A 55621-nucleotide genomic window follows, 5' to 3' on the forward strand; every position below is an offset into this window, starting at 1 on the left:
GCCCTGAGCGCGGTGTGCAGCACCGCACGGTTCTCGGTGGTGTTGATCCGCTCGCCGCGGAACATGGCGTCGCGCAGCCCGAACACGTCGGTCGCCGCGGCCAGTTCCCGCAGCAACCGCAGGGTGTCGTCGGTGACCAGCTGCTTGGAGTAGTCGACGTACAGGTCGCCGACCCGGAGGGCGTACGCGGAGCCGCGGCCCGGGTCGGCGGCGAACAGTTCACGCAGCCGCACGTCGCCGAGCTCCTCACGGTGCTTGGCCAGCGCGGTCCACTCGGGCCTCTGGTTGAGCCTGGTACGGCCGTCTGCGTTCATCTCGGACTTCTGCCTTCTTCCTTGCTGCCTGTGCTGCGTACCTGCCCCGCTGCCGGGTCCAACCTAATTGATCAGCGGTGGACGTGAGCCGTCGTGGTGCCGTCGTCCGGCGCAACACCAGGTACGTCCGGTTGGCGCACGGGTATCAGCGCGACGACGGACAGCGCGAAGAAACCGGCCGCGAGCAGCGCCGGTGTGTTCGCGCCCCACGCGGCGGCGACGGCGCCGCCGAGCAGCGCGCCCAGCGGCGCCCCCGCGACCCCGAGGGTCCGGTGGGCGGAGGCGACCCGGCCGAGCATCCCGGCGGGGCTGCGCTCCTGCATGAGCGTCGTGGTGTTGACGTTCCACACCATGGCCATGAAGCCGAACACGGCCAGCGCCGCCACCAGCAGGGCCAGGCCGCGCACCGTGCCCATGACGACGAGCGCGGCGGTCTGCGCGGCACCGGCGAGCAGCACGGCCCGGGTCCGCCCCGCGCGGGCGACGATCCACCGGTTGACCGCTCCCCCGGCCAGGCTGCCGGCCGTGTAGGCGGTCAGGGCCACCGCGTAGCCCGTGTTGCCCGCGCCGAGCCGGCCGGTCACGAGGAGGACCAAGGTGGCGACGAGGGCGCCGATGCCGACGTTGCACAGCGCGGTGGCGGTGCACAGGCCGCGCAGGGCCCCGTCCCCGGTCAGGGTGCGCAGCCCCTCGGCGATCTCCCGGCGCAGGGTGCTGCCCGCGGGTCTCGGTCCCCGCTCGGGCCCGGACGTGCGCAGGGAGGCGATCAGAGCGGCGGCCAGCAGATAGGTGGCCGCGTCGACGGCGAAGGGCGCGGCGGCCCCCACGGTGAGCAGCAGCGGCACGGCGGGCCCGCCCACCAGGCCGCCCGCGAGGCGCTGACCGGTCATCAGGCGGGCGTTGGCGCTGCCGAGGGAGTCCCGGGTCACCAGGGAGGGCAGCAGGGCGGTGGAGGCGTTGTCGAAGAGCGTCTGCAACGTGGTCAGGGCGAACGCCAGCGCGATGAGCAGTCCGATCGAGGCGTGACCGGCGGCGACGGCCCCGGCGAAGGCGGCCACGAGCACCCCGCGCAGGGCGTCCACCGTCCACATGGCCCGCCGCCGGTCGACCCGGTCGGCGACCGCGCCACCGAGCAGCCCGAAGAGGATCCAGGGCAGATGGCCACAGGCGGTGACGGACGCGATGAGCAGCGGGTCGTCGGTGAGTGTCACCGCCAGCAGGGGCAGCGCGGCCGTGCGCAGCGCGTCACCGAAGCTGGAGAGCACGGCGGCGCTCCACAGCCGTCCGAATCCCCCACGCCATGCGGGCGCGGCCCTGCCCGCGGCCTCGACCGTCGTCACAACTCCCCCTCGCGTTCGCCGATTCACGAACCGTAGGGGGCACCTGTGACAACGGGTCCGCGGCCGGTCGGCCGGTGGTCCGCCCAAAGGCTTCCGACCAGGCACGTCGCGGGTGCCCGGTCGGCCGGGGGTCTGCTAGATCTCGCCCCGCAGTTTGGCGAGCGCCTCGGCGAGGATCGCCTCGCCGTCCGCGTCGCTGCGCCGCTCGCGCACATAGGCGAGGTGCGTCTTGTAGGGCTCGGTGCGGGGCGGGTCCGGAGGATTGTCGCGGTCCTGCCCGGCCGGAAAACCGCAGCGGGGGCAGTCCCAGGTTTCGGGCACCTGCGCGTCGCTTGCGAAGCTCGGCTGTGTCTCGTGCCCGTTGGAGCACCAGAAGGAGATGCGCAGCCGCGGCGCGGACTCGCCGCGCTCGGCCTCGCCCATCGGGCCCGCCCCGACCCGGCTTCCCCGGATCGCGTTGCCACTTGCCACGGTCGTAACTCCCTGCGTGATGGTGCCGCGAAGCGAGTCGGCGTTCCGCTTCGCTGCGAGCGCCTCAGTCTACGTAAGGCCCAACGCGCGTCCAGTGATGGGAGTTACCACCCCCACATCCAGACGCAAGCCCCATGATAGGCCGCGCTCTGCTGCGCGTACCGAACATGGGGCCTTGCGTACGGAATGCGTACGGAATGCGGGCGGGGGACGCCTCGGCTCAGTTGTTGACCTTCATCATGATGCCGAGCACGACGATGCACGCGAACCACAGCAGACCGACCACGACGGTGATCCGGTCGAGGTTGCGCTCGGCGACGGAGGAGCCGCCGACGGAGGACTGCATACCGCCACCGAACATGTCGGAGAGGCCGCCGCCCTTGCCCTTGTGCATCAGCACCAGCAGCATCAGCAGCAGGCTGAAGACGATCAGGGCGATCGAGAACCCCATAACCACGGCTGGACCAACTTCCTCGGATACGGATGGACGACGCGGGGCCCAGCACGGTGCTGGACCCCGCAAGGGTACGACGGATCGCCGCTAGCGCATACTCGCTGCTGGGCTCACTGGTCGCGGAAGCGGACGATCTTGACGAACTCGTCGGCGTCCAGCGAGGCGCCGCCCACCAGGGCGCCGTCGATGTCGGCCTGCGCCATGATCTCGGCGACGTTTCCTGCCTTGACCGAGCCGCCGTACTGGATGCGGACCTTGTCGGCCAGCTCCTGCGAGTACAGCTCGGCGAGCTTGCCGCGGATGGCGGCGCAGACCTCCTGGGCGTCCTCGGCGCCGCAGACCTTGCCGGTGCCGATGGCCCAGACGGGCTCGTAGGCGATCACGACGGACTCGGCCTGCTCGGCCGGGAGGTCCTTCAGACCGCCCTCGACCTGGGCGAGGGTGTGCGGGACCGCGTTGCCGGCCTCGCGGACCTCGAGCTCCTCGCCGACGCACATGATCGGGGTGAGGCCGTGCTTGTAGGCGGCCTTGACCTTGGCGTTGACGATCTCGTCGGTCTCGGCGTGGTACTGGCGGCGCTCGGAGTGGCCGATCGCCACGTAGGTGCACTTCAGCTTGGCCAGCATCGGGCCGGAGATCTCGCCGGTGTAGGCCCCGCCGTCGTGCGCCGAGATGTCCTGGGCGCCGTACTTGATCGCCAGTTTGTCGCCTTCGACCAGGGTCTGCACGGAGCGCAGGTCGGTGAAGGGCGGCAGGACGGCGACCTCGACGGCCTCGTAGTCCTTGTCCGCGAGGGCGAAGGCGAGCTTCTGGACGTGCGCGATGGCCTCGAGGTGGTTGAGGTTCATCTTCCAGTTGCCCGCCATCAGCGGCGTGCGCGTGCTCATAAGGGGTCAGTCCTCCAGTGCGGCGAGGCCGGGGAGCGTCTTGCCCTCGAGGTATTCGAGGGAGGCGCCGCCGCCGGTCGAGATGTGGCCGAATGCCGACTCGTCGAAGCCCAGGGTGCGCACGGCCGCGGCGGAGTCGCCGCCGCCGACCACGGTGAAGCCCTTGGAGTCGACGAGGGCCTGGGCGACCGCCTTGGTGCCCTCGGCGTAGTCGGGGTGCTCGAAGACGCCCATGGGGCCGTTCCAGAAGACGGTGGCCGCGTCGGCGAGCTTCGAGGCGTACAGCTTGCGGGTCTCGGGACCGATGTCCAGACCCTCCTGGTCGGCCGGGATGGCGTCCGCGGCGACGGTCGTGGGGTTGGCGGGCGCCTTCGTCTTGAGGTCCGGGAACTCGGTGGAGACCAGGACGTCCACCGGCAGCACCAGTTCGACGCCGCTCTTCTCGGCGCGCTCCAGGTACTCCTTGACGGCCGGGACCTGGTCCTCCTGCAGGAGGGAGATGCCGACCTCGTAGCCCTTGGCCTTGAGGAAGGTGTACGCCATGCCGCCGCCGATGAGGAGCCGGTCGGCCTTGCCGAGCAGCTGGTCGATGACCGCGAGCTTGTCGGAGACCTTCGCGCCGCCGAGGGCGACGACGTAGGGGCGGCGCACGTCGTCGCTGAGCTTCTTCAGCACGCCGACCTCGGTGGCGATCAGGTAGCCGGCGTAGTGCGGCAGCCGGGCCGGGAGGTCGTACACCGAGGCGTGCTTGCGGTGCACGGCGCCGAAGCCGTCGCCCACGTACACGTCGGCGAGGGACGCGAGCTGATCGGCGAAGGCGGCGCGCTCGGCGTCGTCCTTGGAGGTCTCGCCCGCGTTGAAGCGCAGGTTCTCCACGACGGCGACCCGGCCGTCGGTGAGAGCGGCGACGGTGGACCGCGCGGCCTCGCCGACCGTGTCGGCGGCGAAGGCGACGTCCGCGCCGAGCAGTTCGCCGAGTCGGGCGGCGGCCGGGGCGAGGGAGAAGGCGGGGTCCGGGGCGCCCTTGGGGCGGCCCAGGTGCGAGGCGACGACCACCCGGGCGCCCGCCTCGGCGAGCGCCTTGACGGTGGGCAGTACCGCGCGGATGCGGCCGTCGTCGGTGATGATGGTGCCGTCCAGCGGCACGTTGAGGTCGGCGCGGACGAAAACGCGCTTCCCGGCGACGCCTTCGGAGAGGAGTTCGTCGATCGTCTTCATGGTGGGACTCCTGGAGGAGAGCTGGTGTTCGCTCGTGATCGCTCGTGATCGAAAGAGGGTGACCGTTCCGATACGTGCGTCAGGGCTCGGACAGCGCATGTGCGCGCCGGCCGAGCCCTGCACTCATATCAGGCTGCCCGCTCCGTGATCAGAGCTGGTTGCCGACGAAGACCGTCAGGTCGACGAGGCGGTTGGAGTAGCCCCACTCGTTGTCGTACCAGCCGATGACCTTCACGTTCTTGCCCTCCTGGACCATGGTCAGGGAGGAGTCGAAGGTGCAGGAGGCCGGGGCGTTGACGATGTCGGAGGAGACGATCGGGTCCTCGGTGTACTCGAGGATGCCCTTCAGCTCGCCCTCGGCGGCCTTCTGGAAGGCGGCGTTGACCTCTTCCTTGGTGACCTCGCGGCCGAGCTCCAGGACCAGGTCGGTGACCGAGCCGGTGGGGACCGGGACGCGCATGGCCATGCCGTCGAGCTTGCCCTTGAGCTGCGGCAGCACCAGGGCGGTGGCCTTCGCGGCGCCCGTGGTGGTCGGGATGATGTTCTCGGCGGCGGCACGCGCGCGGCGCAGGTCCTTGTGCGGGAAGTCCAGGATGCGCTGGTCGTTGGTGTACGCGTGCACCGTCGTCATCAGACCCTTGACGATGCCGAAGTTCTCGTCGAGCACCTTGGCCATCGGCGCCACGCAGTTGGTGGTGCAGGAGGCGTTGGAGATGACGTGGTGGTTCGCCGGGTCGTACTGGTCCTGGTTGACGCCCATGACGATGGTGACGTCCTCATCCTTGGCCGGAGCCGAGATGATGACCTTCTTGGCGCCACCGGCGATGTGCTTCTCGGCGTCGGCCTTCTTGGTGAAGATGCCGGTCGACTCGATGACGATGTCGACGCCCAGCTCGCCCCACGGGATGTCGGCGGGGTTGCGCTCGGAGAGGACCTTGATCGTCTTGCCGTCGACCGTGATCGTGTCAGCGGTGTGGGAGACCTCCTGCTTGAGGCGGCCCAGGATGGTGTCGTACTTCAGCAGGTGTGCGGTGGTCGCGGTGTCACCCAGGTCGTTGACAGCCACGATCTCGATGTCGGCGCCCTGTTCAAGCAGCGCGCGGAAGTAGTTGCGACCGATGCGGCCAAACCCGTTGATGCCTACGCGGATCGTCACGAACCGATCTCCTCGTTGGTACGCCGGCTCTAGTCGCCGGCGAGCTGTATTGGGATGTCCCCGACCACCCCCGACCCTACCTCTCCGGGGCCTGTGTCGTGACATCGAGTTGACCCATACCCGGCAGGGCGGCCCGTACCCGCCAGTAGGGTACGGACCGCCCAGGACCAAGGGCCCTCTTCATCGCATTTCGCTACCCGCAGTGACCCTGGTTGACGCGCGGAGTCACGCGTCGAGCGCGGCGAGCGCCTTCCTCATCAGTGCCGTCCGGTCGGCCGCCGAGGTCAGGTGCTCCAGGCCGAAGCCCAGCAGCACGGTGTCCTCGGTGGTGACCGCTCCGTAGGTCCGGAACAGCGCTCCGGTGCGTGCCCAGTCCTTCAGCACGGCCGGGCTGCCCGCGGGCGGTCCGGCGACCTTCCAGGCACCGAGAGATGTCTCGAACCCTTCGGTCTCCCGCGCCGTCCCGCCGACGACGAGCGAGGCCTCGTCGGCCAGGACGCCGTGTCCGCCGCTGCCCGGGTCGGTGACGTAGCTGATGGACACCTCGACCGTCCTGCCGGCGTAGGCGCTCAGGTCGAAGTTCACGAGCTGCCAGCCGCCGGAGGAGCCGGTGAGGCTGTTCCAGGAACCGGTGGTGCCGGTGGCGGTGCAGCCGTCCGCGCCCACCGTCAGGTAGTGCTCCAGCCACGGGTGCTCACCGACGTAGAACCCGCCCTCGCACTCGGTCGGGACGGTGGTGCGGGTGGCCCCGCCCGCCTCCGGCAGGGTCGTCCAGTCGTCGCCGCCGGCCGTGCGGGCCTCGACGACGACGTGGTCGTAGCCGGGCTCGGTGTCCCACAGCAGCCGGGTGCGCAGGGCGGGCGCGTCGGCCGCGGAGACGCCGGTGAGGTCCACGGTGCGGGTGAGCCGCTTGTAGCCGTCGTCGGTGTGGACCGCGGCGGCCATGTACGAGCCCGCGTACGGGCCGTAGGGGTTGACCGTCCCGGGGTACTCGCCCGCGCCCCGGCTGGCGAACTGCGGATACTGGGCCGCCGGCAGTTCGTCGGAGGTGACGCCGTAGGTGCCGGCCCTGTCCAGCGGGTTGCCGGGCGCGTCACCGAGCGGGCCGGTGAAGCCGCCCAGCCCACCGGCGCCGGTGAACCCGTTGGCACCGGAGGTCGAGCTGCGCGTGTAGGCGCCCAGGTAGTACTGACTGAAGTCGTCCGAGAGGGTGCCGCCGCCGAGGTCGACGCTGCCGCCGGCCTGCTCGCCCGCCTCGATCAGCCGGCCGCCCTCATTGAGGAAGGACCGCAGCTGCAGCTGGGTGGCGATGCCCGGCGTGCTCGCGCCCGTGTAGTGCGCGACGGTGTCGAAGTGGCTCAGCACGCCGAGCGCGTCCGGAGCGCCCTGCGCGGCGACGTCCCAGACGGCGGCCCTGCGGCCGTTGGCCCTCAGCGCGTCGACGTACTTCCCGGCCTGCGTGGCGGTGGTGCCCTCCTCGGCGACGACGAGGACGTCCGCGCGGGGCCGTTCGGCCACGGTGTACGTGAAGTGCTCGCTGGAGACCTTCCGGCCGCTCCTGGTCTCGCCGGTGAACCACACCTCCACCTCGTCGCCGGGCTCGCCGTCCTTGACCTCGGCCCGGTACTCGTCGAAGTGCAGGTTGTCCTCACCGCCGAACCGCTCGCCGCCCTTGAAGGGCCTGAGCGCCATGTCGTGCGTGCGGCCGCCGTTGACGCGGTACTTGAGCTCCTTGTCGCGCACGGACTTGCGGGCGACGACGGAGACCTCCTGGTCGGCGCCGCGCGAGTACGACGTTTCGAAGGGGGCGGGAGTGAAGTCGGCGGCCTCCAGGCCGACCGCGGAGGACGGCCGGTCGGGGTGGGAGGCGGTCTCGGCGACCGAGAGGGCGAACGGGACGTTCTTGGCGAACTCCTGCTGGATCAGCTTCTCGTCGTCCGGGAAGGTGAAGATCGACCGGCAGTCACCGGGCTTCCACTCGTCGTCCGGGTCGACCTCCGAGGCGGTCTGACAGGTCGACATCTCAGGGGTGAACATCGACATGCCGTTGACGTTCGCCGCGTGCCCGTCGGCCTCGCCGTTGGTGGTGTACAGCTCCGAGGACAGCTGCGGGTGGTAGCCGGGGACCGCGGAGTTCCCGGGCGTGCCGGCGAGTGCCTTGTAGACCACGTCGTCGGGGGTGGGCGTGGCCACCTGCCAGCCGACTCCGTAGAGCAGGAGTTCGGCGGCGGAGTGGTAGTTGATGCCGTAGGCGAAGCCGATCCGCTTCTGGAAGGCGTCGATCGCCTTGGTCTCGGGCTCGGAGCCGGGGCTCGCGCCGCGGTAGGTCTGGCTGGTGGGGTTGGGGGACGAGCCCTCGTCGTCGTAACCCCACTTGTAGGCGAAGTTGCGGTTGAGGTCGACGCCGTCGCCGGTGGTGATGGCACCGTCTCCGTTGACGTCCCGCAGGTTCTTGCGCCACAGGCGGTTGGCGTCGTCGGCGAAGGTGTGGTCGTAGCCGTCGGGGTTGGCCGACAGGACGAACCACAGCTCGGTGGTGTCGACGATCTTCTTGACGCGCTTGTCCGTCCTGTACTTGTCCAGGTAATGGTGCATCAGCCGCCGGGTCATCTCCGGGGTGATCCATTCGCGCGCGTGCTGGTTGGACATGTAGAGGACGGCCGGTTTCGAGCCGTCCTCGGTCGTGTCCGCCTTCCTGGTGAGCTTGAGGGCGAGGATGTCCTGGCCCCTGATCGTCTTGCCGATGGAGACGACCTTGGTGAGGCCGGGGTGCTCCTGCGCGGTCCGCAGGATCTCCTGCTTGAGGCCGCCCTCTGCGCTGTACGGGCGGAAGACGCCCTCGGCGGCGGCCTCGACGCGGTTCTCCGCCTTGGCGGTGATCCTGTGCTCGGTGAGGTCGACGCCCCGCTTCTCGAGCTTCCTGGCCTGCGGTTCAGTGAGGTAGACCTCGACGGTGGCGGTGCCCTCGGCGGGAACCTGCTCGCCGAGTTCGTGACCGTCCTGACCGGCCGCCAGCAGCAAGGGTACCTGCTCGGCGGTGACGTCGGCGCGGTAGACCTTGACCTCTTCGGAGTCGGAGGCCGCCGGGCCTTCCGGTTGTGCCTGGGCGATGGGTGCGAAGCCCGCTCCGCCGATCAGGAGCGTGCCGACAGCGAGGATCGATCTCGCTCTATGTCTCATGAACCCCCCTAGCGGTGGTCCGCCACAGCAGCGAACAGATGCCAGGCTCATGACACTCCATGATCGAGTCAAGGGTGCCGCAGCGACACGAAGGAACCGGTGCCGATCACCCAAGTGGGTGCAGGCACCGGCTCCTTGATCCCTCGTCAGCCGACCAGATTGTCGGCCAGCTCCTCGGTGAGGTTGGCCTCCGTGCCCGGGATGCCCAGGTCGGCGGCCCGCTTGTCGGCCATGGCCAGCAGCCGGCGGATGCGGCCGGCGACGGCGTCCTTGGTCAGCGGCGGGTCGGCGAGCGCACCCAGCTCCTCCAAGGAGGCCTGCTTGTGCTCCATGCGCAGCCGGCCCGCCGCGGCCAGGTGCTCGGGGACGTCGTCGCCCAGGATCTCCAGGGCGCGCTGCACACGGGCGCCGGCGGCGACGGCCGCGCGGGCGGAGCGGCGCAGGTTGGCGTCGTCGAAGTTGGCCAGCCGGTTCGCCGTGGCGCGCACCTCGCGCCGCATCCGCCGCTCCTCCCAGGCCAGCACCGAGTCGTGGGCGCCGAGCCGGGTGAGCAGGGCGCCGATCGCGTCGCCGTCGCGGACCACGACCCGGTCCACGCTGCGCACCTCCCGGGCCTTGGCGGCGATCGAGAGCCGGCGGGCGGCGCCGACCAGAGCGAGCGCGGCCTCGGGGCCGGGGCAGGTCACCTCCAGGGACGAGGAGCGGCCCGGCTCGGTGAGGGAGCCGTGCGCCAGGAAGGCCCCGCGCCAGGCCGCCTCGGCGTCGCAGGTGGCCCCCGAGACCACCTGCGGGGGCAGCCCGCGGATCGGCCGGCCCCGGCCGTCCACGAGGCCGGTCTGGCGGGCCAGCTGGTCGCCGCCCGCGACCACCCGCACCACGTAGCGCGAGCCGCGGCGCAGTCCGCCCGGGGCCATCACGATCAGCTCGGAGCTGTGGCCGAAGATCTCAAGGATGTCCCGCTTGACGCGACGGGCCGCCGCCGAGGTGTCCAGCTCCGCCTCGATCACGATGCGCCCGCTCACCAGGTGGAGGCCGCCGGCGAACCGCAGGACGGCGGAGACCTCCGCCTTCCTGCAGCAGGTCCGGGTGACGGGGAGCCGGGCAATCTCGTCCTTCACCGCTGCCGTCATCGCCATGGGCCGATCCTTCCATGCATCCGAAAAATACGGTCGTACGCGGCGGCCAGCAGCTCCGGGTCGTGCCTCGGGGTCCCGTCGGGCCGGGCCACCGGCGCCAGCTCGACCGCGGCACCGAACCGCTCGGCGGCATCGGTCAGCGAGTCACGGTCGGGCACGGCGGCCTCGTCGGCCAGCACCACGTCCAGGGCGAGTTTAGGGGCGTGTCGTCCCAAAACCTCCAAATGACGCTGCGGGGAGAAGCCCTCGGTTTCTCCTGGCTGCGGGGCGAGGTTCAGCGAGAGTACCCGGCGCGCCTTGGTCTGGGTGAGGGCGTCCAGGAGATCGGGCACCAGGAGGTGCGGGATGACCGACGAGAACCACGATCCGGGGCCGAGCACCACCCAGTCCGCGTCGAGGACCGCCTCCACCGCCTCGGGGACGGCGGGCGGGTCGTGGGGCACCAGGTGCACGGACTGCACCTCGCCCGGGGTGAGCGCGACGGTGGCCTGGCCGCGGACGGTGTCGATGCCCTCCGGCCGGTCGGGGTCGTGGCCCCTGACCAGGGCCTGGAGCTCCAGCGGCACGGCCGACATGGGCAGCACGCGCCCGTGCGCGCCGAGCAGTCGGCCGACCAGGTCCAGCGCCTGGACGTGGTCGCCGAGCTGCTCCCACAGGGCGACGATCAGCAGATTGCCGACCGCGTGCTCGTGCAGGTCGCCCTTGGACTGGAAGCGGTGCTGGATGACGCGGGCCCAGGTCTGGCCCCAGTCGTCGTCACCGCACAGCGCGGCCAGCGCCTTGCGCAGATCACCGGGCGGCAGCACACCGAGTTCGTCGCGCAACCGGCCGCTGGAGCCGCCGTCGTCGGCCACGGTGACGACGGCGGTGAGGTCGCCGGTGATCCGGCGCAGGGCGGCCAGCGACGCGGACAGCCCCATGCCGCCGCCGAGGGCCACCACTTTGGGCTGGGTGCCCCTGCGGCGCGGTCTGCCGCCGCGGACCTCGACCGGGCGGCCGGCGCGCCCTTCCTGCACCGCTCGGCGCAGCCGGCTCAGCCGCGGAGTACGTCCTGTCATTCCCGTCCCATGTCCCGGTGGACGACCACCGTCTCCACGCCCTCTGCGGCCAGCCGGGCGGCGAGCTTCTCCGACATGGCGACCGAGCGGTGCTTGCCGCCGGTGCAGCCGACGGCGATGGTCACGTAGCGCTTGCCCTCACGACGGTAGCCTGCGGCAACGAGCCGCAGCAGCTCGGCGTACCGGTCGAGGAACTCCTTGGCGCCGGGCTGGTTGAAGACGTACGACGCCACCTCCTCGTTGAGACCGGTGTAGGGGCGCAGCTCCGGGACCCAGTGGGGGTTGGGCAGGAAGCGCATGTCCACGACCAGGTCGGCGTCGACCGGGAGGCCGTACTTGAAGCCGAAGGACATGACGGTGGCCCGCAGTTCGGGCTCCTCCTCGCCGGCGAACTGGGCGTCCATCTTGGCCCGCAGCTCGTGCACGTTCAGGCTGGAGGTGTCGATCACCAGGTCGGCGTCGCCGCGCAGCTCGCGCAGCAGCTCCCGCTCGGCGGCGATCCCGTCGACGATGCGGCCGTCGCCCTGGAGGGGGTGCGGGCGGCGCACCGACTCGAAGCGGCGCACCAGGGCCTCGTCGGAGGATTCCAGGAACACGATCCGCCGGGTGACCCCGCGCCCGTCGAGGTCGGCGAGCGACTCGCGCAGGTTGTCGAAGAAGCGCCGGCCGCGGACGTCGACGACCACCGCGATCCTCGCCACGTTGCCCTGGGAGCGGGCGCCGAGCTCCACCATGGTGGGGATCAGCGCGGGCGGGAGGTTGTCGACGACGAACCAGCCCAGGTCCTCCAGACACTTCGCGGCCGTCGAGCGGCCGGCCCCGGACATGCCGGAGATGATCACCAGCTCGGGGATGGCCGCCTCGGGCACCCCGGCCTGTTCCTTGCCCGTACTCACGTGTGCTCCGTTGTCCTGGCGGGTGTCGCGGCGGTCGGCGTGCTCGCCGGTGCTCTGCTGCGCCGGTTCCCGCTCGGCCGCGGGCCCTGTCTCGTACTCGGTCATCTCTCCTGCCCCCGTCGGTCGTCCGGAGTGCCCGCGGACACGGGCTCCCCGGGAGAACCCGCCGTCTCCCCGGGTTCTTCCCCGTCTTCCATGATCTCGCCCGTCGCCGTGTTCACGGCGGGGGCGGCGGGTGCCGCCCGGGCGAGGGCCGCGACGATCACCTCGGCCGTCTTACGGCCTATGCCCGGAACCTCGCAGATCTGATCGATGGTCGCCGACCGCAGCCTTTTGACCGAACCGAAGTGCTTGATCAGTGCCTGCTTGCGGGTCTCCCCCAGCCCGGGCACGTCGTCCAGCGGGCCCGCACGGAAGCGCTTGGCGCGCTTGGCGCGCTGGTAGGTGATCGCGAAGCGGTGGGCCTCGTCCCGGACCCGCTGGAGGAGGTAGAGGCCCTCGCTGGTGCGGGGCAGGACGACCGGGTCGTCGTCACCCGGCAGCCAGACCTCCTCCAGGCGCTTGGCGAGGCCGCACACGGCGATGTCGTCGATACCGAGTTCGTCGAGCGCCCGCCGGGCGGCCGCCACCTGGGGCGCGCCACCGTCCACGACGACGAGCTGGGGCGGGTAGGCAAAGCGCTTCGGGCGGCCGTCGTCCTCGGTGAGGGTGCCGGCGGGCGGTTCGGTGAGCCCGTCGGGGGCATCGCCCGGCACGCCGTCCTCGCCGTCGGTCCACTCCCCGGTGCGCTCCTTCTCGGCGAGGTAGCGCCGGAACCGGCGGGTGATCACCTCGTGCATGGAGCGGACGTCGTCCTGCCCGCTGAAGCCCTTGATCTGGAAGCGGCGGTACTCGCTCTTGCGGGCGAGGCCGTCCTCGAATACGACCATGGAGGCCACCACGTCGTCACCCTGCAGGTGCGAGACGTCGTAGCACTCGATCCTGAGCGGGGCGCTGTCCAGGTCGAGGGCGTCGGCGATCTCCTCCAGCGCACGGGAGCGGGTGGTGAGGTCGGAGGCGCGCTTGGTCTTGTGCAGCACGAGCGCCTGCTGGGCGTTGCGCTGGACGGTCTCCATGAGCGCCTTCTTGTCGCCGCGCTGCGGTATGCGCAGGGAGACGCCGGAACCGCGGCGGTCGGTCAGCCACTGCTGGACCGGCTCCACGGGGTCCGGCAGGGCCGGGACCAGCACCTCCTTGGGCACCGCGTCGCCGGTCTCCTCGCCGTAGAGCTGCTGGAGGGCGTGCTCCACGAGGGCGCCGGTGGTGATTTCCTCGACCTTGTCGGTGACCCAGCCGCGCTGGCCGCGCACGCGTCCCCCGCGTACGTGGAAGATCTGGACGGCCGCCTCCAGCTCGTCCTCGGCGACCGCGATCAGGTCGGCGTCGGTCGCGTCGGCGAGCACGACCGCGTTCTTCTCCATGGCCTTCCTCAGGGCCTCGATGTCGTCGCGCAGGCGGGCGGCCCGCTCGTACTCCATCTCGTCGGCCGCCTGCATCATCTGCTTCTCCAGGCGGCGGAGGTAGGTGCCGGTGCGGCCGGCCATGAAGTCGCAGAACTCCTCGGCGAGTTCCCGGTGCTCCTCGGCCGGGATCCGGTCCACGCAGGGTGCCGAGCACTTGCCGATGTAGCCGAGGAGGCAGGGGCGGCCGGTGCGGGCGGCGTTCCTGAACACGCCGGCGGAGCAGGTGCGCACCGGGAAGACGCGCAGCAGCAGGTCCACGGTGTCCCGGATCGCCCACGCGTGCGCGTACGGGCCGAAGTAGCGCACGCCCTTCTTCTTGTGACCGCGCATCACCTGGACGCGCGGGAACTCCTCGTTCATGGTGACCGCGAGGTAGGGGTAGCTCTTGTCGTCGCGGTACTTCACGTTGAACCGGGGGTCGTACTCCTTGATCCAGGAGTACTCCAGCTGGAGCGCCTCGACCTCCGTGGACACCACGGTCCACTCGACGGACGCGGCCGTGGTGACCATGGAGCGGGTGCGCGGGTGGAGCCCGGCGAGGTCCTGGAAGTAGTTGGCCAGGCGCTGGCGCAGGCTCTTCGCCTTTCCGACGTAGATCACCCGGCGGTGCTCGTCACGGAACCGGTAGACCCCCGGCGAGTCGGGGATCTCGCCCGGTTTGGGGCGGTAGCTGGAGGGGTCGGCCATGTCTCACACCCTACTGGCGGGGACCGACACTACGGCGGGCCCATGAGGTGGTCAGCGGCCGTCGGACGGGGTGCCGGGCGGCGAGATCACGGCGGGCCGGGGTTACGGCCGACGGGAAGCGGGAAGGTGGGGGTTCCCGTGGTGCACGAGTCGGAGGGGCTGGTCGAATGCGACGGACACGGATCGAGAAGCAGCGACGGACGTCCCGTGCCCGCCGCCACGCGGACGAGGCGTACACACCGTTCGAGTCCCTCGACCCGCGTGATCCGGACATCGTGCGCGCCAAGCGCCTGCGCCTCCAGGAGCGGCTGGGGGCGGACGAGGCGGCGGGGCACTCCTCCCGGTCCTAGAGGGCGGCGGGGCACTCCTCCCAGTCCTGGGGTGAAGAACGCCACCGCAGCACGCACCTCCGGGGCCGTGCGGACCTCAGGGTCGGCGCGGCCCCGCGCATGGGGCGGCCGGCGGGCGGGGCGCTCGTGCGCCGGTGTTGGGCGCGAGGTGTTGTCGGGACTTGGTCAACACGCTTCAATGCGGGGGAACTCGGGGCCCGGGAACGGCGGCGTACGGATGCGAGGGCCCGGCCGCGCCGGAGGGGGCGGGTCCCGGGCGCCCCGTGCGAACGGTCTGACCAGCCGTTGTCGACTTCACAGAGAGGCCCCTGCATGCCGCACGCCACACCGCACGCGGACGTCGCCACCGCGCAACTGGACTCGGCCCTGCGAGGCGGCCCCTTCCACGTGGCCCTGCGGGCCGCGATCGCCGCCCGCGGTCTGCCGCTGCAGCGGGTGCAGCACCATCTGTCGCGCTACGGCGTGAAGGTCGGCGTCACGAGCCTGAGTTACTGGCAGCAGGGCGCCCGCCGCCCCCAGCGCCCCGAGTCGCTGCGGGCCGTGCGGGCACTGGAGGAGATCCTGCACCTGCCCGAGGAGTCGCTGATCCGGCTGCTCGCCGAGTCCGACGACCGCTCACCCGTCCGCGGGCAGGGCGCCCGCTCCTACCGCTCCCTGGTCGAGGCGACGGGCGTCCTGGACCGGCTGCTGGCCGAGCTCGGGGCGCCGCGTGCCGGGGGCCTGCACACCCTGGGGCACCACGAGCGGGTACGGATCGGGGCCCGCCGCGAACTTGCCGAGCGGGAGTCCCACCGCATCGTGCGCGCGCACCGCGACGGCGTGGACCGCTTCGTCACCGTGCACCACGGCGACCCCGGCTCGGCGCCCGAGCGGATGACCGTGCATCCGCTGGAGAACTGCCGCACCGGCCGCGTCCGTTGGCACCACGACACCGGGGTGCTCGCGGCCGAGCTGCTCTTCGACACCCGGCTGCGGGCCGGTGACACGTTCCTCTTCCGCTACGCCGTCGAGGACGGAACGGCCGGTACCACGCGCGAATATGTGCGCGGGGCCGACTCACCCGGGGCCCAGTACGCGCTCCAGGTGAGCTTCGACGCCGGGGCGCTTCCCGTGCGCTGCCACCGGTTCAGCCAGCACTCGGCGGCGGCACCGCGCGGCGGCCGTCAGGAGCTCCCGCTCAGCGGGCGGCACCACTGCGTGCACCTCGTCGAGCCGCGCATGCGGTCGGGTTACGTGGGCATCGGCTGGGACTGGGAGTGAGAGCGCGGCGAGACCGACCCGGGGCGCTCCCGGTCAGGCCTCTTCCGGCCTCGCGACGATCGTGCCGTCCTTGACCTCGACGGCCAGCCGCGTCAACGGCGCCACGGCCGGCTCGCGCAGCACCTTGCCGGTCGTGGTGTCGAACTCGCTGCCGTGGCAGGTGCAGATCAGCTTCGTCCCGTCCAGCTTGTTGGCGGGGCACAACGCGTGCGTGCAGATGGTGCTGTACGCCGCGAGGACCCCGTCCTCGCCCCTGCTGACGACGACGTTGTGGTCCCGGTACAGCTTGGCGGCGCCCTTGGCGACCTCGCTCTCGGGCCCGAGCTCGACCGGCCCGGCCGGCACCGCGGGCGACTTGCCGGTGCTCCCGCCGCACGCGGTGAGGCCCAGCCCGGCGACGGGGGCGAGGGCCACGCCTCGCAACACGGTACGGCGGCTCGCGGAGGGTCGGCCGGGCATAGGGCTCTCCAGGGTCGGGCGGCGGTGCATGCCGACGATACCGGGGGGTGATCGGTGAGGAGTGGGGCGGGGTCGGGGCGCCGGGCAGGGGCGGCGGGGAGGGACAGCGGCCGGCAGCGAGGGACGGCGGGACATCCGGGAGCGAGGCGCGACCGAAAGAGCACGCGAACACTGCACGGGTGGACGTAAACGCTTGCGCAAACGTTTACGTCTGCCACCGCGATGCGCTAGCGTCCCCACCCGAGGGAAGCGAACCGCCGCCCCGGGGATCGTGGGCAGCCCGCACCGACCCCCCGCTCACCGCACCGGACGAAGGGCAGGCACGGACCCGATGGCGACCATGGCCGACGTGGCACGCAGCGCCGGTGTCTCCGTCGCGACCGTCTCGCACGTGCTGAACGGGACGCGGCCGGTGCTCCCCCCCACCCGCCAGGCGGTCCTGGACGCCGTCGAGGAGCTCGGCTACACCCCGAACACCCTGGCCCGCTCGCTGGTGACCGCCCGCACCCGGTCGATCGGCCTGGCGGTGTCGGCCCTCAGCAACCCGTACTTCACCGAGATCCTCCAGGGCGTCGAGGCCGCCGCGCTGGAGGAGGGCTACAGCCTCCTCATCGCCGACCCGCACGACGACCCCCGGCACGAGCGCAAGGTGGTCCAGCTGCTGCACGAGCGCCGCGTCGAGGGCCTGATCGTCGCGCCCTCCGCACAGCCGGGCGAGCTGATCGCCTACCTGGGGCGCCACCGGGTGCCGGCCGTGTTCCTGGACCGGGTGATCGACGATCCCGGGGACGGCGCCGGCCCCCGCTTCGACCAGGTCTGCGCCGAGAACGCGGAGCCGACCGCCGCCCTGGTCGCCCACCTCGCGGAACTCGGCCACCGACGGATCGCCCTGGTGGCGGGGCGCCCTGGATTCAGCACCACCGCCGAGCGCGTCACCGGGTACCGGCACGGTCTCGCCGCCGCCGGGCTGGCGTACGACGAACGGCTGGTGGTGCACGGCGACTCGGAGTCGGCGGGCGGCGAGCGGGCCACCGCCGCCCTGCTGTCGCTCGGCGCGCGTCCCACCGCGATCGTCACCGGCAACAACGCGATGACGATCGGCGCGCTGCGCGCCCTGCGCGACCACGGCCTGTCCGTGCCCGGCGACATCGCGCTGTGCTGTTTCGACGACTTCGCCTGGGCGGACCTGTTCTCGCCCCGGCTCACCGCCATCGCACAGCCCAGCAAGGACATCGGCGCCCGGGCCGTACGGGTGCTCCTGGAGCGCCTCGCCGAACCGGACCGGCCGGCCGGGACCGTGCGGCTCCCGTGCTCCTTCGTGCACCGCGCATCCTGCGGCTGTCCGGAGCAGGCTCGGCAGCCGGAGAAACCCGCGCAGACCGGTCGGCCCGGCCACCGCCGCAAGGCCGGACGCATGCAGCCCGAGAAAGGAACCCTTCCGTGATCGTCGTGGCCGGAGAGGCACTGATCGACCTGGTACCGCAGGGCGCGGGGGCGCTCGCGTCGCTGACGCCGGCGCTGGGCGGCGGCCCCTACAACACTGCGGTGGCGCTGGGGCGCCTCGGTTCCCCCACCGCCTTCTGCTCCCGGGTCTCCCGGGACGCCTTCGGTGAGGCGCTGCTGGACCGCCTGCGGAAGACCGGCGTGGACGTCACGCCGGTGCAGCGCGGGGACGAGCCGACCACGCTCGCCGTCGCCACGGTCGGCGCGGACGGGTCGGCGGCGTACTCCTTCTACATGGAGGGCACCGCGGACCGGCTGTTCACGGCTCCCGAGGTGCTGCCGGACAGCACCCGCGCGGTGTCCTTCGGGACCTGCTCGATGGTCCTGGAGCCGGGGGCGAGCGCGTACGAGGAACTGCTGCACGCCACCGCCGCGCGGGGCGTGTTCACGGCACTGGACCCCAACGTCCGGCCGGGTCTGATCCCGGACGCCGACGCCTACCGGGCTCGGTTCAGGAGCTGGCTGCCGTCGGTGTCGCTGCTGAAGCTGTCCGCGGAGGACGCGCAGTGGCTCGGCGGCACCCCCCGGGAGTGGCTGGCGGCCGGTCCGGCGGCGGTCGTCGTCACCCGGGGCGGCGACGGACTGACCGTGTTCACCCGCGAGGGCGGCGAGTACGCGGTGCCGGGTGAGCGGGTCGAGGTGGTGGACACCATCGGCGCGGGGGACACGGTGAACGCGGCCCTGCTGCACGGCCTCGCGGCCCGGGACGCCCTGGGCGCCGACGCCCCGGCCGCCCTGGACGCCGACGGCTGGACGGACCTGTTGCGCTACGCGGCCCGAGCGGCGGCGATCACCTGTTCACGCGCGGGCGCGGAACCGCCGTACGCCCACGAACTGGACGGCTGAAGCGGTGGTGGAGCGGGGCGACCGGGTCGCCGGTTGCACGATCCCGGTCGGGACGGGCGGCGGCGGCCCGCTCGTCGGTGCGCACGAACACCTACCCGAGCAGATGGGCCGCTGGTCGTCGAGCGGTTCGTGGAGCCCAGGGGCGTCGGAGGGCCCGGCACGGGAACGGCGACGGGCAGCGCCCCGGGGGAAGCTCTGTTGCCCCCTGGGCACCGCCCGTCGGTGTTCCCGCTCAGGCCTTGCGGGCCCGCGCGGTCTTCTTCGCGGGGACCGCCTTCCCGGTCGTCGTGTGGTCGGCGCTCTTGGCGGTGACGGTCTTCCTCGTCGTCGACTTGGCCGCGGCCGTCCTGCGTGCGGTGGCCGCCTTTCCGGCCGTGCTCCGCGCGGCAGCCCGCACCGGCTCGGCGTCGCTGATCCGGTCGGCGCCGAGGATCTCCCTCAGGAACTTTCCGGTGTGGCTGGCCGGGACCGCGGCGATCTGCTCCGGGGTGCCCTCCGCGACGACCAGGCCGCCGCCGGCACCCCCCTCGGGGCCCATGTCGACGACCCAGTCGGCGGTCTTGATCACGTCGAGGTTGTGCTCGATGACGATGACCGTGTTGCCCTTGTCGACCAGGCCGGACAGGACCTTGAGCAGCTTGCTGATGTCCTCGAAGTGCAGACCGGTGGTCGGCTCGTCCAGGACGTAGACCGTGCGGCCGGTGGAGCGCTTCTGGAGTTCGCTGGCGAGCTTGACGCGCTGTGCCTCACCGCCGGACAGTGTGGTCGCGGACTGGCCGAGCCGGACGTAGCCGAGACCGACGTCGTTGAGCGTCCTGAGGTGGCGGGAGATCGCCGGGACGGCCTCGAAGAAGTGCATGGCCTCTTCGATCGGCATGTTCAGGACGTCGGCGATGGACTTGCCCTTGTAGTGGACCTCCAGGGTCTCCCGGTTGTAGCGGGCGCCGTGGCAGACCTCGCACGGGACGTACACGTCCGGGAGGAAGTTCATCTCGATCTTGATGGTGCCGTCGCCCGCGCAGTTCTCGCAGCGGCCGCCCTTGACGTTGAAGGAGAAGCGGCCGGGCATGTAGCCGCGGACCTTCGCCTCGGTGGTCTCGGCGAACAGCTTGCGGACGTGGTCGAAGACGCCGGTGTACGTCGCCGGGTTGGAGCGCGGGGTACGGCCGATGGGCGACTGGTCGACGTGGACCACCTTGTCGACGAGGTCGTCGCCGTCCACGCGCGTGTGCCGCCCGGGGACGCTGCGGGCGCCGTTGAGCTCGCGGGCCAGGTGGGTGTACAGGATGTCGTTGACCAGCGTGGACTTGCCGGAGCCGGACACACCGGTGACCGCGGTGAACACGCCCAGCGGGAAGGACACGTCGATGTCCCGGAGGTTGTTCTCGCGGGCGCCGTGCACGGTGAGCCGGCGCGACGGGTCGTGCGGACGCCGGACGTCGGGCAGCGGGATGGACTTCTTGCCCGAGAGGTACTGCCCGGTCTGTGACTCGGCGTTGGCGAGCAGTTCCTTCAGGGAGCCGCTGTGGACGACCTTGCCGCCGTGTTCACCGGCGCCGGGGCCGATGTCGACGATCCAGTCGGCGGTCTTGATGGTGTCCTCGTCGTGTTCGACGACGATGAGCGTGTTGCCCATGTCGCGCAGCCGGACCAGGGTCTCGATCAGCCGGTGGTTGTCGCGCTGGTGCAGGCCGATGGACGGCTCGTCGAGGACGTAGAGCACGCCCACCAGGCCGGAGCCGATCTGGGTGGCCAGGCGGATGCGCTGGGCCTCGCCACCGGAGAGAGTGCCCGCCGCGCGGTTGAGCGAGAGGTAGTCCAGGCCGACGTCGACGAGGAACCGCAGGCGCTCGTTGACCTCCTTGAGCACGCGCTCGGCGATCTTCTTGTCGCGCGCGGTGAGCCTGAGCTCGCCCAGGAAGTCCGCGCAGTCGCTGATGGACATCGCGGAGACCTCGGCGATGGACCTGCCCATGATCGTGACCGCGAGCACGACCGGCTTCAGGCGGGTGCCCTCGCAGCGGGGGCAGGGCACCTCGCGCATGTAGCCCTCGAAGCGCTCGCGGCTGGCGTCGCTCTCGGCCTCGCTGTGCCGGCGCTTGACGAAGGGCACGGCGCCCTCGAAGGCGGTGGTGTACCTGCGCTCGCGGCCGTACCGGTTGCGGTAGCGGACCTCGATCTGGGTCTTGTGGCCCTGGAGCAGCGCCTTCCTGGCGCGCTGGGGCAGGCCCGCGAAGGGGATGTCGGTCCGGAAACCCAGCGCGTCCGCGAGGGCGCCGACCAGGCGGTCGAAGTAGTCCTTGGTGTGGCCGTGCGACCAGGGGTGGATGGCGCCCTCGTCGAGGGTCTTGTCCGGGTCGGGGACGATCAGGTCCGGATCGACCTCCATGCGCGTGCCGATGCCGGTGCACTCGGGGCAGGCGCCGAAGGGCGAGTTGAAGGAGAAGGAGCGCGGCTCCAGCTCCTCGAAGGACAGGTCGTCGTACGGGCAGTACAGGTGCTCCGAGTACATGCGCTCGCGCTCGGGGTCGTCCTCGGGAAGGTCGACGAAGTCGAGCACGACCATGCCACCGGACAGACCGAGAGCGGTCTCCACGGAGTCGGTGAGGCGGCGCTTGGCGGAGTCCTTCACCGTGAGGCGGTCGACGACCACCTCGATGGTGTGCTTCTCCTGCTTCTTCAGCGTGGGCGGGTTGGAGAGCTGGACCGTCTCGCCGTCGACCCGCGCGCGGGAGTAGCCCTTGGTCTGGAGGTCGGCGAAGAGGTCGACGAACTCGCCCTTGCGCTCGCGCACCAGCGGCGAGAGCACCTGGAAGCGGCTGCCCTCCGGCAGCTCCAGGACCTTGTCGACGATGGCCTGCGGCGACTGGCGGGAGATGGGCCGGCTGCACTCGGGGCAGTGGGGCTTGCCGATGCGTGCGAAGAGCAGGCGCAGGTAGTCGTAGACCTCGGTGATGGTGCCGACCGTGGAGCGCGGGTTGCGCGAGGTCGACTTCTGGTCGATGGAGACCGCCGGGGACAGTCCCTCGATGAAGTCGACGTCCGGCTTGTCCATCTGGCCGAGGAACTGCCGGGCGTACGAGGAGAGCGACTCCACGTAGCGCCGCTGCCCCTCGGCGAAGATCGTGTCGAAGGCCAGCGAGGACTTGCCCGACCCCGACAGGCCCGTGAAGACGATGAGCGAGTCGCGCGGGAGGTCGAGCGAGACGTTCTTGAGGTTGTGCTCGCGCGCTCCACGGACGATGAGACGGTCGGCCACGCCGGTCCGCACCTTTCTTGAGAAGTGACAGGGGCGGGGCCCCCGTGCTTGCTCAGACTAGGGGGAGCCACTGACAACGCCGGTCGGATTCACGGGTGACAACAATCCCCGGCCATCCAGCATGCCCGACGCCGCCCCCGACCCTATAGCACGTGCATTCGATTAACGGCACGGCTTCACCACCTTCACCCGAACGTGTGGCACGACTAGGGTCAGCACCATGATTGATCACGCTCATGACCTGGCGTCTGTACAGCAGGCGACCGAACGGCTGCTCACCGCGCTCGGGGCTCTGGACAACGCCGCTGTGACCCAGTCGTCACGGCTTCCCGGCTGGACCCGCGGTCACGTGCTGGCCCATCTCGCGCGCAACGCCGACGCCCTGGTGAACGTCCTCGAGGGCCGCCCCATGTACGTGTCCGCCGAGGCACGGGACGCCGACATCGAACGGGACGCCCCCCGCCCCCTCGACGTCCAGCTCGCCGACCTGCGCGAGAGCGCGGCGCGCTTCCGGGACGCCGGCGCGGCTCCGGCGGACTGGTCGCGCACGGTGGAGCTGCGCAACGGGGTCACGGACCGGGCGGCGCGGGTGCCGTTCCGGCGCTGGGTCGAGGTGGAACTGCACCACGTCGATCTCGGCGTCGGCTACGAGCTGGAGGACCTTCCGGCCGAGTTCGTGGAGCGGGAGATCGCGTTCCTGGCGGAGCGGTTCGACGGGCACGCGGACGTGCCCGCGACGGAGCTGACCACCGGTGACGGACGGACCTGGAAGACCGGCGGTGGGGCGGCAGGCGGCCCGGTCGCGGTGCGGGGGACGCCCGCCGACCTGCTCGGCTGGCTGGCCGGCCGCCGCGACGGCTCCGACCTCGCGGTCGAGGGCGGCAGCCTGCCCGCGCTGCCTCCGCTGTAGCAGGCGCATGCTGCCGGGGCCGCCACCCCCGCTATAGGCTGCCGTCATGACGTACAGCGGACAGGTGACGGTGGGCGGCCCCGCCGACGTGCACGAACTCGCGGACCTGATGATCACCAAGATCGCGGTCGGTCCGATGGACAACAACGCCTATCTGCTGCGCTGCCGGGCCACCGACGAGCAGTTGCTCATCGACGCGGCGAACGAGGCGGAGACGCTGCTCGGCATGATCGGTGACGACGGCATCGCCTCCGTCGTCACCACCCACCGGCACGGCGACCACTGGCAGGCGCTCGCCCGGGTGGTGGCGGCCACCGGCGCCCGTACGTACGCGGGGCGGGACGACGCCGAGGGCATCCTCGTGCCGACCGACGTCCTGGTCGACGACGGCGACGTCGTCCGGGTGGGGCGCGTGGAACTCACCGCGCGCCACCTGGTCGGCCACACCCCCGGCTCGATCGCCCTGGTCTACGACGACCCCCACGGGCATCCGCACGTGTTCACCGGGGACTGCCTGTTCCCGGGCGGTGTGGGCAACACCCACAACGACCCCGAGGCGTTCGCCAGCCTGATCCACGATGTCGAGACGAAGATCTTCGATGTGCTCCCGGACGAGACGTGGGTCTACCCGGGGCACGGCGACGACACCACCCTGGGCGCGGAACGCCCGCACCTGGCGGAGTGGCACGCGCGCGGGTGGTGAGACCGGGGCGGACGGGCCCTACGCCTCCGTCTGTCCCGGACCCGCCAGCGCCGCGATCCGTTCCACCGCGAACACGTACCCCTGCACCCCGCACCCGGCGATGACCCCGTCGGCGCGCAAGGAGACGTAGGAGTGGTGCCGGAAGGACTCGCGCCGGTGGATGTTGGAGATGTGGACCTCCATCACCGGCAGACCGTCGCAGGCGTTGAGCGCGTCCAGGATCGCGACGGACGTGTGCGAGTAGGCCCCCGGGTTGATCACGATGCCGCAGTGGTTCGTACGGGCCTCGTGGATCCAGTCGACCAACCGGCCCTCGTGGTTGGACTGGCGCAGGTCCACCGTGCCGGCGTGGGCCGCCGCCGCCTTCGCGCACATCGCCTCGACGTCGGCGAGGGTGTCGGAGCCGTAGATCTCCGGCTGGCGCTGCCCGAGCAGGTTCAGGTTCGGGCCGTTGAGGATCATGATCGGGGCGTTGGCCAGGTTGCGGGGCACGGTTCCTCCGGTCCGTTCGGGATGGGCGGTCCTTCGCCGGAACCGCTGCGCACCGGTTTATCACGGTGCGCCGAGCGGTCGCCCGGCCCTAACCTCCCGTCATGACGACGCCCGTGTACCCTCCCAAGCCCGCACCGGGTGACCGCATCGCCGTGATCTCCCCGTCCTCCGGACTGCCGGGACTCTTCCCGCTCCCCTTCGAGCTGGGCCTGGAGCGGCTGCGCAAGGAGTACGGGCTGGAGCCGGTCGAGTACCCGGCGACGCGCACCATGGGCTCGACGCCGCGCGAGCGCGCCGCCGACATCCACGCGGCGTTCGCCGACCCGGACGTCAAGGCGGTGATGGCGTCGACCGGCGGGGACGATCAGATCACCGTGCTGCCGCTGCTGGACCGGGAGTTCATCCGCGCCCACCCGAAGCCGTTCTTCGGGACGAGCGACAACGCCAATCTGCTCGCCTTCCTGCGCAACGCCGGGATCGTCGGCTACCACGGCGCGAGCGTCATGGTGGAGCTGGGCCGCCCCGGGGCCATGCACCCGCAGACCGCCGAGTCGCTGCGCGCTGCGCTGTTCACCACCGGCCCGTACGAGTTGCGCCCCGCCGAGCACTGGCGTGACGTCGACCGGGACTGGGCGGACCCGGCGACCTTCGACGCCGAGCCCGAAACCCGGCCCGGGACCGGCTGGGCCTGGGTGAACGCCGACCGGGTGGTCGAGGGCCGCACCTGGGGCGGCTGCCTGGAGATCGTCGCCTGGCTGCTGATGGCCGACCGGGAGGTGGCCCACGACCTGTCGGAGTACGACGGCGGCGTGCTCTTCCTGGAGACGTCGGAGGAGCTGCCGAGCGCCGAGGAGGTCTTCCGCACCCTGCGCGCCATGGGCGAGCGCGGTTTGCTCGGGCGCTTCTCGGCGCTGCTCATGGGCCGTCCGAAGACCTGGTCCTTCGAGCGGCCCCACAGCCCCGAGGAGGCCGCCGCCCACGCCACCGCACAGCGTGAGGCGGTGCTGCGCGCGATGCGTGTGTACGCGCCCGACACCACCATCGTCTTCGACGTGGACCTCGGCCACACCGATCCGCAACTGGTCATCCCTTACGGCGGTCTGGCCCGCGTCGACGGTCCCGCCCGGCGCATCACGGTCACCTACTGACCCGCACACCACCGCACGCCCCCGTAACAGTCCGTCATCGTGGGCCGTTGACGGTGTGTGCAGCAGGTACGCTCCGCGAAACCTCCGTCGATGTCCCGCCTGGCGACCGCCTCGCTCGCGGGCACGGCCATCGAGTTCTACGACTTCTTCGTCTACGGCACCGCCGCCGCCCTGGTCCTGGGGCCGCTGTTCTTCCCGACGTTCTCTCCGCTGGCGGGGACGCTGGCCGCCTTCGGCACGTTCGGCGTGGGCTTCCTGGCGCGCCCCCTCGGGTCCGTGCTGTTCGGGCACATCGGGGACCGGCACGGAAGGCGGCCGGTCCTCGTCGGCTCGCTGCTGCTGACCGGTGCCGCGACGGTCGCGGTCGGCTGTGTGCCGACGTACGACACGATCGGGGTCGCCGCTCCCCTGCTCCTGCTGCTCCTGCGCTTCCTCCAGGGGCTGGGTCTCGGCGGGGAGTGGGGCGGGGCGGTGCTGCTGACGGCGGAGCACGCGCCGCCCGAGCGGCGTGCGCTCTGGTCGAGTTTTCCGCAGGTCGGGCCTGCCCTGGGCTTTCTGCTCGCCAACGGGGTGGTGCTGGCGCTCTCGGCGGGTCTGTCCGGCGCGCAGTTCGCGCAGTGGGGGTGGCGGGTGCCGTTCTGGGCGGCCGGAGTGCTCGCGGTGGTGGGACTGTGGCTGCGGTCGTCGCTGGCGGAGAGCCCCCGGTTCCTGGAGATCGACGACCACGCGCGGGTGCCGTTCGCCGAGGTGGTCCGCGGTCACTGGCGGCTCGTCCTGCTGACCGGCGGGGCTCTCGCGGTGGGGTACGCGCTGTTCTACTCCGTGTCGACCTGGTCCCTGGCGTACGCGACGGAACGGCTGGGGGTGAGCCGCGGGACGGCGTTGACCTGCGTCATGGCGGCGGTGGCGGTGAAGGGGGCGCTCACCCCGCTGGTGGCGCTGCTCGGCGACCGGTTCGGCAGGAGACCGCTGTGCCTGGCGGGAAGCGCGGCGGCCGCCCTGTGGATGTTCCCGATGGTCGCCCTGCTTGCGACCGGGGAACCGCTGCCGATGTTCGTCGGCTTCCTCGGCGCCATGCTGGCGTTCATCACCATGTTCGCGGTGATCGCCGCGTACTTGCCGGAGCTGTACGAGCCGCGGGTCCGCTGCACCGGAGCAGCCGTGGGCTACAACCTGGGGGGTGTCGTGGGCGGTGCGCTCACCCCGATGGTGGCCACGGCGCTGGCCGAGCAAGGGGGCCGGGTGCCGTGGGGCGTGGGGGCGTATCTGACGGGGATCGCGCTGCTCAGCCTGGGCTGCTTCGCGCTGCTGCCCGAGACCCGCCCGGTGACGGCGGCGAAGGCGGCGGTTTCGGCGACCGCCGCGCCCGAGTCCTCCGAGGTCGGTCCGGCGGGTTGATCGGCGACTCCCGACCGGCCCCGGAGGGCCGGAGACCGGGAGCGGTCACCCGACGTCGCGCCGCGGTCCGCTCCCGGTACCGGCCTTCCGTGGACGGCGGGGTCACACTTCCAGGCTGTCCTTCTCGGAGCCCTCGCCCCGGTCCTCGGCCACCCCGGCCTCGGCCTGCTTCCTGGAGGCCCGCAGGCTGGTGATGGTGGTGATGACCAGGACGCCGCAGATCACCCCGAGCGAGACGGGGATGCTGATCTCCGGGACGTGCACCCCGGACTCGTGCAGCGCGTGCAGCACCAGCTTCACACCGATGAAGCCGAGGATGACCGACAGACCGTAGGAGAGGTGGACCAGCTTCTTCAGCAGGCCTCCGATGAGGAAGTACAGCTGCCTCAGGCCCATCAGCGCGAACGCGTTCGCGGTGAACACGATGTACGGGTCCTGGGTCAGTCCGAAGATCGCGGGGATCGAGTCCAGCGCGAAGAGCACGTCGGTGGTGCCGATGGCGAGCATCACGACCAGCATCGGGGTCATGACCCGCTTGCCGTTCTGCTGGATCCACAGTTTGGTGCCGTGGTAGCGGTCGGCCACGCCGAAGCGGCGCTCGGCGGCCTTGAGCAGCTTGTTCTCCTCGTACGCCTCGTCCTGCTCCTCGGCCCTGGCCTCCTGGACGAGCTTCCAGGCGGTGTAGATCAGGAAGGCACCGAAGATGTAGAACACCCAGGAGAAGCTGGCGATGATCGCGGCACCGGCGGCGATGAAGACGGCCCGCAGCACCAGGGCTATGAGGACACCGATCAGCAGCACCCGCTGCTGGTACTGCGACGGCACCGCGAACTTCACCATGATCAGGACGAAGACGAAGAGGTTGTCGACGCTCAGCGACTTCTCGGTGATGAAGCCGGCGAAGAACTCACCGGCGGGCTGCCCGCCGCCGAAGACGAGCAGGCCGAGCCCGAACAACACGGCCAGGACGATCCAGACGACGGTCCAGATCCCGGCTTCCTTGATGGATACGTCGTGCGGCTTGCGGCCGATGAAGAAGTCGACCGCGATCAGGGCGGCGAGGCCCACGATCGTCAAGACCCACAGGGTCATGGAAACATCCACTGCGCCTCCGGCAGATACGTCACACGTCACATGTCAGCGTCGTCGCTGCCGGAGGTCTCTTCCACCCGGGTCCCGGTCGCTCAGTGCGCCGACGGAAGCCCACGGGCCGACGCCCCGGGATCTGGCCTGATCCGTATTGACGGGGTCGCCGCACAGACAGGGAGTACTCCCCTCCGTGCCATGAACAGTACCCTCATCACCAAGGATTGGTAAAGAGCTGGGTAAAGGAAGGTAGAAAACCCCAGGTGAGAGGAGTTTCAAGGACGCTTGACGCGGGCCTTCGCGGAGGCGGTCACGGTCACCGGTTCCAGGCCCGGCGGGCCTCGGCGACCTGCGTAAGCACCTGCTGGAGGACCTGACTGCCGGGCGGCACCAGCGGCGGCTCGTACGTCCACGCGTGTCCGACCCAGGGATCGGCGAGGTGGTCGTCGGGCACCGGGGTCAGCCGCAGCAGTGAACGCCACAGCGGGTCGAGCAACGGCCCGTACCCGGCGGACTCCTCACGGTCGGCGACCATCATCAGGTGGACGCCGACCGAGGGCCCCTCGTCGGCGAGGTAGCGCAGCTGGTTCACGGCCCGGTCGTCGAAGCCGTGCGGGAAGTCGTTGACGATCAGCAGGTGCTGGGAGGTGTCGAAGCCGGGCGGCAGAGCGTCCGACGCGCCCCCGCGCAGCGCCATCTGCACCAGGTCGACCCGCTGGGTCAGCCGGCCCAGCACATCCGTCACACCGGCGGCGCCCTGGGCGGGCGGGCCCGCCAGCACCCCGCTGCCGACCAGCGGGGCCAGCGGCTGCGCACCCGACCCGGCCGGGTCGACGACGTGCACGGTGAACTCCCCCGCCGGATACACGGCGAGCAGCCTGGCGGCATGCGCCACGGCCGTCTCCATGGCGAGCCGGCGCATGTCGTGGGAGTCGGTGAACGATCCGTCGAGGGACCCGGCCCGCCCGCTGTCGATCCACAGCCCGCGCTCCAGCGGCAGCCGGAGCAGCATGGGAATGCGGATCCGGTCGGCCTCGGGCAGCCGCAGGTCGCCCAGGCGCAGGGCCATGGGTGTCTCCATCGGCACCCGGTAGGCGTGCCAGACGGGGTTGTCCCAGCGGGCGAAGGCGGGTGGCAGCGCCGGCTCGACGACTTCGGCCTCGGCGACGAGCTGGTCGAGGTCCCGGTCGAGAACCGCCCGGGCCTGGTCGACGAGCTGCGCGTGCCGCGCCCGGGCCGCCTCGCGCGCGGCGTCTCCCTGCCCGCCGATCCGGCTGCGCGGGTCGGACAGGAGCTGCTCGAGCTCCTTGTCCATGCGCGACTCCGCGAAGTCCACGGCGCTGCGGTAGGCGGCGGTGGTGCGGGCCAGGTCCTCGAACATGCCCCACACCTGGTTGTAGAGCCGCTCCTCCATGGACCAGCCGGTGGCGTCCCCGGCGACGGGGCGGGCGGTCTGGCCGGGCTGGGCCGGCGGTGCGGCCGGTGGCGGCGGGGGCGGGGCGGCGTTCTGCCGACGGGGGTGGCTGTAGTCGATCGGGCCGCCGGAGCCCGGCGCGGCCGGATCGCCCGCACCGGCGGTGTACGGCGACTGCGGGCCGTTCTGCCCCGGCACGCCGGTCGGCTGCCCGTCGTACGACGGCGTCGGGGATACGTGTCCGGGGGCGCCCTGGGGGGCGGTGCCGCCCTGGTCGGGGCCGACGGCGGGGGCGGTGGGCTGCCGGGAGCGGTCGCTGTCGGACGGGCGCGGCGGTGGTGCCTGCACGGAACGGGCGAGGCCCCGGGCCACCGCCTCGTGGATGCTCCCGGCGAGTTGCACGGCCTGCTCCAGGCCCTGGTCGGTGAGGAGTTCGGCGAGGCCGCCCGCGTAGCCCTGGCCGACGGCGCGCACCTTCCAGGCGCCCTGCCGACGGTAGAGCTCGAGGGCGACGACAGCCGTCTCGGCCTCCAGGCCGGTGATGGTGTAGCTGGCGACCTCCGCGCCGTCCAGGCCGGTGACGGCGACGAAGGGGGCGGCCGCGCCGCCGAAGCGGACGGGACCGCCGCCGCCCGGGGCGGGCAGGGCGAGCAGCACACTGACGCGGTGCACCGCTTCCGTCATGGCGTCCAGGTCCACCGCGAGACGGTGGTCGGCGGCCGCCTGCCGCGACACCTCCAGACCGGGCTGGGTGGGGGCGCCCGGATGGGCCACCCACTCCACCCCGTGGATCCGGCCGGTCTCGTCGCCGAGCGCGGCCACGGCCACGACCGGCGTGCCGGCCGAGATCCGGATCTCCAGACGGGACTGGGAGAGCGGGTGGTTCTGCCCCCGCACCAGCTCGGCCGTCATCGCCTTCGTCCCCCTGTGTCGCGTGTCGCGTGTGGTGTGTCGTGTGCCGCTCGCCGGGCCGGCCCCCGGCCGGGGGCCGGCCCGGATGTTCAGAGGACCGGCAGGATGGCAGGCATCAGGTCCTGGAACGTGCGGCCGTTGGCCGGGTTGCCGAGGGCCGTCATCGCCCAGCCGCCGCCCGAGCGGTGCACCTTGGCCATGATCTGGGCCGTGTAGGCACCGCCACCGGCCAGCGTGTAGCGGGCGAGCTCCTGACCGTTGGTCTCGTCGACGAGGCGGCAGAACGCGTTCTGGACCTCCTGGAAGGTCTGCCCCGTGAAGGAGTTCACGGTGAAGACGATCTGGTCGATGTGGACCGGGACGCGGGCGAGGTCGACGAGGATGGCCTCGTCGTCGCCGCCCTGGCCGACGCCGCCGACGAGGTTGTCGCCGGTGTGACGCACGGAGCCGTCGTCGCTCACCAGGTGGCGGAAGAAGACGACGTCGACCGGCTGCTTGTCGGCGAACAGGACGGCGGAGGCGTCCAGGTCGATCTCCCGGGTCCGCGAGCCGAACAGGCCGCGACGGGGAGCCGCCTGCCAGCCGAGACCCATGCGCACCGCGGTCAGGCTGCCGCCGTCGTTCTTCTGCAGACTGATGGCCTGACCCTTGGTCATGTTGACGGTCACGTGCTGATTCCCCTCTCGAACTGTCCCCTGTTGCCGCGAAGCCGCGGTTGACGAGAACCCTACGCAGGGGCACTGACAGTGACGTACCCAGGTCCGCACATTGTGGCGGTCTTGCAACACAGCGCTGCGGAGAGCCGGTTAGCGGCCCGCCCCGGGCGCCGGCCGAGGGTACGGACCGGCGCCGTCCGCACCGTCGGGGCGCCCGGCGACCGCCGGGGCCGTCAGGACAGTCCGGCCTCCTGCATCTGCCGCAGTTCCTTCTTCATCTCGGACACCTCGTCGCGCAGCCGTGCCGCGATCTCGAACTGGAGGTCCGCGGCGGCTGCGCGCATCCGCGCGGTGAGGTCATCGATCTGCTCGGCGAGCTCGGCGGCGGGCCGGTCGGTCGGGACCGCGCCGTCGGCCTTGCCCTTGGACCTGGTGCTCTTCGCACCCTTGGCCGCCTTGGTGCCGAGGGAGGGCACGGGCGCCTTGGTGCCCCCGCCGTCCTTCCTGGCCTTGCGGTAGCCGGAGCCGAGCAGCTGCTCGGTGTCGATGTCCTCGCGGGCGATCTGGGCGACGATGTCGTTGATCTTCTTGCGGAGCGGCTGGGGGTCGACACCGTTCGCCTGGTTGTACGCGACCTGCTTCTCCCGGCGGCGGTTGGTCTCGTCGATGGCCTTCTCCATCGCCGGGGTGATCTTGTCGGCGTACATGTGGACCTGACCGGAGACATTGCGCGCGGCACGGCCGATGGTCTGGATCAGCGAGGTGCCGGAGCGCAGGAAGCCCTCCTTGTCGGCGTCGAGGATCGCCACCAGGGACACCTCGGGCAGGTCCAGGCCCTCACGCAGCAGGTTGATGCCGACGAGGACGTCGAACTCGCCGCTGCGCAGTTCCCTGAGCAGTTCGACCCGGCGCAGGGTGTCGACGTCGCTGTGCAGGTAGCGCACCTGGATGCCGAGTTCCAGGAAGTAGTCGGTGAGGTCCTCGGCCATCTTCTTGGTGAGCGTGGTGACCAGGACCCGTTCGTCCTTCTCCACCCGGGTGCGGATCTCGTGCACCAGGTCGTCGATCTGGCCCTCGGTGGGCTTGACGACGACCTCGGGGTCGACGAGGCCGGTGGGGCGGATGATCTGCTCGACGACGCCCTGCGAGCGGGACAGTTCGTACTGGCCCGGGGTGGCCGACAGGTAGACGGTCTGCCCGATGCGCTCCTGGAACTCCTCCCACTTCAGCGGCCGGTTGTCCAGGGCGGAGGGCAGCCGGAAGCCGTGGTCGACCAGGGTGCGCTTGCGGGAGGCGTCGCCCTCGTACATCGCCCCGATCTGCGGCACGGTGACGTGGGACTCGTCGATGACCAGGAGAAAGTCGTCCGGGAAGTAGTCCAGCAGGGTGTTCGGCGGGGAGCCGGGCAGGCGTCCGTCGAAGTGCATCGAGTAGTTCTCCACGCCGGAGCAGGTGCCGATCTGGCGGAGCATCTCGATGTCGTAGGTGGTGCGCATGCGAAGCCGCTGGGCCTCCAGGAGCTTGCCCTGCTTCTCCAGTTCGGCGAGGCGCTCGGTCAGCTCCTTCTCGATGTCGTTGACGGCCCGCTCCATGCGCTCGGGACCGGCGACGTAGTGGGAGGCCGGGAAGACGTACAGCTGCTGGTCGTCGCTGATGATCTCGCCGGTGACGGGGTGGAGCGTGGACAGCGCCTCGATCTCGTCGCCGAACATCTCGATGCGGACGGCGAGCTCCTCGTAGACCGGGAAGATCTCGATGGTGTCCCCGCGGACGCGGAAGGTGCCGCGGCTGAACGCCATGTCGTTGCGCGTGTACTGAATGTCCACGAAGCGGCGCAGCAGTTCGTCCCGGTCAACCTCGTCGCCGACGCGGAGGGGGACCATGCGGTCCACGTACTCCTGCGGTGTGCCGAGTCCGTAGATGCAGGAGACCGAGGCGACCACGACGACGTCGCGGCGGGTGAGCAGCGAGTTGGTGGCGGAGTGCCGCAGCCGCTCGACCTCCTCGTTGATCGAGGAGTCCTTCTCGATGTAGGTGTCCGACTGCGGGACGTAGGCCTCGGGCTGGTAGTAGTCGTAGTACGAGACGAAGTACTCGACGGCGTTGTTGGGCAGCAGCTCGCGGAACTCGTTGGCCAGCTGCGCGGCCAGCGTCTTGTTCGGCGCCATGACCAGGGTGGGGCGCTGGAGCTTCTCGATCATCCACGCGGTGGTGGCGGACTTGCCGGTGCCGGTCGCCCCCAGGAGGACGACGTCCTTCTCCCCGGCCTCGATGCGCCGGGCGAGCTCGGCGATGGCCGCGGGCTGGTCGCCGCTGGGCTGGTAGGGGCTGACGACCTCGAAGGGCGCCACCGTGCGTTCGATGTGGGAAACGGGCCGCATGCCATCAACCGTACGACCCCCCACTGACAACGGGCCGGGATCAGCGCTTCTGCGGGGTGCGCGAGCGGGGTTCCACCGGCCCTCGGGTGCGCGGCCGCAGACGGGCGGGGGTGTGACGCACCCGGGTGCGGGCGGGGATGCCGGGCTGGTGCTCGGCGGCCGGGGGGACGGGCCTGCCCGTCAGCATCAGCGGGTCGGCCATCACCACGACGCCCGCCAGGACGAGGAAGGCGAGGGGGCCGATCAGCATGGGGGCGAGCAGGGAGGCCGCGGACTCACCCGAGGAGGGGGCCGCCGTGCCGTGCACCTGGACGCTGAGGGCGGTCATTCCGGTGTAGTGCATGCCGGTGACGGCGAGTCCCATGACCAGACTGGCGCCCACGCTCCACAGCGGGCCCCGGACCCGGCCGGCCGCCCACAGTGCCGCGGTGGCTGCGGCGACAGCGATCACCACGGACGCGGCGACGGTGAGGGTGTCGTACTCCAGCTGTCCGTCAAGACTCATGCTCGCCATGCCCAGGTAGTGCATCGACGCGATGCCCAGGCCGGTGATGGCGCCGCCGGTGAACAGGGCCGTCCCGGTCGGGCCCCGATGGCCGACGATGAAGATCCCGATGCCCACCATGACGACGGCGACGGCCAGGCTCGCGAAGGTCAGGGCCCGGTCGTAGTGGATCGGGGTCTCCCGGACGGTGAACCCCATCATGGCGATGAAGTGCATGGTCCATATGCCGGAGCCGATGGCGGCGGTGCCGAGCGCGAGCCACCAGGGGCGCCGCGACCGGGCGGCCACCATGGACCTGGTGGTGCAGCGCAGGCCCAGCGCGCCGCCGAGGCAGGCCATGAGGAAGGCCACCAGGGGTGTGACCGGGCCGTAGCTGAATCCGTCGACCGTGCCCTGCATGCGCGGCTGCCCTTCCCGCCCTGTGCGTCCTGGAATTTCCTGGATCAGCCCCCCTCCCAGGATCGCATCGGCGTCCAGGGTTGACGCAGAGAGTATGTCCCCCACCGCAATGGTCGAACGGCCATCCGGCAAAGAAACACGACCTTGCCGCAGTTGTGGGGCACCGGTGTGCGGAGTTGGGCGGGTGCCGTTCAGTCCGTGGCCATCCTGCGCCCCTCCCGTGTTGACCCTCTGCTGTCACATTTGTGCTGTCCGTGACTGCATCGATCGACGCGAGGAGTACGCATGCACGTGCGCGCCGTTGCCGCCTCGACCTCCGCGCTCCTGGGGAGCCTGCTTCTGTTCCCCACCTCTCCCGCCGGAGCCGCCGAGAGCGGCACCCCCCAGCCGCGGGTCATCGCCCACAGGGGCGCCTCCGCCTACGCGCCCGAGAACACCCTGGCGGCCGTCGACAAGGCGGCCGAGTTGGGCATCGACTGGGTGGAGAACGACGTCCAGCGCACCCGGGACGGGAAACTCGTCGTCCTCCACGACGCCACCCTGGCGCGCACCACCAATGTGGAGGAGCTCTTCCCCGGCCGCGAGCCGTGGCGGGTCGCCGACTTCACCTCCGCCGAGATCGCCCGCCTCGACGCGGGCAGCTGGTTCGGCGCCGCCTACGCGGGCGCGCGTGTGCCGACGCTGAAGCAGTACCTGCGGCGCGTCGAGGCGCATCACCAGAAGCTGCTGCTGGAGATCAAGAGCCCCCGGCTGTACCCCGGGATCGAGCGGCAGACTCTCAAGGTGCTCGCCAACGAGGGCTGGCTCGACCGGTCACATGTGCGCAAGCGGCTGATCGTGCAGAGCTTCGACGCCGGCACGGTGCGGACGGTGCACGAGCTCAAGCCCGCGGTGAAGACCGGCCTGCTCGGCACACCGGCCCTGGCCGACCTGCCCGGGTACGCCGCCTTCACGGATCAGATCAACCCCTCGCACGGCTCGCTCTCCACCGCCTACGTCGCCGCGGTGCACACGTTCGAGGGGCCGCACGGCAGGCCGCTGGAGGTCTCCACCTGGACGGTGAACGACGCCGACACCGCGCGGCGGGTGGCCGGGTACGGGGTCGACGGGATCATCACCGACAGGCCGGACGTGGTGCGGGACGCGGTGGGCGGCTGACGGGTCCGCCCCCCGCTGCACGGGCCCTCCCCCGGCGGCCTGCTACGAGCATCGATGTCAGTGGCGGGTCGTACGGTGGGGCGCATGGACAGCCATGGGCACTACGAGCAGCGGGTCGTGTGGGCCGTCGTCGGCACCGACATCGGCCCGCTGCTGCTCGCCGCGACCCGCGAGGGCCTGGTCAACGTCGTCTTCCACGCCACGGACGCGGTGCGCGACCGCGCGCTGGAGCGGCTGGCTTCCCGGCTCGGCACCGAGCCCGTCGAGGAGCCCGGCTCCCCGCTGCTGGCCGAGGCGATACGTCAGGTCCGGGCGTACTTCGCCGGTGAGCGCCGGGACTTCGATCTGCCGCTGGACTGGTCGCTGATCTCGGGCTTCAACCGGGAAGTCCTGCGCGCACTGGCCTCCGGCGTCCCGTTCGGCACGGTCGTCGGGTACGGCGATCTGGCCGGCCGTGTCGGCCAGCCGGGCGCCGCGCAGGCCGTGGGCACGGCGATGGGCGCCAACCCGTTGCCCGTCGTCGTGCCCTGCCACCGGGTGGTGGAGAGCGGAGGCGGCATCGGCGGGTTCGGGGGCGGGCTGGAGACCAAGCGGCGGCTGCTCGCCCTCGAGGGTGTGCTGCCCGAGCCGCTGTTCTGAGGTCATGTCCACGGGTGGGTCCGCCGGGGGTGCGCGGTCAGTCGTAGTGCCGTGCCTCGAACACGTTGCCGTCCGGGTCTCGGAAGTAGAAGCTGCGCCTGGCCGCGCCGCGGGCCCCGAAGGAGCCGTGGGAGAGTTCGGTGACGGGTACGGACCGGTCCCGGAGCCTGTCCAGGAGGGCCTCGAAGTCGCCGGCCGGCAGGGACAGGCAGACGTGGTTCACGGGGTGCCCGGAGCTCTCGGCGGCGCCGGGAAGCATGGTCATGCGTGCCGCCATGGTCAGCGGCATGAGGTCGAGAATGGTGTCCGCGTTGACGCGCACCGAGGGAAAGGGCGCCTTTCCCGCGGAGTACTCGGGAAGTCTGACCGGCTCCAGACCGACCGCCTTCTCGTAGAAGCCGGCGGCCGCGACGGGGTCGCGCACCCAGAGGACGACGTGATCGAGACGTGCTGTGTTGTCGGTCATGCGTCCCAGGCTCGTGATCTCCGTGATGCCGCGCAAGGGGTTTGGCCCGGTCCGCCGCCCGCCAGAGATGAGGGAAGGGCGACAGACAGGAGGCAGGCGCGTGGTGCTCATGGTGTCCGAAGAGGTGCGGGAGGCGCTCGCCGCGCGTCGGCCGGTGGTGGCCCTGGAGTCCACGATCATCGCGCACGGACTGCCGCGGCCGCGCAATCTGCGGGTGGCGCTCGAGCTGGAGGCGGCGGTACGGCGGGAGGGCGCCGTGCCCGCCACCGTCGCCGTGCTGGACGGGCGGCCCCGGGTCGGGCTCGACGAGGAGCAGGTGGAACGGGTCGCGAACGAGGAGGGGATCCGCAAACTGGGCCACCGCGACCTGCCCTTGGCGGTGGCCTCCGGGGCGAGCGGCGCGACGACGGTGTCGGCCACCGCGCGGCTGGCGGCGCTCGCGGGTCTGCGGGTGTTCGCGACCGGGGGGCTGGGCGGAGTACACCGGGAGTGGACGGTCTCCCAGGACGAGTCGGCCGACCTGGGGCTGCTGGCCCGTACCCGGATCACGGTGGTGTGCGCGGGCGTGAAGTCGATTCTGGACGTACCGGCGACACTCCAGCGGCTGGAGACGCTGGGGGTCGCGGTGGCCGGGTACGGCACCGACCGCTTTCCCGGCTTCTACCTGTCCGACTCGGGACACCCCGTCGACTGGCGCCTCGACACGCCGGAGCAGGTGGCCGACGTGATGCGGGCGCAGGACGCGCTCGGCGGGCCCGGATCGGCGCTGGTGGTGGCCAACCCGGTGCCCGAGGAGGAGCAGCTCGATCCCTCGCTGCACGCGCGCGTGCTCACCGAGGCACTGCACGCCTGCGAGGAGGAGGGCGTCACCGGGCAGGCGGTCACGCCGTTCCTGCTCGACTACGTGGTCCGGCACACCGACGGCGCCTCCCTCGAGGCGAACCTGGCGGCGGTGCGGGGCAATGCACGGCTGGCGGCCCGGATCGCGGCGGCCTGGGCCGGGGAGTGAAGGGCCGGGAGGTGATGGTGCGGGGAGGCGAGGGGCGCGCATCGGGCGGCGCGCTGCTGGTCGTCGGTGACGTCGTCACTGATGTCGTCGCCCGGCACCGGGGACCGCTCGCCCCGGGGACGGACACGGCGGCGACGATCCGGACGGTGCCCGGCGGGGCGGGCGCCAACGTGGCCTGCTGGGCCGCGTGGCGGGGTGGTGCCGAGGTACGCCTGCTGGGGCGGGTGGGCGCGGAAGCGGCGGCCTGGCACGAACGGGAGCTGGCCGCCTGCGGGGTGCGTCCGCTCCTGGTCGTCGACGACGAGGCACCGACCGGGACGGTGATCTGTCTCGTCGACGAGGCCGCCTCGGCGGAGCGGACGTTCCTCACCGACAGCGGGGCGTCGCTGCGGCTCGGCCCCGGTGACTGGTCGGACGCGCTGCTGGAGGGCGTGGAGCGGCTGCATCTGTCGGGGTATCTGCTGTTCACCGGGTGCAGCCGGGACTTCGTGGCGGCGGCCGTGCGCTCGGCACGCGCGCATGGGGTGCCGGTGAGCCTGGATCCGGCGTCGGCGGGTTTCCTCACGGACCTGGGCACCGACCGGTTCCTGGCGCTCGTCGAGGGCGTGGACGTCCTGCTGCCCAGCCGGGACGAGGCGTGCCTGCTCACGGGGCTCTCCGACGTGGCGGAGGCGGCGGCGCGGCTGAGCCGGCACGTCCCGCTGGTGGTGGCCAAGCAGGGCGCGCGGGGTGCGCTGGTGGCGCGGGACGGGGTGGTGTGCGCCTGCGTGCCCGCGGTGGCGGCGGATCCCCGGGACACCACGGGCGCCGGTGACGCCTTCACGGGCGCGTTCCTCGCGGCCCTCCTCTCGGGTGCCGGGATCGAGGAGGCGACGGCGGAGGGATGCCGGGCGGGTGCGCGAGCGGTGGAGGTGACGGGAGGCCGTCCGCCGCCCGGCCGGTGAGGCTCCTGCGCTACCTCTTGCGGCCCCACGCCGAGATCATCGGGGCGGTCGCCAGGTCGAGGGTGCCGGCGGCGACACGGGCGAGGTGGTCGTCGATCTCCCGGTCGCCGGCGATGCCCGCGCTGACGAGCCGGTCGCGGGCCAGGCTGATGGTGGCGGCCTCCAGAGCGGCGCAGTCGGGCGAGGCAAGGGGAAAGTACGCGTCGGCCCGCACCCTGCTCAGGCCGCACTGCCGCAGCAGGCGCGGGAGCCTGCGGCCGTGTGCCAGGTCGGTCCCGCGGTCGGCGAGGAGGCCACGCAGGCCGTGCCGGAGGCGGTTGGCGAGCTGCTGCTCGGGGCCGTACTCGTCGGGGCAGACCAGGGGCTGGAGAGCGGGGTCGGTGTCCTCGACCAGGAGGTGTCCGCCCGGGCGCAGGGCGGCGGCCATCGACCGCAGCGCCCTTTCCCGGTCCGTCGGTCCGACGAGCGGGAGCCGGGCGTACACCAGGTCGAGCCCCCGGGCGGGCGGCTCCTCGGTGTCGATGTCGTGGACGCGCACCTCCACGGGGGAGCGGTCGGCCGGTGCGAGCCGGGCGGTGTCGGTGGCGGTCGCGAGGACCTGTCCGGTCGGGCCCACCCGCTTGGCCAGCCAGGCCACCACGGAGGTGCCGGCGGCACCTGCCTCCCAGCAACGCCAGCCCGGTCCGACGCCGAACGCCTCGAGATGCCGGAACGTCGTGGGGTCGAAGAGCGCGGCGAAGGCGTCGAGGCGCTGCGTCGCCTCGGTGTGCCGGTGGTCGAGCTGGTACCCGTCGGTTCGCGTCATGCCGCGATCATCCCAGTTGCCCGGCTTGTCCGCAGTTGCTGACGCTCCCGGCCGACGCGGTACGGGGTGCGTACGGCGGCCGATGTGAAGCCCCAGGGGGCGACGTACGACGGCCCACGTGCAGCCCCGGGCGAGGCGACACAGGGTCCGGGCACGGTACGACGGCCCGGGCCCCGGGCGAAGCACGGCGGCACGAACCGGGACGGCCCACGGGCGCAGAACCGCGGGGCCCCGGCGGGCGTCGAAACCCTCGAACGACTGGCCCGGTGACGGGCGAACTCGTCGTCCACAGCCGGGAACCAACCGGAATGGTCCGTTTCCACAGGCCGGCACGCGGCTCGCGCCGGCCTGGCAGACTGGCGCGCCAGGGCCCGGGAGACGGCAGTCCGGGCACGGGGGAACCAGCGAGCCGGATGTCCATGGCAGGGAATGTGCGGAAGGTGACGAGCCTCGGCGGGGTGAGCGGCCTGCGCCGGGTGGCCCGCCTGGCGCGCCGGCGTCCGCGCGTCGATCTGAGCCACCCGGCCCGCTCCCCGCTGGGCTCCTCGGTGGTCAACTGCGTGACGTACCGGGACGGGGTCCGCTCGACCGCGCGCGGGGATCTTCTGGACTCCGTCCAGCGGGTGCGCCGGAGCGGCGAGGGCTTCGTCTGGCTGGGCCTGCACGAGCCGACCAACCAGGAGTTCGCGGGCATCGCCGAGCTGTTCGACCTGCACCCGCTGGCCGTCGAGGACGCCGTCGAGGCCCACCAGCGCCCCAAGCTGGAGCGGTACGGGGAGACGCTGTTCGCGGTGTTCAAGACGGTCTGCTATGTGGAGCACGAGGAACTCACGGCCACGAGTGAGGTGGTGAACACCGGCGAGATCATGGTGTTCGTCGGCGAGGACTTCGTGATCACCGTGCGGCACGGGCGGCACGGTTCGCTGGGACCACTGCGCGAGGAGCTGGAGTCCGACCCCGAGCAGCTCGCGAAGGGACCGTCGACGGTGCTGCACGCGATCGCGGACCTGGTGGTCGACGACTACCTGACCGTCATCGACTCGGTCCAGGAGGACATGGACGAGGTGGAGACGGCCGTGTTCGCGGAGCACGGGGCGCGCGTCGACCCGGGCCGGATCTACCAGCTCAAGCGGGAACTGCTGGAGCTCAAGCGGGCGGTGGTGCCCCTCGGCCGGCCGCTGGAGGAACTCGCCACACGTCCGATCCGGGTGGTCGCACCGGAGATACAGGCGTACTTCCGGGACGTGTCGGACCACCTGCTGCGGGCTAAGGAGCAGCTCTCGGCCTTCGACGAACTGCTCAACTCCATCCTCCAGGCGCACCTCGCGCAGGTCACGGTCGCGCAGAACTCGGACATGCGCAAGATCACCGCCTGGGCGGCGATCGTGGCGGTGCCCACCATGGTCTGCGGGATGTACGGGATGAACTTCGACCACATGCCGGAGCTGCACTGGCGGTACGGCTACGGCATGGTGATCGGCGTGATATCCGTCGCCTGCCTGGTGTTGTATCGGGGGTTCCGGCGCAGCGGCTGGCTCTGACGGCGGGCGGGCCGGGTCAGCCTTCCGGGGTCCTGGCGTAGACGTTCTCGGCCCAGGTCGCGATCTGCTTGTCCGTCAGATGCCGGGCGAGGTCCGACTCGCTGATCATGCCGACCAGGCGCTTGTTCTCGATGACGGGGAGCCTGCGGATCCGGTGCGTCTGCATCTCCCGGAGGACCTCCGTGACATCGGCGTCGGACTCGATCCAGCGCGGTGTGCCCCTGGCCAGGTCGCCCGCGGTGACCCGGGCGGGATCGTGGCCCATGGCGACGCAGCCGACGACGATGTCACGGTCGGTGAGGATGCCGCAGAGCCGTTCGTCCTCGTCGCTGATGGGCAGGGCGCCGACGTTCAGTTCCCGCATCAACTGGGCTGCCCGGTCGAGGGTTTCGTGGGCGGGGATCCACTGGGCGCCGCGGTGCATGATGTCTCCGGCGGTGGTCATGGAGTACCTCCCGTGGGCCGGACGGCGGGCGCGGCGCCGGGTGCACCGCGCGTGACGACGCCCTTCATTGTCACCGCGCCGTCCGGCACCCGCATGCGCAGAGGCCTCGGGCTTCCGGCGGCCGCGCCCTCTCCCCGGTGGCCTCAGCCGCGCCACGCGGGACGGCGCGGATCGTCGGCCCGCACCAGCACGTCGGCCGCGCCCACCGGGTCGGTCTCCTGCTCGTAGCGCTCGAAGGCGGGGAGGGTCCAGTGCTCGCTCTCGGGCGTGCGGCGGCGCAGGGCTCCCGGGGAGAGGAGGACGTGGACGGTGAGATCGAAGGGGAACCAGTGACGCAGGAGGAGGGGACCGTGCAGCAACAGCACGCCGCCGGGCGGAAGAGGGATGTAGGGGCTGCGGGTGGCGCGGTCGGTGACCGGGTCCCACAGGTCGGGCAGGACCCGCCCGCTGCCGCCCGGTTCGAGGGGGCCGAACACCTCGCGCCACAGGGCGCCGGTGTCGTACCAGCCACCGTAGTAGGACTCGACGTCCTCGTGTCCGTACTCGAGACGCAGCGAGGCGGGACGCAGGAAGCCCTCCGTGCCCACGACCAACGAGGAGCGGCCGCGGACGCGCAGCGCCTCGGCGAGGCGCTCGGCCAGGTCTCCCGGACGGGCCGCCGGCGCACCGTCTACGGCGACCCGCGGCCAGGGACCGCCGTCGGCCGTCTTCAGCTCCCGTACGCGCTCGGCGAGGAGATCGCCGAGCCGGTCCCAGGTGATCGCCTCGAGTCGCACACGGCCCATGATGCGCCCGTGGCCGGCCGACGTGATGCGCAATCGCTGCAGTCCGCGGCCGCAGCCGTTGGGTCGTCCGGCCGCGGCAAGGGCCGGGACGACGGCCGGTGCGTTGGGCGGCGCCCCGGCGAGGGGAAGGAACACTCCATGGGTCCCCGCCCGACTCCCGCTTCGTACACCGGACTTGTCGTCCTCCAACCGATCAGGAGGCGTCACTGTGCCGTGTGCCGCCGCGGTCCGCTTCCGTTGCTGGTCGTCGAGGACGGAGCGCCGCGCTGTCTCGGCTGCGCGGACCTGGGGCATCTGGTCCTCCTGCCGCGGGGCGACACCGCGCTCACGCGCAGAGCGCGGGAGGAGAGTTCGCTGTCGGCGGTGGTAGTGCGGTTCAACCGGCGCAGGGGCCGGTACGAGCGGCAGGGGCTCCTGGTCGAGGAGGAAGCGCTCGTCCGGGCAGAGCGGCGGTGCCTCGCGGACGCCGAGGCACGACGGCGGCGCAGGGCGCGGGACGCGCGGCGCCGGGCGGCGGACGACGCCCGGTTCGCGGAGGCGTTCGCGGCGGAGATACGGAGGCTGTACCCCGGTTGTCCGGCCGAGCGCGCGAGGACGGTCGCCGAGCACGCCTCGGCGCGGGGCAGCGGCCGGGTGGGCCGCAGCGCGGCAGGGCGTGCGCTGTCCGAGGCAGCGGTCGTCTCGGCGGTCGTGGCGTCCGTACGGCATGTGGACACGCCCTACGACCGGCTGCTGATGAGCGGGGTGCCGCGCCACGAGGCACGTCGGCGGATCGCGGCGGCCGTGGAGTCGGTGCTGCGGGAGTGGACCCGGGCGGAGGCGGGGTCCGCCGGGTGACGCGGCGGCCCATGGGGGCGTACACGCGAGGTACGTCCGGCCCACGTGCGCGAGGGGACACCATGGGACCACGTGCTCGCCCCCGGCCTCGGCCGGTCGGCGCCGACCTGGGCTCCGGCCCTCGCCCGGCACGGGCACCGGTGGTCCCGGCCCGTGAGCAGGCGCTGTCCGGCGCCCTGCGGAGGTGCGTACGGGGACGTATCGTGGCCGGAGGAGTGCCGCCCGACGACGCACGGCCTGCCACCCGCGCACGCAAGGAAGACGGCCATGGCCGACCCCAAGGGTTTCCTCAACACCCCCCGCCAGGACTGGCCGCGCAGGCCCGTCGAGGAGCGGGTCCGGGACTGGGACGAGGTTTATGTCCCCGGGGCGCTGCTGCCCCTGGTGGCGGCGCAGGCCGACCGCTGCATGGACTGCGGCATCCCCTTCTGTCACGACGCCTGCCCCCTGGGGAACCTGATCCCCGAGTGGAACAACCTGGTGTCCCGCGAGGACTGGCGCGCGGCGGCGGACCGGCTGCACGCAACCAACAACTTCCCGGAGTTCACCGGCCGGCTGTGCCCGGCGCCGTGCGAGGCGGGGTGTGTGCTCGCCATCAACCAGCCGGCCGTCACCATCAAGAACGTGGAGTGCGCCGTCGCCGACCGGGCCTGGGAGGAGGGCTTCGCACCGCCGGCCCCGCCGGACCGGCTGTCCGGCCGGACGGTCGCGGTGATCGGCTCGGGCCCCACCGGTCTGGCCGCGGCCCAGCAGCTCACCCGGGCGGGCCACACGGTCGCCGTGTACGAGCGGGACGACCGGATCGGCGGTCTGATGCGCTACGGCATCCCCGAGTTCAAGATGGAGAAGCGGCACCTGGAGCGGCGCATCGCGCAGATGCGCGCCGAGGGGACGAGGTTCCGTACGTCGACGACGGTCGGGCGGGACCTGGACGCCGCGGAGCTGCGGGCGCGCTACGACGCGGTGGTGATCGCCACGGGAGCGACGGCGTGGCGGGAACTCCCGCTACCGGGGCGCGAGCTGAGGGGCGTTCACCAGGCGATGGAGTACCTTCCCCAGGCCAACCGGGTCTGCGAGGGCGATCTGGACCGGTCCCCGTTGTCGGCGGCCGGCCGGCACGTCGTCGTCGTGGGCGGGGGCGACACGGGGGCGGACTGTCTGGGCACGGCCGTGCGGGAGGGCGCCGCCTCCGTGACGCAGCTCGACATCTACGCGCAGCCGGGGGCCGAACGGGACGAGGACACCGAGCCCTGGCCGACGTACCCGAAGCTGTACCGGCTGTCCGCCGCGCACGAGGAGGCCCGCGAGCTGCGCACCGCTCCGGCGGCGGACGCGGACGCGCGGTTGTTCGCGGCGTCCACGCTGCGCCTGACCGGCGACGCGGAGGGGCACGTGCGGGCACTGCACCTGGTCGGGGTGGATGCCGAGCGGCGCCCCCTGCCGGGTACCGAGCGGACGCTGCCCGCCGATCTCGTCCTGCTGGCCCTGGGCTTCTCCGGTCCCGACCGCGGGGACGGGCTGATCGACCGGCTCGGACTGGCGCTGGATCCCCGGGGCACGATCGCGCGGGACGCGGACTTCGCCACGAACGTGCCCGGCGTGTTCGCGGCCGGGGACGCGGCGCGGGGCCAGTCGCTCATCGTCTGGGCGATCGCGGAGGGCCGGGCGGTGGCGGCGGCCGTCGACCGCCACCTGACCGGTGGCACGACCCGCCTCCCGGCCCCCATCGGGCCGTACGACCGCCCCATGACGGCGTGACCCCCCGGCGGCGTGACGGCACGATGACGGCGCGACGAACCAGGCCGCGTGACCGCGCAGTGACGGCGCGGGCAACCCGGCGGCGTGACCGCGCGGCCGGCGGCCGTCATGGGCCGTCACGACGGGCAGGGCGGAGAACCGGCAGCGGTCCGCCGTGTGCCACGGCCGGACCGCCGCCGTGCGAGCGGTGGCGGAACGCGGGGCGCGCCCGCCCCACCGCCGGCCGTGCTGCTTCTGTGGCTCGCCCCCGCGAGACACGGGGGGCACGGCTGCGGCTTGCGCTCCACCGCCCCGTACCCCGTGATCACCCCGTCGTCCTGACCGGGCACCGGCTCCCCCAGTTCCGGGTGCCACCGGTGGGGCACCGCGACGCCGGGGTCGACCAGGTCGAGGCCGCCGAAGAAGCGGGTGAACTCCTCGCGGGAGCGCACGGCCAGGGCGACGCCGGTGACCTCGAGCTTCTCGGTGGCCGCCGCGGACTCCCCGGGCGTGAAGTCGGCGGTCGCGTGGGTGACGACCAGGTGGCTGCCGGAGGGCAGGGCGGACAGCAGCCGCCCGCCAGGTCGTGCGCGCCGTCGTCGTCGGGGACGAAGTGCAGCAGCGCGACGAGGTACGGCGCGACCGGCTGCGTGAAGTCGAGGATCTTCCGCACTGCCTCCAGAAGGCCGTCCGGCTCGCGCACACGGTCGGCCTGGAAGTACTCCGTCACCCCCTCCTCCGTGCCCCGCAGCAGGGCCGCCGCGTGCGCCGGCACGATGGGGTCGTTGTCGCAGTGGACGACGCGCGCGTCGGGCGCGGTCTCTTGCGCGACCTGGTGCAGGTTGGGCTCGGTGGGGATGCCTGTACCGATGTCGAGAAATTGCCGTATGCCCTGGCCGGCGAGCCAGCCGGTGGGGCGGATCATGAACGCGCGGTTCACCGTCGGCTGGTGTCGATCTCGACGGGTTGCCGCCCGGCCAAGTGGGACTCCGTAAGTCTCTGCGACTGTCGGGGCTCAACGCAGTGCCGAATTCGGAGTGGTCGAGGCTCGTGACAGACCCGGGGAACCGAACGGCAGGGGCAACAGGACTCAGGACAGCAGGAAATCCGCCTCTCCGGCCTTCGCGCCCTCGATGAAGGCCGTCATCTCGGCCGAGGTGTAGATGAGCGCCGGCCCGTCCGGGTCGGTGGACTGGCGTACGGCGATCCGGCCGTCGGCGAGCTTCATGGCCTCCAGGCAGTTGCCCCCGTTGCCGCCGCTCCACGGTTTGTGCCAGCCCTCGCTGCCCAGCTCCCGGGCGGGCATGCCGTTGTAGATCCGCTCGGTGCGGACCCGCGTCCTGCCCTGGGGTTCGATGGGATCCATTCACAGCTCCTTGCGGAGATCCCGGAGGATCTCCTTCGTGCGATGTGCCGAAGCGGCCTGCGCCGCCATGCGGTCCATGACCTCGAGGTGGGTCGCCACCTCGGTGCGCGCGTCCAGGTAGACGGCGCCGGTCAGGTACTCGCTGTAGACCATGTCCGGCAGTTCGGGCATGGCGAATCGGAACAGCACGAACGGCCCGTACGTACCGGGGTGCGGCCCGCCGGCGAACGGGGCGACCTGCAAGGTCACGTGGGTCAGCTTCGTGGCGTCGAGCAGCTTGTCGATCTGGGCACGCATCACCTCCGGACCGCCGACCGGGCGGCGCAGCACGGTCTCGTCCATCACGACCCACAGCCGGGGCGCGTCCTTACGGGTGAGCAGTTCCTGCCGTTGCATGCGCAGGGCGACGTGGCGCTCGATCTCCTCGGGCTGCGTCTGCCCGATGGCTCCCGAGCGCAGTACTCCGCGCGCGTAGTCCTCGGTCTGGAGCAGCCCGGGGACGAAGTGGGGCTCGTAGCTGCGGATGAGGGAGGCCGCGCCCTCGAGGCTGACGTACATGGAGAACCAGCCGGGCAGGATGTCGTGGAAGCGCTGCCACCAGCCGGGGCGGTTGGCCTCCTCGGCAAGCTGGACGAAGGCGTCGGCCTCCTCGTCGCTCACGCCGTACGCCTTCAGCAGCAGCTGGAGGTACGGGATCTTGAGCGCGACCTCGGCCATCTCCATACGGCGGACCGTGGCGGGGGCGACGCGCAGGATGCGGGCGGCTTCCTCGCGCTTGAGCCCGGCGCGTTCCCGCAGGTCCAGCAGGCGCCGACCGAGGACGACCTGCCCGACGGTCGGCGCGGACCGCGGCTCGCTCACGCTCCACCTCCAACGAAAAGTTTCCCGACAGCCCGGCGGCGCCATTCGAAGACCTATTCGAATCCTCGTTCGACCGAGTATGTGTACGAACGGGGATTCGGCGATCTCAATTGGCGCCGCGCGAGGTGCTGTTGCGAGCAGTGTGCCATGCTCGTGCAGACCGTAAAACAGCACTCTGCATTTTTCAGAGTGACACTTGCCAAGTGTTCACGGCGGGGCGATAGTGGCAAGCGTGATTCCGTCCGCGCCCTTAGGAACAGACGCCGCCGCGGCCCCGTCCGGCCTCGGCGCCTCGTCGGCAGCCGGCCCCGTGGGGGCTGCCGCCGAGCGCCGGTTCCGTTTCGAACTGGCCGCACATCCGGGTTCCCCCGCCCAGGCCAGACGCCTGACGAGGGCCCGGCTGACCGGCTGGTCGGTGTGCGAGGACACCTGCGACTCCGCCGCCCTGGTCGTCTCCGAACTGGTCACCAACGCCATCGTGCACACGGCGAGCACACAGATCGTCTGCGAGCTGCACGACGGCGACAACCTGCTGCGCATCGCCGTGGGGGACCAGGGGTGCGCCCCGGGCCGGCCGCGTGCGAACACCCGGCCGCGGCCGGAGGAGGAGCACGGCAGGGGCCTGCTGCTCGTCGACGCCCTGTGCCACTCCTGGGGTGCGCACGAGCACGGCCCCGGGCTGCTGGTCTGGGCCGAGCTGCCCCGCAGGGCCGACACCCCGCACGACCCGGCGGAACCGCGCGACGACCTCGGGTGGGGTGCCCGCCCGAAGCCGGGCTCGAGCGACGGCCCGGGTGACGGCGGGCGCGAGGACGAGGAGCCCGACCACCTGCACCGCCCGCTCCGGAGCCCGGACGGGCTCCCGCACCAGCACGGTCGGGACCGGGGGCGGGCATGACCGGTGCCGGCGCCCCGGTACTGAACCTCGACACGCTGGTCCACCTCCGGCGGGGGCTGCGCGTCCCCGCCCCGCTCCGGCGGCGGCTGCCGGTGCCCGACGGGATGAGGGCCCCGATGGGCTGCGACGCGGTGGCGCTGCCCGCCCGGTTCGGCCCCCTGGTGATGCCCCGGCTCCCCCGGGTGGGCTGTGTCTACGCCGACGAGGCGCACTGGTGGTGGCTGGTCCCGTCCGACTCGGACTACGCCCTGGAGTGGCCCGCGCCCGCGCGCTACGCGGCCGGCGCGGTGCTGCTGGGCGCCCCGGACCTTCCCGGCCTGATCCACCGCCCCGACGGGATGCTTCCGTACACGCCGCCGATACCGCTCTACCTCGCCCTGTGCGGACTGACGGGCACGACACCGGCCTGGTCGCGTCCGGTCCGCGCATAAGCGGGCCCCGCGTCCCGCGGGGCCGTCGGCAGCACCCGGCCCCGCGCCGGGACACCGCCCCCACGTGCGCCGGGCATCGGCGCCGCGCCTCTACGCCGCGGCATCACCGCTGCCGTCACCACTGCGGACGATCACCAGGAACATGTCTGTCGCGAGGTCCATGACAACCTCCGCGGGCAGGCCCTCCAGACGCCGCGCCTTCGCGAACTCCTCCGCAGGCCAGGAGCCACGCGGCCCGCCTGCGGGAAAGCGTTCGAGCACCGTTCGCCCGTTCACCCTGCCACCTCCATGTAGCGCTGTACTCGTAGAGTTAAACGCCAACCATGGGGCGAACACCTCGTGCAGTGACGGTACTGAGACGTAGTTGACACCGCTTCACCGCCACGTGTGATTCGGGTCTCAGCTTTTCGGAGTATCGGATCACCTTCCGTATCGCTCGTCGCACTGATCGTCACGGGAGGTGTGCTCACGCCTCACACGGATCCCAGGAGCAGCCGAGCGCCCCGGCGCCCGCGGACCCGCCTCACGTGTCGTACCTCTGGACGCGGCGGCCGTGGCCGCGGCGGGTGAGGGCGGGCAGCCGCTCCTCCAGTTCCTCCGCGACCGCCGGGACGTCGATGGTGAGCAGTTCCCGCTCGCGCATGAGGACCCGGCCGTCGACGACGGTCGTGCGGACGTCGGCGGAGCGCGCGCTGTGCACCAGGGTCGCGGCGAGGTCGTGCACGGGCCGGGTGTGCGGCCCGGTGACGTCGACGAGGATCAGGTCGGCGCGGCGGCCCGGCGCGATGCTGCCCACGCTGCTGCCGAGCCCCACGGCGCGGGCACTCTGGAGCGTGGCGTGGTGCAGGGCCTGGCGGGAGGTCAGCCAGCGGGGGTCGCCCTCGGCCGACTTCTGCACGAGCGAGGTGAGGGCCATGGACTCCCACAGGTCGAGGGAGTTGTTGGAGGCCGCCCCGTCCGTGGCGATCCCCACGGGGATGCCGAGGTCGCGCAGGGCGCGCACCGGTGTGGTGGTCGGCCAGGCGAACTTGAGGTAGCCGCGGGGCGCGGTCGCCACGGCGGTTCGGCCGCCCGCCCGCGCCAGGACGGGCAGGTCGCGGTCCAGGATTCCCGTGCCGTGGGCGATGAGCACGTCGGCGTCGAGGATGCCGGTGCGTTCCAGCACCTCGATGGGGGTGACGCCGTGCCGGGCGAGGCTGGTGTCGGTCTGGTCGCGGTTCTCGGCGGCGTGCAGGTGCACGGGCAGCCCGTGCGCACGGGCCAGGGCGGCGGTGGCGGCGAGGTCGGCGTCGTCCACCGTGTAGGGGGCGTGCGGGGCGAGGGCGGTGGTGATGCGGCCGTCGGCGGCGCCGCGGTGCCGCAGCGCGAACTCCAGGGACCGCTCCCTGCCCCGGGCCCCCTGCGAGGAGAAGAAGGCCTCGCCGAGGAGCGCCCGCATCCCGCACCGGGCGACGACGGAGGCGACCGCGTCCATGGTGAAGTAGTGGTCGGCGAAACAGGTGACGCCGCCCCGGATCATCTCGGCGCAGGCCAGCTGCGCCCCGAGTTCGACGTCGCGCTCGGTGAGGTTGGACTCCACCGGCCAGACGACGCCGTTGAACCACTCCTCGGTGGGCAGGTCCTCGGCGAGGCCGCGCAGGGCGGCCATCGGCGCGTGCGTGTGGCAGTTGATCAGGCCGGGCATGGCGACCTGGCCGCCCGCGTCGATCCGCTCCAGTGCCGCCCGGCCCTCGGCCTCGGCCGCCGTCGTCACCTCCTCCACGATCCCCGCGCGGACGACGATCGCCGCGTCCGGTGCGAATCCGAGGCGTTCCTGATCGTCGTGCAGGAGGACGGTGCATCCGGTGATGATGAGGTCGGCGGGACTCTCCGTGCCGGAGGGCGTCGTGGCGGAAGGCGTCATCACAGCAACGTACGACGCCGTCCTGGCCCCGGAAGGGGCCGAACCGCGGCATTCCGCAACGGCCGGGGGGCCGCCGTGCCGCCGTCGATCGGACCCCGATCCGGCGCAGGCGCCGCGGGCCCGGCTCGGACGCCCGCGCCGGTACGGGTGCGTAGCCGACGGCTACCGGCTACCAGTTACCGACGGCTGAGGGGACGGGACCGGCATGACGCGCAAGGGCATCCCGGAGCGGCTGACCTGGGCGGTGGACCTGCTCGACCCGGCGCCCGGGGACCGGGTGCTGGAGATCGGGTGCGGGCGGGGTGTCGCGGCGGCGCTGATCTGCGCACGCCTGACCACGGGGACGCTCGTCGCGGTCGACCGGTCGGCCACGGCGGTCGAGGCGGCCCGGCGGCGCAACGCGGAGGAGGTCGCCGCGGGGCGGGCCGAGTTCCGCACGGCGGCGCTGGAGGCGGCCCGCTTCGCCGACGGCTCGTTCGACAAGGTCCTCGCGGTCGATGTGAACCTCTTCTGGGTGCGCTCCCCCGACCACGAGGTGACCGCGCTGAGGCACTGGCTGACGCCGGGCGGTGCCCTGTTCCTGTGCTGGCAACCACCGGACGCACGACGGGTCGGGGAGATCACCGGGAAGGTGGCGCCCGTCCTTACGGCACACGGCCTGGCGACGGACGTCCGCACGGGGAGGACGGCCACGGGCGGCAGTCTGGTGGCCGTGACGGCGGTGAAGCCGTCGGCCACCGGACGCACCGCGCCCCGGTAGGCCCGCCGCCCGCCCCTACCCCGCGATGCGGCCCCCGGTGTCCGGCGGGGACGGGACGGTGCGGGCGTCGGCGCCGGTGAGTCCGTCGAGGAGGGCGGTGAGCCGCTCGGTGTGCCGGGGGCCGAGCATGCCGGTGGCGTCGAGGTGGACGGCGCAGGCGGTGGTGGTGTCGACGAGGCGTTCCAGCGTGGCGGCGATCCCGTCGGCGCCGTGGGCGTGCCGGGCGAGCGCCGGGAGTTCGGCGGAGGCGACGGCGATCGCGGCGCGGGCCTCGGCCAGCGTGCGGTAGGCCTCGCGGCGCAGGACCCAGCGGGCGGCGCGGTCACCGGATCCGCCCAGCACGTGGTCGAGGTACGCGCGGGCGGCGGCGCTCGCCTCGTCCAGCCGGGCGCGGATGCCGCCGCCGCGCCGCCCCGGCATCGGCAGGTGTCCGACGACGAGCACGATGGCGCAGGCCAGCAGCGTCTCGCCGATCCTCCCCAGGGAGGCCTGCGGTTCGCCGCCGACCATCACCAGGGCGAGGACGAGCACGGTGACGACGGCGGTCTGCGCGGCGAAGTGCCGGGTGGCGACGGGGATCAGCGCCCCGCTGAGGGCCACGAGCGCCACGAGCCCCTCCGGTCGGGGCAGCACAGCGGCGAACCCGGCGAACAGGAGCGCGCCGAGCACGGTCCCGGCGGCCCGGCACAGCACCCGTGAGACGAGCGGTCCGAGGTCGGGCTTGACGAGGAAGACGGCGGTGGCGGGCAGCCAGTACCAGTGCTCGTGCGGGCCGTACCAGCGGGCGTGGTGCAGCACTTGGGCGACGGCGGCGCTCGCCCCGAAGCACAGGGCGACCCGCAGCCCGTACTCCCGTCCCCGCGCGCCGAGGAGGGTGCGCAGCACGGCGCTGCGGGAGCGCCGGCGGGTGTACAGGGCACCGCCGTCGGCACGGTCGAAGGCGTCGGCGGCGTGCAGCAGGGCGTCGTCGAGGGCGCGCAGGGCGGGGGCGAGGGTCATCCCGCCGCGCGTGCGGAGCCGGGCGCGGGGGACGAACGGCGCGGGCAGCGGGCCGGTGTGTGTGTTGCCGCGCACGGCGTCGGCCAGCCGCCGGGCCCCTTCGCCGGCGCCGACGGGCAGCGGCTCCCCGGTCCAGGCGAGGGCGGTTGCCGCCTCGGCGAGGGGCAGGGCGGCGGCGTACCGGGTGTGCAGCCGCCGCTCGGTCGCGGAGCCGGCGTACCGGCGCAGCCGGGGGCCGGCCAGCGCGTCCTGGGCCTGGTCGAGTGCGGCGGTGAGCGCGGCGCGCCGGGCGGTGGCCCCGTCCGAGCCGACGGCGTCGAGCAGCGCGGCGACGGCGTCGTACACACCGGCCACGGCGTCCCTCTCCCCGTCGAAGCGGAAGTCCCCGGCGAGGGAACCGGGCGTGGGCAGGGCCAGTCGGAGCAGGAGCAGCCATCCGGCACCGGCCAGGAAGGCGAGCGCCCGCTGCCATCCGGTCTCCGGCAGGGGCATCCCGGCGCCGACCGCCGCCCCGACGAGCAGGTGGGTGCCCGCCGAGGAGCCGACCGGTCCGAGGGCGCTGATCCCGCCGGCGACCAGTGCGAGTCCGGTCAGCAGCAGCGTCAGCGGTACGGCCGGGAGGTGGTCGCCCGCGTACGTCCCGGCGAGCAGCCCGGCGGCGCCGGCCAGGGCGGGCGCCCCCAGCCGCACCACCGAGGTCCGCCTGCTGCCGGGCCGGTCGTTGATTCCGGCGAGCATGGCGCCGATGGCGGCGGCCACGCCCGCGGTGGGCCGCCCGGCGAGGACGGCGGCGCACAGCAGGGGCCCGGCGGCGAGCGCGCCGCGCAGGACCGCGCTCCAGGGGACCGGTTCCCGCTGGGCGCGCAGCGCGTGGGCGAGCCAGGGCGGCAGGGGAAGGCGGACGGCACGGGGTGCGCGGCGGGACACGGGGCTCCTGTCGTCACGTCGGGGGCCGGGGGCGGGGGTGAGCCTGCGGGCGACGGTGACCGGGCCGGTGTGTGCGGTGGGCGGTGGGGGACGGGCGGGGTGTCCAGAGTAGGCCGCGTCGTGGGAGGGGAGCGAACGGCCGTGTTTCCGGGGTGTGACACTGCTCGGCCGGGCCGGCCGCGCCTCGGGGGGTGAGCGCGTGGCGCCCTCGCAGGAGACCGCGCGTTCGGGAGGTAGGGCGTCGGTTCGCCGCCCCATGTGCTCGGCCGCGTCGGTTCGCCCCCCATGTGCTCGGCCGTCCGCCCCCAGGTCCACGACGGACTTCCGTCCCCTGCACCGGTCCGCCCTCGCCGGCTCGCTCGGGCTCCTGCCCCTCCTGCTCGGCCGCCGCACGCCCCGCCCGCCGCAGGGCCCGGTCGGCAGTCGCGGCGTGGTCGTCGCCGGGCGTCGGGAGGACGCCGGACACCGCCCGCCGCCGGAGCGACGGGCCGCGGGGTGCGAAGCGCCGGGTGGTGGTGGGGGGCTCGCGCCTGGTCCGTCGGCGGCCGGAGAGGTGTTACGGCGGGTCAGCGCCGGGCCGCCGCCACCGCGTGCCGGAACAGCGTCCCTGCCTCGGTCACCGCGCGGGCGAGGCCGTCCGGGGTCGCCTCCAGGGCACTCAGCAGGGCGTCCGTCTCCCCGAGCCCCGCCCGCTCGACGAGCCCCTTCTCGTTGGTGACCCAGGCCCCCCGCGCCGCCATGACCGCGTGCGCGGTCTGCGTCGCGGCGAGGGCGATCGCGCCCGCCACCTGGGTGGCGGCGGCTCTCGGGGCGTGCCCCGCCTCGGCGTAGGCGAGGGTGGCCGCGGCCGTGTCGTACCACCGGTCGGCGGCGCTGTGCCGCAGGGCCGCCGGATAGGCCGTCACCGGGGGCAGCTCGCCGCGCAGCACCGTGTTGACGGCGGCTTCGGCGACGAGGAGGTACGTCGGGATGCCCGCGATGTGGAACATCAGCGGCTCCACGCGGAATCGCCCCTGCCGTGCCTCTGCCCACGCGTGCTCCACGACGTCGAGATCGCGGTAGTGCACGTCGGCCCGGCGCCCCTCGATGGTCAGCCACGCGCCGCCGTTGAACACGCCACCGCCCCAGGCGCCGAGCTCCCCGACCTCCCCCTCCCAGCCCACCGCACGCAGATCGTCCGGGTCGAAGGCGCCCCGGTAGTAGATCCCCAGGTCCCAGTCGCTGTCGGGCCGTTCGGTGCCCTGGGCCCGGGAGCCGCCGAGGGTGACCGCCCCGACGGCCGGGAGGGCGGCGAGACGGTCGGCGGTGCGGTCGAGGAAGTCCTGGTCCGGACGGGACGGCACGGCGGCGGCTCCTGGCGGGCGGAGACGGACGGGACAGCCGCTGCGCAGCGTACGGGGGCGTCCGGGCGCGGTCGAACGAAATACGGATGCGGCACGGCGTCGGAGCGCGCAGGATCGGGGGGTTGTCCGCACCCGTAGATCGGAGCCCGCGTGATCCGGCGCGTCACGGTCCCCTCCCTGTTCCCCCCGCCCTCCTACTCCCACGCCTCCGTCGTCGAGGCGGGGACCAGGCTGGCCTTCCTCGCCGGGGCGGTTCCGCTCGACGCCGACGGCGAGCTGGTCGGAGCGGGCGACCCGGTGCGGCAGGCCGAGCGGGTCGTGGCCAACCTCGAGGAGCAACTGCGCGCGGTGGGCAGCGACCTGGCGCACGTGGTGACCACGGAGGTGTACGTCGTGGGCAGTGAACCGGCGGTGCTCTCCGCCGTCTGGGAGGTCGTGGAGGCGTCCGGGCTGAGCACGGGCCCCCACGCGTCGACCCTGATCGGTGTGGCTTGCCTCGGGTACACCGGGCAGCTCGTCGAGATCACGGCGACGGCCGTGGTCCCCGGCGCGGATGCCGGCACGAGCGCGGCCGCCGGCACCGGGACCGCCGCGGGGGCGGACGCGTGATCACCGGTGACCATGGCGTGACGCTGCGCCGGGCCGTTTCCCCCGCTGACGCCGACGCCTCGGCGGACGTCTGGCTGCGGTCCTTCGCAGCCGCCCTGCCCGGGGTCGTCCGGCCCCGGTCCGACGACGAGGTGTACGCCTACTTCCGTCACGTCCTGGTGCCGTTGGGCGAGACATGGGTGGCTCGGGCGGGGGACGCGGGTGTCGTCGGGATGATGGTGCTGGAGGGCGAGGAGCTGGCGCAGCTGTACCTGGCCCCCGAGTGGCGGGGTCGGGGCCTCGGCGACCGGTTCGTCGCCCTGGCCAAGGAACGCAGTCCTCGGGGCCTGTCGCTGTGGACGTTCCAGGTCAACGAGGCCGCCCGCCGTTTCTACCAGCGGCACGCCTTCGAGGCCGTGGAGCACACGGACGGCAGCGGCAACGAGGAACGGGAGCCGGACGTGCGCTACGTCTGGCGGCCCTAGCCCTGGTCAGTCATGGGCCGGTCCCGGTGCCGCCTCAGCCGGCCGTCCCTGTGCCGTCCCTCCGGTAGCCGGCCGTCCCTGTGCCGTCTCAGTCCTTGGCCGGCCGGTCCCGTGCCGTCTCCACCGCGGGCAGCCCCGCCGCCCCGGCCGCCGACCGCAGCACCTCCCGGAGCATCGCGGGGGTCAGCCGGCCGGTGAAGGTGTTGCGCTGGCTGACGTGGAAGCAGCCGAAGAGCTGCAGGTCCGCCCCGTCGGGCGCGGCCAGGGTGACGCGGGTGCCGTGGGCGAAGGCGGGCCGGGGCCGGGGCACCGTCCAGCCCGCCTCCGCGAACGCGGGCAGCGCGGCCTGCCAGCCGAACCCGCCCAGGACCAGCGCGGCTCGCAGCGTCGGCCGCAGCAACCGCAGCTCCTGTACGAGCCAGGGGCGGCAGGTGTCCCGCTCCTCGGGGGTGGGCCGGTTGGCGGGCGGGGCGCAGTGCACGGGCGCGGTCACCCGTACGCCGTACAGCTCCAGGCCGTCCCCGGCGTGCACGGAGGTCGGCCGGGAGGCGAGCCCGACGTCGTGGAGCGCCTGGTAGAGCACGTCCCCGGAACGGTCGCCGGTGAACATGCGGCCCGTGCGATTGCCCCCGTGCGCGGCCGGGGCCAGCCCGACGATCAGCAGCCGGGCGTCGGGCGGCCCGAAGCCGGGCACGGGCCGGCCCCAGTACGTCC

General features: G+C 72.5%; 50 protein-coding genes and 2 pseudogenes (1 of these 52 cut by a window edge). 20 read left to right on the forward strand and 32 right to left on the reverse strand.

Going from position 1 to position 55621, the window contains the following annotated elements; genetic code table 11:
- The 12 genes and pseudogenes from ACFYOV_RS00005 to uvrC all read right to left on the reverse strand — a co-directional run.
- Positions 1-314: pseudogene (locus ACFYOV_RS00005) on the reverse strand (glucose-6-phosphate isomerase); the annotation flags it as partial.
- A 71-nt stretch (positions 315-385) separates the two neighbouring features.
- A complete protein-coding gene (locus ACFYOV_RS00010; protein WP_389080701.1) occupies positions 386-1654 on the reverse strand; it encodes an MFS transporter in 1269 nt (422 codons plus the stop codon).
- 135 nt (positions 1655-1789) lie between these two features.
- Complete coding sequence (locus tag ACFYOV_RS00015; RefSeq protein WP_003976875.1) at positions 1790-2125, reverse strand: RNA polymerase-binding protein RbpA; 336 nt, start codon at positions 2123-2125, stop codon at positions 1790-1792.
- A gap of 220 nt (positions 2126-2345) precedes the next feature.
- Positions 2346-2576, reverse strand: coding sequence for a preprotein translocase subunit SecG (gene secG / locus ACFYOV_RS00020; protein WP_016826779.1), 231 nt, complete (start codon positions 2574-2576; stop codon positions 2346-2348).
- A gap of 113 nt (positions 2577-2689) precedes the next feature.
- Complete coding sequence (gene tpiA / locus ACFYOV_RS00025) at positions 2690-3466, reverse strand: triose-phosphate isomerase (protein WP_389080704.1); 777 nt, start codon at positions 3464-3466, stop codon at positions 2690-2692.
- Positions 3467-3472: 6 nt separating this feature from the next.
- Positions 3473-4684, reverse strand: coding sequence for a phosphoglycerate kinase (locus ACFYOV_RS00030; RefSeq protein ID WP_389080707.1), 1212 nt, complete (start codon positions 4682-4684; stop codon positions 3473-3475).
- Between the two features lie 148 nt (positions 4685-4832).
- Positions 4833-5840, reverse strand: a complete 1008-nt coding sequence (gene gap, locus ACFYOV_RS00035) for a type I glyceraldehyde-3-phosphate dehydrogenase (RefSeq protein WP_389080709.1) — start codon at positions 5838-5840, stop codon at positions 4833-4835.
- A gap of 225 nt (positions 5841-6065) precedes the next feature.
- Positions 6066-9020, reverse strand: a complete 2955-nt coding sequence (locus tag ACFYOV_RS00040) for a M14 family zinc carboxypeptidase (protein ID WP_389080713.1) — start codon at positions 9018-9020, stop codon at positions 6066-6068.
- 146 nt (positions 9021-9166) lie between these two features.
- Positions 9167-10156, reverse strand: a complete 990-nt coding sequence (whiA, locus tag ACFYOV_RS00045) for a DNA-binding protein WhiA (RefSeq protein ID WP_389080716.1) — start codon at positions 10154-10156, stop codon at positions 9167-9169.
- On the reverse strand, positions 10147-11214 hold the full coding sequence (yvcK, locus tag ACFYOV_RS00050; protein ID WP_389080718.1) for a uridine diphosphate-N-acetylglucosamine-binding protein YvcK: 1068 nt from the start codon (positions 11212-11214) through the stop codon (positions 10147-10149). The genes whiA and yvcK overlap by 10 nt, the downstream gene beginning before the upstream one ends.
- Positions 11211-12215, reverse strand: a complete 1005-nt coding sequence (gene rapZ / locus ACFYOV_RS00055) for an RNase adapter RapZ (RefSeq protein WP_389080721.1) — start codon at positions 12213-12215, stop codon at positions 11211-11213. The genes yvcK and rapZ overlap by 4 nt, the downstream gene beginning before the upstream one ends.
- Positions 12212-14299 carry an excinuclease ABC subunit UvrC gene (uvrC, locus tag ACFYOV_RS00060; RefSeq protein WP_389080723.1) on the reverse strand — a complete coding sequence of 696 codons (2088 nt, stop codon included), beginning with the start codon at positions 14297-14299 and terminating at the stop codon, positions 12212-12214. Before uvrC ends, rapZ begins: the two co-directional genes overlap by 4 nt.
- Positions 14300-14466: 167 nt before the next feature.
- Here uvrC and ACFYOV_RS00065 point away from each other — a divergent pair, with 167 nt between their 5' ends.
- On the forward strand, positions 14467-14649 hold the full coding sequence (locus ACFYOV_RS00065; protein ID WP_389080725.1) for a hypothetical protein: 183 nt from the start codon (positions 14467-14469) through the stop codon (positions 14647-14649).
- Between the two features lie 312 nt (positions 14650-14961).
- Positions 14962-15909, forward strand: coding sequence for a hypothetical protein (locus ACFYOV_RS00070; protein WP_389080728.1), 948 nt, complete (start codon positions 14962-14964; stop codon positions 15907-15909).
- A 33-nt stretch (positions 15910-15942) separates the two neighbouring features.
- Here the strand turns inward: ACFYOV_RS00070 and ACFYOV_RS00075 are convergent, their stop codons facing one another.
- On the reverse strand, positions 15943-16368 hold the full coding sequence (locus ACFYOV_RS00075) for a Rieske 2Fe-2S domain-containing protein (RefSeq protein WP_389080730.1): 426 nt from the start codon (positions 16366-16368) through the stop codon (positions 15943-15945).
- Between the two features lie 331 nt (positions 16369-16699).
- Here ACFYOV_RS00075 and ACFYOV_RS00080 point away from each other — a divergent pair, with 331 nt between their 5' ends.
- Both ACFYOV_RS00080 and ACFYOV_RS00085 read left to right on the forward strand, forming a co-directional pair.
- Positions 16700-17812 (forward strand): LacI family DNA-binding transcriptional regulator, encoded by a 1113-nt coding sequence (locus tag ACFYOV_RS00080; protein WP_389080733.1) that lies wholly within the window; start codon positions 16700-16702, stop codon positions 17810-17812.
- Positions 17809-18717, forward strand: coding sequence for a carbohydrate kinase (locus ACFYOV_RS00085; RefSeq protein ID WP_389080736.1), 909 nt, complete (start codon positions 17809-17811; stop codon positions 18715-18717). The genes ACFYOV_RS00080 and ACFYOV_RS00085 overlap by 4 nt, the downstream gene beginning before the upstream one ends.
- Positions 18718-18949: 232 nt before the next feature.
- Here ACFYOV_RS00085 and uvrA read toward each other — a convergent pair whose 3' ends face one another.
- Positions 18950-21976 carry an excinuclease ABC subunit UvrA gene (uvrA, locus tag ACFYOV_RS00090; RefSeq protein ID WP_389080738.1) on the reverse strand — a complete coding sequence of 1009 codons (3027 nt, stop codon included), beginning with the start codon at positions 21974-21976 and terminating at the stop codon, positions 18950-18952.
- 220 nt (positions 21977-22196) lie between these two features.
- Here uvrA and ACFYOV_RS00095 point away from each other — a divergent pair, with 220 nt between their 5' ends.
- Both ACFYOV_RS00095 and ACFYOV_RS00100 read left to right on the forward strand, forming a co-directional pair.
- Complete coding sequence (locus ACFYOV_RS00095; RefSeq protein WP_389080741.1) at positions 22197-22886, forward strand: maleylpyruvate isomerase family mycothiol-dependent enzyme; 690 nt, start codon at positions 22197-22199, stop codon at positions 22884-22886.
- A 46-nt stretch (positions 22887-22932) separates the two neighbouring features.
- Positions 22933-23589 (forward strand): MBL fold metallo-hydrolase, encoded by a 657-nt coding sequence (locus ACFYOV_RS00100; protein ID WP_389080743.1) that lies wholly within the window; start codon positions 22933-22935, stop codon positions 23587-23589.
- 18 nt (positions 23590-23607) lie between these two features.
- On the opposite strand, the gene aroQ is transcribed toward ACFYOV_RS00100, so the two are convergent.
- On the reverse strand, positions 23608-24081 hold the full coding sequence (gene aroQ / locus ACFYOV_RS00105; protein ID WP_389080746.1) for a type II 3-dehydroquinate dehydratase: 474 nt from the start codon (positions 24079-24081) through the stop codon (positions 23608-23610).
- Between the two features lie 101 nt (positions 24082-24182).
- Here aroQ and ACFYOV_RS00110 point away from each other — a divergent pair, with 101 nt between their 5' ends.
- Both ACFYOV_RS00110 and ACFYOV_RS00115 read left to right on the forward strand, forming a co-directional pair.
- Positions 24183-25229, forward strand: a complete 1047-nt coding sequence (locus tag ACFYOV_RS00110) for a S66 peptidase family protein (protein ID WP_389080748.1) — start codon at positions 24183-24185, stop codon at positions 25227-25229.
- Positions 25230-25319: 90 nt separating this feature from the next.
- A complete protein-coding gene (locus ACFYOV_RS00115; RefSeq protein ID WP_389080752.1) occupies positions 25320-26627 on the forward strand; it encodes an MFS transporter in 1308 nt (435 codons plus the stop codon).
- Between the two features lie 102 nt (positions 26628-26729).
- Here ACFYOV_RS00115 and ACFYOV_RS00120 read toward each other — a convergent pair whose 3' ends face one another.
- The 5 genes from ACFYOV_RS00120 to ACFYOV_RS00140 form a co-directional block, all read right to left on the reverse strand.
- The gene (locus tag ACFYOV_RS00120; RefSeq protein WP_389080754.1) at positions 26730-27731 is read right to left on the reverse strand and encodes a TerC family protein; all 1002 of its coding nucleotides are present in this window, start codon (positions 27729-27731) and stop codon (positions 26730-26732) included.
- A gap of 298 nt (positions 27732-28029) precedes the next feature.
- Positions 28030-30039 carry a TerD family protein gene (locus ACFYOV_RS00125; RefSeq protein WP_389080757.1) on the reverse strand — a complete coding sequence of 670 codons (2010 nt, stop codon included), beginning with the start codon at positions 30037-30039 and terminating at the stop codon, positions 28030-28032.
- Positions 30040-30128: 89 nt separating this feature from the next.
- Positions 30129-30707, reverse strand: coding sequence for a TerD family protein (locus tag ACFYOV_RS00130; protein WP_389080759.1), 579 nt, complete (start codon positions 30705-30707; stop codon positions 30129-30131).
- A gap of 221 nt (positions 30708-30928) precedes the next feature.
- Entirely contained in the window at positions 30929-33076 is a 2148-nt protein-coding gene (gene uvrB, locus ACFYOV_RS00135) for an excinuclease ABC subunit UvrB (RefSeq protein WP_389080762.1), read from the reverse strand.
- Positions 33077-33116: 40 nt separating this feature from the next.
- Entirely contained in the window at positions 33117-33980 is an 864-nt protein-coding gene (locus ACFYOV_RS00140; protein ID WP_389080764.1) for an MHYT domain-containing protein, read from the reverse strand.
- A gap of 285 nt (positions 33981-34265) precedes the next feature.
- Here ACFYOV_RS00140 and ACFYOV_RS00145 point away from each other — a divergent pair, with 285 nt between their 5' ends.
- Together ACFYOV_RS00145 and ACFYOV_RS00150 are read left to right on the forward strand one after the other, a co-directional pair.
- A complete protein-coding gene (locus ACFYOV_RS00145; protein ID WP_389080767.1) occupies positions 34266-35138 on the forward strand; it encodes a glycerophosphodiester phosphodiesterase in 873 nt (290 codons plus the stop codon).
- Positions 35139-35222: 84 nt separating this feature from the next.
- Positions 35223-35777 (forward strand): methylated-DNA--[protein]-cysteine S-methyltransferase, encoded by a 555-nt coding sequence (locus ACFYOV_RS00150; RefSeq protein ID WP_389080769.1) that lies wholly within the window; start codon positions 35223-35225, stop codon positions 35775-35777.
- A 37-nt stretch (positions 35778-35814) separates the two neighbouring features.
- Here the strand turns inward: ACFYOV_RS00150 and ACFYOV_RS00155 are convergent, their stop codons facing one another.
- Positions 35815-36243 (reverse strand): VOC family protein, encoded by a 429-nt coding sequence (locus ACFYOV_RS00155; protein WP_389080772.1) that lies wholly within the window; start codon positions 36241-36243, stop codon positions 35815-35817.
- 100 nt (positions 36244-36343) lie between these two features.
- On the opposite strand from ACFYOV_RS00155, the gene ACFYOV_RS00160 reads away from it, so the two are divergent.
- Positions 36344-37252: a pseudouridine-5'-phosphate glycosidase gene (locus ACFYOV_RS00160; RefSeq protein WP_389080774.1), complete on the forward strand. Its 909-nt coding sequence runs from the start codon at positions 36344-36346 to the stop codon at positions 37250-37252.
- Between the two features lie 14 nt (positions 37253-37266).
- Positions 37267-38196 carry a carbohydrate kinase family protein gene (locus ACFYOV_RS00165; RefSeq protein WP_389082394.1) on the forward strand — a complete coding sequence of 310 codons (930 nt, stop codon included), beginning with the start codon at positions 37267-37269 and terminating at the stop codon, positions 38194-38196.
- 10 nt (positions 38197-38206) lie between these two features.
- On the opposite strand, the gene ACFYOV_RS00170 is transcribed toward ACFYOV_RS00165, so the two are convergent.
- Positions 38207-39001: an SAM-dependent methyltransferase gene (locus ACFYOV_RS00170; RefSeq protein ID WP_389080777.1), complete on the reverse strand. Its 795-nt coding sequence runs from the start codon at positions 38999-39001 to the stop codon at positions 38207-38209.
- Between the two features lie 413 nt (positions 39002-39414).
- Here ACFYOV_RS00170 and ACFYOV_RS00175 point away from each other — a divergent pair, with 413 nt between their 5' ends.
- On the forward strand, positions 39415-40542 hold the full coding sequence (locus tag ACFYOV_RS00175) for a magnesium and cobalt transport protein CorA (protein ID WP_389080780.1): 1128 nt from the start codon (positions 39415-39417) through the stop codon (positions 40540-40542).
- Between the two features lie 16 nt (positions 40543-40558).
- Here ACFYOV_RS00175 and ACFYOV_RS00180 read toward each other — a convergent pair whose 3' ends face one another.
- Both ACFYOV_RS00180 and ACFYOV_RS00185 read right to left on the reverse strand, forming a co-directional pair.
- Positions 40559-40987: a CBS domain-containing protein gene (locus tag ACFYOV_RS00180; RefSeq protein ID WP_389080782.1), complete on the reverse strand. Its 429-nt coding sequence runs from the start codon at positions 40985-40987 to the stop codon at positions 40559-40561.
- 143 nt (positions 40988-41130) lie between these two features.
- Positions 41131-41772: a uridine kinase gene (locus ACFYOV_RS00185; protein ID WP_389080785.1), complete on the reverse strand. Its 642-nt coding sequence runs from the start codon at positions 41770-41772 to the stop codon at positions 41131-41133.
- A gap of 138 nt (positions 41773-41910) precedes the next feature.
- Here ACFYOV_RS00185 and ACFYOV_RS00190 point away from each other — a divergent pair, with 138 nt between their 5' ends.
- Positions 41911-42609, forward strand: a complete 699-nt coding sequence (locus ACFYOV_RS00190; RefSeq protein ID WP_389080787.1) for a DUF2293 domain-containing protein — start codon at positions 41911-41913, stop codon at positions 42607-42609.
- 267 nt (positions 42610-42876) lie between these two features.
- Positions 42877-44367, forward strand: a complete 1491-nt coding sequence (locus ACFYOV_RS00195) for a glutamate synthase subunit beta (protein WP_389080790.1) — start codon at positions 42877-42879, stop codon at positions 44365-44367.
- Positions 44368-44639: 272 nt separating this feature from the next.
- Here the strand turns inward: ACFYOV_RS00195 and ACFYOV_RS00200 are convergent.
- From ACFYOV_RS00200 to ACFYOV_RS00210, 3 genes and pseudogenes are all read right to left on the reverse strand, one after another.
- Positions 44640-45289: pseudogene (locus tag ACFYOV_RS00200) on the reverse strand (SAM-dependent methyltransferase); the annotation flags it as partial.
- A 147-nt stretch (positions 45290-45436) separates the two neighbouring features.
- Entirely contained in the window at positions 45437-45712 is a 276-nt protein-coding gene (locus tag ACFYOV_RS00205; RefSeq protein ID WP_389080792.1) for a DUF397 domain-containing protein, read from the reverse strand.
- Positions 45713-46573: a helix-turn-helix transcriptional regulator gene (locus ACFYOV_RS00210; RefSeq protein WP_389080795.1), complete on the reverse strand. Its 861-nt coding sequence runs from the start codon at positions 46571-46573 to the stop codon at positions 45713-45715.
- 223 nt (positions 46574-46796) lie between these two features.
- Between ACFYOV_RS00210 and ACFYOV_RS00215 the strand changes: the two genes are divergently transcribed.
- Both ACFYOV_RS00215 and ACFYOV_RS00220 read left to right on the forward strand, forming a co-directional pair.
- Positions 46797-47471 (forward strand): ATP-binding protein, encoded by a 675-nt coding sequence (locus tag ACFYOV_RS00215; RefSeq protein WP_389080797.1) that lies wholly within the window; start codon positions 46797-46799, stop codon positions 47469-47471.
- A complete protein-coding gene (locus ACFYOV_RS00220) occupies positions 47468-47902 on the forward strand; it encodes a hypothetical protein (protein WP_389080800.1) in 435 nt (144 codons plus the stop codon). Before ACFYOV_RS00215 ends, ACFYOV_RS00220 begins: the two co-directional genes overlap by 4 nt.
- Positions 47903-47992: 90 nt before the next feature.
- On the opposite strand, the gene ACFYOV_RS00225 is transcribed toward ACFYOV_RS00220, so the two are convergent.
- Together ACFYOV_RS00225 and ACFYOV_RS00230 are read right to left on the reverse strand one after the other, a co-directional pair.
- Positions 47993-48178: a hypothetical protein gene (locus ACFYOV_RS00225; RefSeq protein WP_389080802.1), complete on the reverse strand. Its 186-nt coding sequence runs from the start codon at positions 48176-48178 to the stop codon at positions 47993-47995.
- Between the two features lie 247 nt (positions 48179-48425).
- On the reverse strand, positions 48426-49805 hold the full coding sequence (locus ACFYOV_RS00230; RefSeq protein ID WP_389080805.1) for an amidohydrolase: 1380 nt from the start codon (positions 49803-49805) through the stop codon (positions 48426-48428).
- Between the two features lie 205 nt (positions 49806-50010).
- Between ACFYOV_RS00230 and ACFYOV_RS00235 the strand changes: the two genes are divergently transcribed.
- Positions 50011-50565, forward strand: a complete 555-nt coding sequence (locus tag ACFYOV_RS00235; protein ID WP_389080807.1) for an SAM-dependent methyltransferase — start codon at positions 50011-50013, stop codon at positions 50563-50565.
- Between the two features lie 15 nt (positions 50566-50580).
- On the opposite strand, the gene ACFYOV_RS00240 is transcribed toward ACFYOV_RS00235, so the two are convergent.
- Together ACFYOV_RS00240 and ACFYOV_RS00245 are read right to left on the reverse strand one after the other, a co-directional pair.
- On the reverse strand, positions 50581-52491 hold the full coding sequence (locus ACFYOV_RS00240) for an FUSC family protein (RefSeq protein ID WP_389080810.1): 1911 nt from the start codon (positions 52489-52491) through the stop codon (positions 50581-50583).
- 566 nt (positions 52492-53057) lie between these two features.
- Positions 53058-53834, reverse strand: a complete 777-nt coding sequence (locus ACFYOV_RS00245) for a nucleotidyltransferase domain-containing protein (RefSeq protein WP_389080812.1) — start codon at positions 53832-53834, stop codon at positions 53058-53060.
- A gap of 150 nt (positions 53835-53984) precedes the next feature.
- Between ACFYOV_RS00245 and ACFYOV_RS00250 the strand changes: the two genes are divergently transcribed.
- Together ACFYOV_RS00250 and ACFYOV_RS00255 are read left to right on the forward strand one after the other, a co-directional pair.
- Complete coding sequence (locus ACFYOV_RS00250) at positions 53985-54443, forward strand: RidA family protein (protein ID WP_389080815.1); 459 nt, start codon at positions 53985-53987, stop codon at positions 54441-54443.
- Positions 54440-54907: a GNAT family N-acetyltransferase gene (locus ACFYOV_RS00255; RefSeq protein WP_389080818.1), complete on the forward strand. Its 468-nt coding sequence runs from the start codon at positions 54440-54442 to the stop codon at positions 54905-54907. The genes ACFYOV_RS00250 and ACFYOV_RS00255 overlap by 4 nt, the downstream gene beginning before the upstream one ends.
- Positions 54908-54995: 88 nt before the next feature.
- Here the strand turns inward: ACFYOV_RS00255 and ACFYOV_RS00260 are convergent, their stop codons facing one another.
- Positions 54996-55621 carry the 3' portion of a uracil-DNA glycosylase gene (locus tag ACFYOV_RS00260; RefSeq protein ID WP_389080820.1) on the reverse strand. The gene runs 118 nt beyond the window's last position, so 626 of the gene's 744 nt are visible here — the last part of the coding sequence; its start codon lies beyond the right edge, outside the window; its stop codon occupies positions 54996-54998.

It is taken from the genome of Streptomyces sp. NPDC005931 (assembly GCF_042871235.1).
In the GTDB taxonomy this organism is placed as follows: Bacteria; Actinomycetota; Actinomycetes; order Streptomycetales; family Streptomycetaceae; genus Streptomyces.

Excerpts from the sequence above, each read along its gene's own strand:
- whiA (WP_389080716.1), bottom strand. The coding sequence starts at position 10,156 with ATGGCGATGACGGCAGCGGTGAAGGACGAGATTGCCCGGCTCCCCGTC.
- ACFYOV_RS00065 (WP_389080725.1), top strand. The coding sequence starts at position 14,467 with ATGCGACGGACACGGATCGAGAAGCAGCGACGGACGTCCCGTGCCCGC.
- ACFYOV_RS00155 (WP_389080772.1), bottom strand. The coding sequence starts at position 36,243 with ATGACCGACAACACAGCACGTCTCGATCACGTCGTCCTCTGGGTGCGC.
- ACFYOV_RS00185 (WP_389080785.1), bottom strand. The coding sequence starts at position 41,772 with ATGGGCCGTGTGCGACTCGAGGCGATCACCTGGGACCGGCTCGGCGAT.
- ACFYOV_RS00150 (WP_389080769.1), top strand. The coding sequence starts at position 35,223 with ATGGACAGCCATGGGCACTACGAGCAGCGGGTCGTGTGGGCCGTCGTC.
- ACFYOV_RS00070 (WP_389080728.1), top strand. The coding sequence starts at position 14,962 with ATGCCGCACGCCACACCGCACGCGGACGTCGCCACCGCGCAACTGGAC.
- ACFYOV_RS00125 (WP_389080757.1), bottom strand. The coding sequence starts at position 30,039 with ATGACGGCCGAGCTGGTGCGGGGGCAGAACCACCCGCTCTCCCAGTCC.
- tpiA (WP_389080704.1), bottom strand. The coding sequence starts at position 3,466 with ATGAGCACGCGCACGCCGCTGATGGCGGGCAACTGGAAGATGAACCTC.
- ACFYOV_RS00235 (WP_389080807.1), top strand. The coding sequence starts at position 50,011 with ATGACGCGCAAGGGCATCCCGGAGCGGCTGACCTGGGCGGTGGACCTG.
- ACFYOV_RS00145 (WP_389080767.1), top strand. The coding sequence starts at position 34,266 with ATGCACGTGCGCGCCGTTGCCGCCTCGACCTCCGCGCTCCTGGGGAGC.
- ACFYOV_RS00030 (WP_389080707.1), bottom strand. The coding sequence starts at position 4,684 with ATGAAGACGATCGACGAACTCCTCTCCGAAGGCGTCGCCGGGAAGCGC.
- ACFYOV_RS00110 (WP_389080748.1), top strand. The coding sequence starts at position 24,183 with ATGACGACGCCCGTGTACCCTCCCAAGCCCGCACCGGGTGACCGCATC.
- uvrC (WP_389080723.1), bottom strand. The coding sequence starts at position 14,299 with ATGGCCGACCCCTCCAGCTACCGCCCCAAACCGGGCGAGATCCCCGAC.
- uvrB (WP_389080762.1), bottom strand. The coding sequence starts at position 33,076 with ATGCGGCCCGTTTCCCACATCGAACGCACGGTGGCGCCCTTCGAGGTC.
- ACFYOV_RS00180 (WP_389080782.1), bottom strand. The coding sequence starts at position 40,987 with ATGACCACCGCCGGAGACATCATGCACCGCGGCGCCCAGTGGATCCCC.
- ACFYOV_RS00095 (WP_389080741.1), top strand. The coding sequence starts at position 22,197 with ATGATTGATCACGCTCATGACCTGGCGTCTGTACAGCAGGCGACCGAA.
- ACFYOV_RS00040 (WP_389080713.1), bottom strand. The coding sequence starts at position 9,020 with ATGAGACATAGAGCGAGATCGATCCTCGCTGTCGGCACGCTCCTGATC.
- ACFYOV_RS00220 (WP_389080800.1), top strand. The coding sequence starts at position 47,468 with ATGACCGGTGCCGGCGCCCCGGTACTGAACCTCGACACGCTGGTCCAC.
- ACFYOV_RS00205 (WP_389080792.1), bottom strand. The coding sequence starts at position 45,712 with ATGGATCCCATCGAACCCCAGGGCAGGACGCGGGTCCGCACCGAGCGG.
- yvcK (WP_389080718.1), bottom strand. The coding sequence starts at position 11,214 with ATGACAGGACGTACTCCGCGGCTGAGCCGGCTGCGCCGAGCGGTGCAG.
- ACFYOV_RS00100 (WP_389080743.1), top strand. The coding sequence starts at position 22,933 with ATGACGTACAGCGGACAGGTGACGGTGGGCGGCCCCGCCGACGTGCAC.
- secG (WP_016826779.1), bottom strand. The coding sequence starts at position 2,576 with ATGGGGTTCTCGATCGCCCTGATCGTCTTCAGCCTGCTGCTGATGCTG.
- rapZ (WP_389080721.1), bottom strand. The coding sequence starts at position 12,215 with ATGACCGAGTACGAGACAGGGCCCGCGGCCGAGCGGGAACCGGCGCAG.
- ACFYOV_RS00140 (WP_389080764.1), bottom strand. The coding sequence starts at position 33,980 with ATGCAGGGCACGGTCGACGGATTCAGCTACGGCCCGGTCACACCCCTG.
- ACFYOV_RS00165 (WP_389082394.1), top strand. The coding sequence starts at position 37,267 with ATGGTGCGGGGAGGCGAGGGGCGCGCATCGGGCGGCGCGCTGCTGGTC.
- ACFYOV_RS00080 (WP_389080733.1), top strand. The coding sequence starts at position 16,700 with ATGGCGACCATGGCCGACGTGGCACGCAGCGCCGGTGTCTCCGTCGCG.
- ACFYOV_RS00115 (WP_389080752.1), top strand. The coding sequence starts at position 25,320 with ATGTCCCGCCTGGCGACCGCCTCGCTCGCGGGCACGGCCATCGAGTTC.
- ACFYOV_RS00075 (WP_389080730.1), bottom strand. The coding sequence starts at position 16,368 with ATGCCCGGCCGACCCTCCGCGAGCCGCCGTACCGTGTTGCGAGGCGTG.
- ACFYOV_RS00190 (WP_389080787.1), top strand. The coding sequence starts at position 41,911 with ATGGGTCCCCGCCCGACTCCCGCTTCGTACACCGGACTTGTCGTCCTC.
- ACFYOV_RS00175 (WP_389080780.1), top strand. The coding sequence starts at position 39,415 with ATGTCCATGGCAGGGAATGTGCGGAAGGTGACGAGCCTCGGCGGGGTG.
- ACFYOV_RS00195 (WP_389080790.1), top strand. The coding sequence starts at position 42,877 with ATGGCCGACCCCAAGGGTTTCCTCAACACCCCCCGCCAGGACTGGCCG.
- ACFYOV_RS00170 (WP_389080777.1), bottom strand. The coding sequence starts at position 39,001 with ATGACGCGAACCGACGGGTACCAGCTCGACCACCGGCACACCGAGGCG.
- ACFYOV_RS00230 (WP_389080805.1), bottom strand. The coding sequence starts at position 49,805 with ATGACGCCTTCCGCCACGACGCCCTCCGGCACGGAGAGTCCCGCCGAC.